The sequence below is a fragment of the Methanoregula sp. genome (assembly GCF_041663825.1).
Taxonomy (GTDB): Archaea; Halobacteriota; Methanomicrobia; order Methanomicrobiales; family Methanospirillaceae; genus Methanoregula.
Genome location: NZ_JBAYLY010000016.1, coordinates 1 through 57,189, shown reverse-complemented (window position 1 = coordinate 57,189; position 57,189 = coordinate 1). Strand labels below are relative to the sequence as shown.

53 protein-coding genes and 1 tRNA gene (1 of these 54 only partly in view) are annotated in these 57,189 nt (G+C 53.4%); 17 read left to right on the top strand and 37 right to left on the bottom strand.

Features of this window, described 5'->3' with window-relative positions; genetic code table 11:
* From WCX19_RS08775 to WCX19_RS08695, 17 genes are all read right to left on the bottom strand, one after another.
* Nucleotides 1–1,142, bottom strand: the 5' portion of a protein-coding gene (locus tag WCX19_RS08775; protein WP_373007220.1) for a two-component regulator propeller domain-containing protein. Its footprint begins 103 nt before the window's first position; 1,142 of the gene's 1,245 nt are visible here — the first part of the coding sequence; the start codon lies at nt 1,140–1,142; the stop codon falls past the left edge of the window.
* The gene (locus WCX19_RS08770; RefSeq protein WP_373007218.1) at nt 1,120–1,611 is read right to left on the bottom strand and encodes a chemotaxis protein CheD; all 492 of its coding nucleotides are present in this window, start codon (nt 1,609–1,611) and stop codon (nt 1,120–1,122) included. Before WCX19_RS08770 ends, WCX19_RS08775 begins: the two co-directional genes overlap by 23 nt.
* Before the next feature lie 16 nt (nt 1,612–1,627).
* The gene (locus WCX19_RS08765) at nt 1,628–2,239 is read right to left on the bottom strand and encodes a chemotaxis protein CheC (protein WP_373007216.1); all 612 of its coding nucleotides are present in this window, start codon (nt 2,237–2,239) and stop codon (nt 1,628–1,630) included.
* 7 nt (nt 2,240–2,246) lie between these two features.
* Nucleotides 2,247–4,205 (bottom strand): chemotaxis protein CheA, encoded by a 1,959-nt coding sequence (locus tag WCX19_RS08760; RefSeq protein ID WP_373007214.1) that lies wholly within the window; start codon nt 4,203–4,205, stop codon nt 2,247–2,249.
* The gene (gene cheB / locus WCX19_RS08755; RefSeq protein WP_373007212.1) at nt 4,198–5,247 is read right to left on the bottom strand and encodes a chemotaxis-specific protein-glutamate methyltransferase CheB; all 1,050 of its coding nucleotides are present in this window, start codon (nt 5,245–5,247) and stop codon (nt 4,198–4,200) included. Before cheB ends, WCX19_RS08760 begins: the two co-directional genes overlap by 8 nt.
* Before the next feature lie 7 nt (nt 5,248–5,254).
* Nucleotides 5,255–5,617, bottom strand: coding sequence for a response regulator (locus tag WCX19_RS08750; protein WP_373007210.1), 363 nt, complete (start codon nt 5,615–5,617; stop codon nt 5,255–5,257).
* Between the two features lie 60 nt (nt 5,618–5,677).
* On the bottom strand, nt 5,678–6,493 hold the full coding sequence (locus tag WCX19_RS08745; RefSeq protein WP_373007208.1) for a CheF family chemotaxis protein: 816 nt from the start codon (nt 6,491–6,493) through the stop codon (nt 5,678–5,680).
* Between the two features lie 68 nt (nt 6,494–6,561).
* Nucleotides 6,562–7,812, bottom strand: coding sequence for a hypothetical protein (locus WCX19_RS08740; protein WP_373007206.1), 1,251 nt, complete (start codon nt 7,810–7,812; stop codon nt 6,562–6,564).
* 16 nt (nt 7,813–7,828) lie between these two features.
* Complete coding sequence (gene flaJ / locus WCX19_RS08735; protein ID WP_373007204.1) at nt 7,829–9,454, bottom strand: archaellar assembly protein FlaJ; 1,626 nt, start codon at nt 9,452–9,454, stop codon at nt 7,829–7,831.
* A gap of 1 nt (nt 9,455) precedes the next feature.
* On the bottom strand, nt 9,456–11,318 hold the full coding sequence (locus WCX19_RS08730) for a type II/IV secretion system ATPase subunit (protein WP_373007202.1): 1,863 nt from the start codon (nt 11,316–11,318) through the stop codon (nt 9,456–9,458).
* Nucleotides 11,319–11,321: 3 nt separating this feature from the next.
* Nucleotides 11,322–12,056 carry an ATPase domain-containing protein gene (locus WCX19_RS08725; RefSeq protein ID WP_373007200.1) on the bottom strand — a complete coding sequence of 245 codons (735 nt, stop codon included), beginning with the start codon at nt 12,054–12,056 and terminating at the stop codon, nt 11,322–11,324.
* Nucleotides 12,057–12,070: 14 nt separating this feature from the next.
* Nucleotides 12,071–12,559, bottom strand: a complete 489-nt coding sequence (locus WCX19_RS08720; protein WP_373007199.1) for a hypothetical protein — start codon at nt 12,557–12,559, stop codon at nt 12,071–12,073.
* Between the two features lie 11 nt (nt 12,560–12,570).
* Nucleotides 12,571–13,077, bottom strand: coding sequence for a flagellin (locus tag WCX19_RS08715; RefSeq protein WP_373007197.1), 507 nt, complete (start codon nt 13,075–13,077; stop codon nt 12,571–12,573).
* Between the two features lie 3 nt (nt 13,078–13,080).
* The gene (locus WCX19_RS08710) at nt 13,081–13,986 is read right to left on the bottom strand and encodes a hypothetical protein (RefSeq protein WP_373007195.1); all 906 of its coding nucleotides are present in this window, start codon (nt 13,984–13,986) and stop codon (nt 13,081–13,083) included.
* A gap of 578 nt (nt 13,987–14,564) precedes the next feature.
* A complete protein-coding gene (locus WCX19_RS08705; protein WP_373007193.1) occupies nt 14,565–15,146 on the bottom strand; it encodes an archaellin/type IV pilin N-terminal domain-containing protein in 582 nt (193 codons plus the stop codon).
* Nucleotides 15,147–15,364: 218 nt separating this feature from the next.
* Nucleotides 15,365–15,976, bottom strand: a complete 612-nt coding sequence (locus WCX19_RS08700; protein WP_373007191.1) for an archaellin/type IV pilin N-terminal domain-containing protein — start codon at nt 15,974–15,976, stop codon at nt 15,365–15,367.
* 14 nt (nt 15,977–15,990) lie between these two features.
* Entirely contained in the window at nt 15,991–16,572 is a 582-nt protein-coding gene (locus tag WCX19_RS08695) for an archaellin/type IV pilin N-terminal domain-containing protein (protein WP_373007189.1), read from the bottom strand.
* 261 nt (nt 16,573–16,833) lie between these two features.
* Between WCX19_RS08695 and WCX19_RS08690 the strand changes: the two genes are divergently transcribed.
* Entirely contained in the window at nt 16,834–17,679 is an 846-nt protein-coding gene (locus WCX19_RS08690; RefSeq protein ID WP_373007187.1) for a hypothetical protein, read from the top strand.
* Nucleotides 17,680–17,851: 172 nt separating this feature from the next.
* Here the strand turns inward: WCX19_RS08690 and WCX19_RS08685 are convergent, their stop codons facing one another.
* Nucleotides 17,852–18,229: a translation initiation factor IF-5A gene (locus tag WCX19_RS08685; RefSeq protein ID WP_373007185.1), complete on the bottom strand. Its 378-nt coding sequence runs from the start codon at nt 18,227–18,229 to the stop codon at nt 17,852–17,854.
* Nucleotides 18,230–18,335: 106 nt separating this feature from the next.
* On the opposite strand from WCX19_RS08685, the gene WCX19_RS08680 reads away from it, so the two are divergent.
* The 5 genes from WCX19_RS08680 (at nt 18,336) to WCX19_RS08660 (ending at nt 22,587) form a co-directional block, all read left to right on the top strand.
* Nucleotides 18,336–19,112 (top strand): bifunctional fructose-bisphosphatase/inositol-phosphate phosphatase, encoded by a 777-nt coding sequence (locus tag WCX19_RS08680; protein WP_373007183.1) that lies wholly within the window; start codon nt 18,336–18,338, stop codon nt 19,110–19,112.
* Between the two features lie 6 nt (nt 19,113–19,118).
* Nucleotides 19,119–19,931, top strand: coding sequence for an NAD(+)/NADH kinase (locus WCX19_RS08675; protein ID WP_373007181.1), 813 nt, complete (start codon nt 19,119–19,121; stop codon nt 19,929–19,931).
* 91 nt (nt 19,932–20,022) lie between these two features.
* Nucleotides 20,023–20,514: an amino acid-binding protein gene (locus WCX19_RS08670; RefSeq protein WP_373007179.1), complete on the top strand. Its 492-nt coding sequence runs from the start codon at nt 20,023–20,025 to the stop codon at nt 20,512–20,514.
* Nucleotides 20,511–21,497: a homoserine dehydrogenase gene (locus tag WCX19_RS08665; protein WP_373007177.1), complete on the top strand. Its 987-nt coding sequence runs from the start codon at nt 20,511–20,513 to the stop codon at nt 21,495–21,497. Before WCX19_RS08670 ends, WCX19_RS08665 begins: the two co-directional genes overlap by 4 nt.
* Nucleotides 21,481–22,587: a sugar-specific transcriptional regulator TrmB gene (locus WCX19_RS08660; protein ID WP_373007175.1), complete on the top strand. Its 1,107-nt coding sequence runs from the start codon at nt 21,481–21,483 to the stop codon at nt 22,585–22,587. The genes WCX19_RS08665 and WCX19_RS08660 overlap by 17 nt, the downstream gene beginning before the upstream one ends.
* 781 nt (nt 22,588–23,368) lie before the next feature.
* Here the strand turns inward: WCX19_RS08660 and WCX19_RS08655 are convergent.
* From WCX19_RS08655 to WCX19_RS08645, 3 genes are all read right to left on the bottom strand, one after another.
* Nucleotides 23,369–23,453: transfer RNA gene (locus tag WCX19_RS08655), tRNA-Leu, on the bottom strand.
* Between the two features lie 72 nt (nt 23,454–23,525).
* On the bottom strand, nt 23,526–25,340 hold the full coding sequence (locus WCX19_RS08650; RefSeq protein WP_373007173.1) for a KUP/HAK/KT family potassium transporter: 1,815 nt from the start codon (nt 25,338–25,340) through the stop codon (nt 23,526–23,528).
* Between the two features lie 104 nt (nt 25,341–25,444).
* Nucleotides 25,445–26,494 (bottom strand): AI-2E family transporter, encoded by a 1,050-nt coding sequence (locus WCX19_RS08645; RefSeq protein ID WP_373007171.1) that lies wholly within the window; start codon nt 26,492–26,494, stop codon nt 25,445–25,447.
* Nucleotides 26,495–26,612: 118 nt separating this feature from the next.
* On the opposite strand from WCX19_RS08645, the gene WCX19_RS08640 reads away from it, so the two are divergent.
* Nucleotides 26,613–28,139 (top strand): TrkH family potassium uptake protein, encoded by a 1,527-nt coding sequence (locus WCX19_RS08640; protein WP_373007169.1) that lies wholly within the window; start codon nt 26,613–26,615, stop codon nt 28,137–28,139.
* A gap of 229 nt (nt 28,140–28,368) precedes the next feature.
* Here WCX19_RS08640 and WCX19_RS08635 read toward each other — a convergent pair whose 3' ends face one another.
* From WCX19_RS08635 to WCX19_RS08600, 8 genes are all read right to left on the bottom strand, one after another.
* Nucleotides 28,369–30,213, bottom strand: a complete 1,845-nt coding sequence (locus tag WCX19_RS08635) for an ASKHA domain-containing protein (RefSeq protein WP_373007167.1) — start codon at nt 30,211–30,213, stop codon at nt 28,369–28,371.
* An 84-nt stretch (nt 30,214–30,297) separates the two neighbouring features.
* On the bottom strand, nt 30,298–31,731 hold the full coding sequence (acsC, locus tag WCX19_RS08630; protein WP_373007165.1) for an acetyl-CoA decarbonylase/synthase complex subunit gamma: 1,434 nt from the start codon (nt 31,729–31,731) through the stop codon (nt 30,298–30,300).
* A gap of 15 nt (nt 31,732–31,746) precedes the next feature.
* A complete protein-coding gene (gene cdhD, locus WCX19_RS08625; RefSeq protein WP_373007163.1) occupies nt 31,747–32,985 on the bottom strand; it encodes a CO dehydrogenase/acetyl-CoA synthase subunit delta in 1,239 nt (412 codons plus the stop codon).
* Nucleotides 32,982–34,370, bottom strand: coding sequence for a CO dehydrogenase/CO-methylating acetyl-CoA synthase complex subunit beta (gene cdhC, locus WCX19_RS08620; RefSeq protein ID WP_373007161.1), 1,389 nt, complete (start codon nt 34,368–34,370; stop codon nt 32,982–32,984). Before cdhC ends, cdhD begins: the two co-directional genes overlap by 4 nt.
* Nucleotides 34,363–34,914 (bottom strand): CO dehydrogenase/acetyl-CoA synthase complex subunit epsilon, encoded by a 552-nt coding sequence (gene cdhB / locus WCX19_RS08615; RefSeq protein WP_373007159.1) that lies wholly within the window; start codon nt 34,912–34,914, stop codon nt 34,363–34,365. The genes cdhC and cdhB overlap by 8 nt, the downstream gene beginning before the upstream one ends.
* 6 nt (nt 34,915–34,920) lie before the next feature.
* Nucleotides 34,921–37,275, bottom strand: a complete 2,355-nt coding sequence (gene cdhA / locus WCX19_RS08610; protein WP_373007157.1) for a CO dehydrogenase/acetyl-CoA synthase complex subunit alpha — start codon at nt 37,273–37,275, stop codon at nt 34,921–34,923.
* A 127-nt stretch (nt 37,276–37,402) separates the two neighbouring features.
* A complete protein-coding gene (locus WCX19_RS08605) occupies nt 37,403–38,176 on the bottom strand; it encodes an AAA family ATPase (protein WP_373007155.1) in 774 nt (257 codons plus the stop codon).
* Nucleotides 38,173–38,997, bottom strand: a complete 825-nt coding sequence (locus WCX19_RS08600; protein ID WP_373007153.1) for a cobyrinic acid a,c-diamide synthase — start codon at nt 38,995–38,997, stop codon at nt 38,173–38,175. The genes WCX19_RS08605 and WCX19_RS08600 overlap by 4 nt, the downstream gene beginning before the upstream one ends.
* A gap of 156 nt (nt 38,998–39,153) precedes the next feature.
* On the opposite strand from WCX19_RS08600, the gene WCX19_RS08595 reads away from it, so the two are divergent.
* On the top strand, nt 39,154–39,549 hold the full coding sequence (locus tag WCX19_RS08595; RefSeq protein ID WP_373007151.1) for a hypothetical protein: 396 nt from the start codon (nt 39,154–39,156) through the stop codon (nt 39,547–39,549).
* A 191-nt stretch (nt 39,550–39,740) separates the two neighbouring features.
* The gene (locus WCX19_RS08590; protein WP_373007149.1) at nt 39,741–40,946 is read left to right on the top strand and encodes a TraB/GumN family protein; all 1,206 of its coding nucleotides are present in this window, start codon (nt 39,741–39,743) and stop codon (nt 40,944–40,946) included.
* Between the two features lie 1,255 nt (nt 40,947–42,201).
* Here WCX19_RS08590 and WCX19_RS08585 read toward each other — a convergent pair.
* From WCX19_RS08585 to WCX19_RS08575, 3 genes are all read right to left on the bottom strand, one after another.
* Entirely contained in the window at nt 42,202–42,447 is a 246-nt protein-coding gene (locus tag WCX19_RS08585) for a hypothetical protein (RefSeq protein WP_373007147.1), read from the bottom strand.
* Nucleotides 42,448–43,597: 1,150 nt separating this feature from the next.
* The gene (locus WCX19_RS08580) at nt 43,598–44,836 is read right to left on the bottom strand and encodes an NAD(P)/FAD-dependent oxidoreductase (RefSeq protein ID WP_373007145.1); all 1,239 of its coding nucleotides are present in this window, start codon (nt 44,834–44,836) and stop codon (nt 43,598–43,600) included.
* A 140-nt stretch (nt 44,837–44,976) separates the two neighbouring features.
* Nucleotides 44,977–45,246: a DUF1922 domain-containing protein gene (locus WCX19_RS08575; protein WP_373007143.1), complete on the bottom strand. Its 270-nt coding sequence runs from the start codon at nt 45,244–45,246 to the stop codon at nt 44,977–44,979.
* A gap of 196 nt (nt 45,247–45,442) precedes the next feature.
* Between WCX19_RS08575 and WCX19_RS08570 the strand changes: the two genes are divergently transcribed.
* Nucleotides 45,443–46,195: a coenzyme F420-0:L-glutamate ligase gene (locus WCX19_RS08570; RefSeq protein WP_373007141.1), complete on the top strand. Its 753-nt coding sequence runs from the start codon at nt 45,443–45,445 to the stop codon at nt 46,193–46,195.
* Nucleotides 46,196–46,236: 41 nt separating this feature from the next.
* On the opposite strand, the gene WCX19_RS08565 is transcribed toward WCX19_RS08570, so the two are convergent.
* Nucleotides 46,237–46,407 carry a preprotein translocase subunit Sec61beta gene (locus WCX19_RS08565; RefSeq protein ID WP_373007139.1) on the bottom strand — a complete coding sequence of 57 codons (171 nt, stop codon included), beginning with the start codon at nt 46,405–46,407 and terminating at the stop codon, nt 46,237–46,239.
* Nucleotides 46,408–46,455: 48 nt separating this feature from the next.
* Here WCX19_RS08565 and WCX19_RS08560 point away from each other — a divergent pair, with 48 nt between their 5' ends.
* From WCX19_RS08560 to WCX19_RS08530, 7 genes are all read left to right on the top strand, one after another.
* Nucleotides 46,456–47,493, top strand: a complete 1,038-nt coding sequence (locus WCX19_RS08560) for an amidohydrolase family protein (protein WP_373007137.1) — start codon at nt 46,456–46,458, stop codon at nt 47,491–47,493.
* Nucleotides 47,494–47,531: 38 nt separating this feature from the next.
* On the top strand, nt 47,532–47,960 hold the full coding sequence (locus WCX19_RS08555) for a universal stress protein (protein ID WP_373007230.1): 429 nt from the start codon (nt 47,532–47,534) through the stop codon (nt 47,958–47,960).
* A gap of 5 nt (nt 47,961–47,965) precedes the next feature.
* Nucleotides 47,966–48,814 carry a CBS domain-containing protein gene (locus WCX19_RS08550; protein ID WP_373007135.1) on the top strand — a complete coding sequence of 283 codons (849 nt, stop codon included), beginning with the start codon at nt 47,966–47,968 and terminating at the stop codon, nt 48,812–48,814.
* 131 nt (nt 48,815–48,945) lie between these two features.
* Nucleotides 48,946–49,587 carry an archaeal proteasome endopeptidase complex subunit beta gene (gene psmB / locus WCX19_RS08545; RefSeq protein WP_373007133.1) on the top strand — a complete coding sequence of 214 codons (642 nt, stop codon included), beginning with the start codon at nt 48,946–48,948 and terminating at the stop codon, nt 49,585–49,587.
* A 24-nt stretch (nt 49,588–49,611) separates the two neighbouring features.
* A complete protein-coding gene (locus WCX19_RS08540) occupies nt 49,612–51,531 on the top strand; it encodes a beta-CASP ribonuclease aCPSF1 (protein WP_373007131.1) in 1,920 nt (639 codons plus the stop codon).
* A gap of 2 nt (nt 51,532–51,533) precedes the next feature.
* A complete protein-coding gene (locus WCX19_RS08535; protein WP_373007129.1) occupies nt 51,534–52,631 on the top strand; it encodes an MFS transporter in 1,098 nt (365 codons plus the stop codon).
* A 62-nt stretch (nt 52,632–52,693) separates the two neighbouring features.
* Nucleotides 52,694–53,686, top strand: coding sequence for a tetratricopeptide repeat protein (locus WCX19_RS08530; RefSeq protein ID WP_373007127.1), 993 nt, complete (start codon nt 52,694–52,696; stop codon nt 53,684–53,686).
* A gap of 70 nt (nt 53,687–53,756) precedes the next feature.
* Here WCX19_RS08530 and WCX19_RS08525 read toward each other — a convergent pair whose 3' ends face one another.
* From WCX19_RS08525 to WCX19_RS08510, 4 genes are all read right to left on the bottom strand, one after another.
* Complete coding sequence (locus WCX19_RS08525) at nt 53,757–54,956, bottom strand: M20/M25/M40 family metallo-hydrolase (protein WP_373007125.1); 1,200 nt, start codon at nt 54,954–54,956, stop codon at nt 53,757–53,759.
* A gap of 6 nt (nt 54,957–54,962) precedes the next feature.
* The gene (locus tag WCX19_RS08520) at nt 54,963–55,472 is read right to left on the bottom strand and encodes a hypothetical protein (protein ID WP_373007123.1); all 510 of its coding nucleotides are present in this window, start codon (nt 55,470–55,472) and stop codon (nt 54,963–54,965) included.
* 91 nt (nt 55,473–55,563) lie between these two features.
* Nucleotides 55,564–56,448 carry a GTP 3',8-cyclase MoaA gene (gene moaA, locus WCX19_RS08515; RefSeq protein ID WP_373007121.1) on the bottom strand — a complete coding sequence of 295 codons (885 nt, stop codon included), beginning with the start codon at nt 56,446–56,448 and terminating at the stop codon, nt 55,564–55,566.
* A gap of 8 nt (nt 56,449–56,456) precedes the next feature.
* Nucleotides 56,457–57,038, bottom strand: coding sequence for an RlmE family RNA methyltransferase (locus tag WCX19_RS08510; RefSeq protein WP_373007119.1), 582 nt, complete (start codon nt 57,036–57,038; stop codon nt 56,457–56,459).
* Nucleotides 57,039–57,189 lie beyond the last annotated feature (151 nt).

Sequence of the window (57,189 nt, the reverse complement as noted above, 5' to 3'; positions counted from 1 at the left end):
GTTTGCGAAACGTTGAGCGGCACTGGTACCGGTGTCATGGTGGTGGGTGTCAAGAGCGTCGGGGTCATGGTCTCAATAGCAATGCGGGGCTCTGTAGAGGTATCCCCGGTATAATACCCGACATCATCCTGCGTGGAGAACCAGAGCCGGTTACCGGCGTCGGAAAAGACCGTCGTGATACCATGTGAGCTCCCAAAACCCTCAAATGTACTCATATGGCTGGTGATTTGATCGTTCTCCCAGATGTAAATGCCATTATCTGTTGCTACATAGATGGCCCCGTCTGATCCTACGGTCACATCATTGATAGCATAGGATCCCCCGCCCCCCAAATCCGATATACTCATAAGTGAGGTAAACCCGGTGCCGGGGTCATAGTGCGCCACCTGGGTGGCATTAAAAAAACAGGCTCCCCCGAGCGGATCCCGTCGAACATGGCCGAGCATCCCGAAAAGATCGTTTTTATCCTGTATTTTATCGAAACGGGTCGTGCCGTTTGATGCCGTCACTTTCCAGAGTCCTTCACGTCCTGTCGCAACAAGGAGGGTATCGGTCGCGCTGTCGAGTGCCATACTGTCTGCCTCATAGAAACCCGGCCCGTCACGGGAATATGGTGCAAACCATGTCCAGGTTCCATCGTGATACCGGTGAAGCGCCGCATTCCCGGTCGCCACCCACATGTCGTCATTCCAGCGCTGGAGATCCCTGACTTCCAGGCTTTTTAAGAGGTCCTGATCGCGTATAACCGTATAATCCTGCCCGTTATAGATCTGGATCCCGCCCCCAAAACCGATCCAGAGGTTACCGGACGAGTCATACTCAAGTGCCGTTACATAGTCATCCATCAGGCCGGCAGAGAAATTATCCCGGTTGATATGCCGTGTGCTCCAGCTCCCGTTGTATGCCGAAAGGCCAAACGACGTGGCAAAGAGGACTTCGCCATGGGGCCCATTGATAATATCGTTTATCTGGGTGGATTGAATCGAACCGGACTCCGGACGAAAAAGGTGGATCGCCCCGGTATATTGAGAGTCTGAAGGGGAAACTGTGGTATCTGTTACTTCAGCCGCTGCTGCAACCGGTACAAAGCAGAACAGAAGCAAAAGGCACAAAAAGAGTTCAGATCTCGTGTGCAGCGCCATCCGCACTCCTGACAGTGACTTTTCCACCATCGTCCGGATAGAATGCTACGGTTCTGCCGCTTTTTCCCCCTACTTCCTCTGCGACGATCCGAAGGTGGTTCTCTGCAAGGATGGCCCGGACTTTTTCTGCATTCCGCTCGCCGATATTGAGATTATTGCCAAAATACTCAAACATGCACGCCCCCCCGGCCATTTTTACCACAAGAGATGCCTTGCGACAGCCCTTTTCTGATAGTTTGCCAAGAAGAAGGGGAACGGCGGTATCGGCATATTTTCCTGGCCGATCAGAACGCCCGGAACTGTCGGGCAGCATAATATGCACCATTGCGCCAATCTGATGTTCCCTGTCATAAATGGTCAGGCCGATACAGGAGCCAAGGCCGATCGCCATCATGGGTTCGGAACCCACATGGTACTCACCAATACCAATCATGACCGGCATTCTGTTCTGGAAGGAAGGGTCAGTCATTCCGTTTCCGTTCATATCAACCGGATTTCATCAGGTTTTCCAGGCGTTCGACAAATGTTTTGAGCATGCTTGTCTCCGGCATCATGATGAGGTCACTGTCGATCTTGTGCTCCTCGCAGACCAGTTCTGTTGAGAATAACATGACCTCATCAATTTCTTCCTGCATCTGGGCAATGAGTGACTGCATGGCAGCATGTGCCATGTCGATGGTGAGTACCGGGGGTGAGGGGAGCATAATAAAGCCGAGGAGTTCTGCGGTGGCATCGAGAAATGCCGAGGCCATGATATTACCGATCTCTAAAAGAGCGCTCTCGTCCATCTCGTTGAGCGGCCGATCCGGATCGGTCAGCCCCAGCATCGTATTTGTCAGTTGAACCGCTGATTTTCGGGAGATATAGATAATGATATATCCCCCGTGCGGGATCTCACCCTGCAATTCAAAGACTACGAGTGCTGCTGATTCCTCCCCGATGTGGTTTGCCAGTTGGGCAACATCCACCACCTTGATCTTGGGGACACTCATCTCGACCGGGCTTGACAGCATCTGGGAAAGGGTGGTCGCGGCATGAGCCGCGCCGATATTTCCCAGTTCCTGCATTGCATCCATCTGAACTGCTGATAATTTCATGATTTGTTCATTCCTGCATCGTATTTACATCAAGAACCGGCACCACATCCCCATCACCAAGGATGGTGACCCCGCTTATTCCTTTCGTGGTCCCGATAAAACTGCTCAACGGCTTTACAACAACTTCCTGCTGGCCTTCGACAGCATCGACAGGAATACAGCATTTTCGTTTCTGGTACTGAACGACAATAAGGATCTCGCACCGGTCCGAGCTCCCGACCATATCATTAAGCCATAGAATCTGGAGCACTTCATCCCTGATCATGGTCACTTCACCGTTGCCGATACGGTGCGTGGCGTCCTTTTTGAAGTTTGCTACTTCAACAATGCTGCTGATTGGTATTGCCAGGCGTTTGTTGCTGATCCGGACGATCATCACATCGACGATCGCCATGGTGGGGGGGAGCAGGAGTTCAAACGTGCTTCCTTTACCCGGGGTCGTCTCTACCCTGATGGTACCTTTGAGTGATTCGATCGCCCTTTTTACCACGTCAAGACCCACGCCTCTCCCGGAGATATCCGAGATCTTATCCGCCGTAGAAAAGCCCGGCTCAAAGAGCAGATCGATTGCCTGATTGGTGGAAAAAGTTGCAGCCGCCTCTGCCGTGATCAGCCCTTTTTCCACGGCTTTTTTCTTGACTTTCTCCACATTGATGCCGGCTCCGTCATCTGTCAGTTCGATGATTACATTATCCCGGTCGCGGTGTGCTGAAAGCCTGACAAGGCCTTTCCTGTCTTTACCTGCCTTTTCACGGATCTCCGGGGCCTCGATCCCGTGGTTTACTGCGTTTCTGATCAGGTGGAGCAGCGGATCGTTGAGGCCGTCCATAACGCTCCGGTCAAGTTCAGTCTCCCCGCCCTCCATGATAAACTCAACCTCCTTGTGATCGTACTGGGCGACATCGCGGACGACCCGGGGAAGACGGTTGAAAATGTGGGAGAGTGGGATCATGCGGATGGCCATCATCAGGTTCTGGAGTTCGGAAACCGACCGCTCCACCATGCTGATCGCCTCGTCCATCTCTTTTATCCTGTGCTCCCCGGCGATCTGCTTGAGCCGGCCCCGGTTGATCACCAGATCCTCGACGAGGTTCATGATATGATCGAGCTGGGTAATATCTACCCGGAGATTCTTTATCTCCCGGTTTTTATCCGGTGCCGTCTGCTGCTTCCTGTCTGGTTCTGCCGGTTTTTTTGCCGAACCGGGTTCTGCCGGCAGGGAGGCCGGTGTTTCCCGTGGATGGATATCCACAGATGCGATCTCGGTACCATGAGCCGCGGTCCTGAGTGCCTCTTCTCCTGCATCACTGGTAATTGTGAGATGCACGGTACCGTCAAATTTTCCTTCGTCAATGGCCTCCTTTGATGGCTGCATGGACCGGATCGTGCCCAGTCCCTCCAGGTTCTGTATTGCTATGAGTGCCCGGACATCTTTCATCATGCAGTCCGGGGCGACAACAACGGTCATTGAAAATTCAAGGCCGGCATTATCTGCAGGATATTCTAAAGAGGGTTCCTCCTCCCCGCTACCGGATTCCTCCTGCGTGACGGGACTTTCGGTTTTCTTTTTCCCGGTGGTGTCATTCTGTTCCAGCCAGGCATGCAGTGACTGTACCTGCGCATCGGGATTTTTAGAGGACGAATCGCCACCGGCTTCGATATCGTCCAGCATCTCCTCGATGAGATCTGTGCAGGCAAGGAGGATATTCTCCAGTTCTTCAGACATCCCTGCACTGCCGTTCCGTATTAACTGGAATACATCCTCCATGGTGTGGCAGAGGTGTTCCATGTCTGCAAAACCCATGGATGCGGATGCACCTTTGAGCGTGTGGATCGACCGGAAGATCTCGTCAATGGCGTTCTGGTCGGCACCATTTTCCAGTATCAGCAGGTTCTTGACAAGGTTTTCGTGGTTTTCTCTGGATTCGGCAACAAACAGTGACCGGTACTGCTCAAACTCAGACATGTGAACCCTCCGCCATCTTCATCACAATCCGTTCGACAGCATCCGGGATCTTTGCGAGCGGGAGCACCTTATCAACAGCATTTTTCTGGATGGCTGATCGTGCCATGCCGTAAACGAGGCAGTCTTTCTCATCGCAGAGAATACTTGTTCCTCCGGCCAGTTTGATGGCAGCCGCTCCGACACCGGCATCGTTTCCCATCCCGCTTAAGATTACGGAAACAATATTTTTCCCAAAGACCTGCGCAGCGGACTCAAACGTCTTATCCACCGCAGGTCTCACACCGTGAACTGTTGGTGCATTGGAGTGGATAATCCGTCCCGTTCGTTTCCCGTCCGTGGTCATCGCCGCACTGATCATGGTGTGGACGCCGGCCTTTGAGATATAGATCGAACCTGTTTTGATGGTATCTCCGTTCTCGGACTCCTTTACCGGCATGTGGGCGATACGGTTCAACCGGGCTGCAAGGGGAGCAGTAAAGCCGACCGGCATATGTTGTGTAATGACAATACCTGCCGGCAGATCCGCAGGCAGTTTTGAGAGAACTGCATCGAGCATCGGCGGGCCACCGGCAGATGACCCGATCAGGACAACTCTTTCCGCGCTTCCTTCTTTGTGCTGGACAACGGGCACGTGTTCTCGCGGTGGAATCTCGTCTGAAGTAAGATGTCGTATTGTTACGACAAGTTCCTCCGCAATGAGCCGGAGCTGCGGGAGATCCTTTGGCTTGAGCAGGAAGTCATCGGCGCCCAGCCGGATGGCCTCGGCGGTCATCTCTGCACCTTCTGAAGTGAGGGAGCTCAGCATGAGCGTTTTCGGGTGCCATGCTGCATTTTTGAGCTCACGCAGAACTTCGAGACCATTCATTTTGGGCATCTCGATATCCAGCGTGATCAGGTCAGGTTTGAGGGTGCTGATTTTTTCCAGTGCCTCAATGCCGTTTGAGGCAGTTCCCACTATCTCAAGGGAATGATCCTTTTGCAGCATATCCCGGATGACTGTCCGCATGAGAACGGAGTCATCAACAATGAGAACCTTCGCCATGACTAACCTAGGTCGCGAGTACGTTCTTGACTTCTTCGAGAACCTTTGGTGCCTGAAACGGCTTCACTATATACCCTTTGGCGCCGGTTTTTATGGCCAGTTTGACCATCTGTTCCTGCCCGACGGCAGTACACATGATCACACGGGCTGCAGGATCGAGCTGTTTTATTGACTTTAAGGCTTCAATCCCGTTTACCTTAGGCATGACCACATCCATGGTGACAAGGTCAGGTTTTAGTTCCTTGTACTTGGCGATTGCCTCTTCACCATTTGTCGCCTCTCCTGCAATCGTATGGCCTCCGGAGAAGAGAATATTTTTGAGAAGAGTTCTCATGAAAAGTGTATCATCCACGATCAGAATAGTTCCCATGGAGCATCAGACACAATATTGGTATATCATGCTATAAATCAGTGATGGAAAAAAACAGCGTTAATTTTGGTTTGTTTGGTTTTTTGTAGCGTCAGAAATATAGCGCACGCCTTTTGTTGTCAGCTGGACTTCACGCCGTATCGTTATGACTTCCGCGATTCCCAGTTTGATGATCCGGTCATAGATCTCATCGAGCTGCTTGTGGGGGATGGTGAGCATATTCTCAATTGCATGGGAATCCATGCCGGAATACACAAGCATTGCAACCTGCTGGGCAACGGCATCCAGTTCGTTACCCGTCATATTTATTCCCTTGGTGGCGTCTTTAAGGAAATTTGTTAGTACCTGGAGCGTTGACAGGGGGCAGAGGATAAGGCTCGACACAACTTCCCCGGATTCAACGTGATCGATCCGGACCACATCGGTCTGCTTGCCCTGCACGTCCCGTTTTGTCAGTTCAATTGCCGCTACATCGGTAAGGGGTACACAGATCTGTTTTTCCGCGCTTACAAACCAGATGCCGGTTTTTACCACCACAATACTGCCTTTCTCCCATTGCGCATTCTTGGCGAGGACGCCGCCCCGGATTGCAGGGGACATGAAATACGCCATGAGCCGGTAGGCATTGCAGTTGGTAAGAATAAGCCGTTTTAATATGATGAGGACTTTTTCAATGCTTGCGATCCGTATAATGGTGTCCGGGTTTCCCTTGACCGTAATGACCAGGACATTCTTCTTTTCCTCCAGATTAAAAACTGATTTGAAAAGGACTTCCGTATCGACAGGTGCGGGAAACGAGATCCGGTCTTCGCCGACCCCTGCTTTTATAACAACCCATTTGCCGTCATATTCAATTTTTAAGGGAACTTCTTTCATGGGACACTCACATGAGTATTTTGCGATGGTGGCGATTTTTCAGGTACTGACTTTTGTTGCGTACAGTTTTATTTTCTTCCCTGTGTTGACGGGATCTTTTTCTTTTCACCTTTGCCTAAACCAGTGAGCTGCTCCGAGAGTTCCATGATGTCTTTTTCGATCTCTGTCGCAGGTGCCTTAAAATCTTTTAATTCACGGAGCAGGCTGACATCATCTTCCTTTTTTACCTGTTTGATGTCGGAGGCAAGCGAACTGAGCATATCCTCATCAGAGCCGGTGGCGGTTCCTGCGGCAAATGATGACATATCCGTCTGATCGGTTTCAGCAGCGGTGTTCACTTCCATGAAAGGAGTTATAGGGGTCGCCGGAACGAGATCATGTGATCCCGGGGCCGGGCCATCGACTGGTGGCGGCGCGGAAGCCGGTGTTGTCGGTTCCTGCGTCCCGCTGTCATCCCCCAGATCGATATCCTCCAGGTTTATGTTGTCCAGATCGCCCAGTGATGCATCGATAGCCTCCACCCCGTTAAGACTATCCAGTTCATCGGATCCGCTGTCTGGATTCGCTTTGAGAATCGCGTCGGCATCATCGGTAGTCTCATCCGGCAGGGCAGGCATTTCGAGGTCCGGTATGGAAAGGCCGGGATCTGCGTCCAGGGGTCCGGGAATGTTTTGTGGTTCCGCACCCGGGTCATCCAGGCCATTTAGCAGGTCTGCTCCAAGTTCCTCCTCTGAGAGTGACATGAACGGGTCGCTCTCATCACCGTCCATTGCTGGCAATGCTCCCCCGGCACCCCCCGGGTTTGTTCCGGACCCTGCCGGCATTGCTGCGGCGCTCTCAAGTGCAGATCCTCTGCTGACTTTTTCTGTTATGGTATGTTCCAGCAGTTTGTTGATCTCTTCGGTTTTTTTCCCGGGTTTTTTGCGCTCTGTGAGGATCTTCCCAAACGAGGTGACGGAAGATGCAAGTAACGAGAGATGATTCCGGATCCCGTTGGTTTTCTCTGCCGGTTTTGCCGGGGCTTTCTTTTCAGTCTTTTTCTCCCCGGTATCTTTTTTGGCGGTGGTTTTCTTTTCAAAAAGTTTCAGGGAACCGGGTTTTTTGAGGATTTGCCGCTGGCGCAGGTTCTTTAAGGCCAGTTTTGAAACCGCATTTTTAATATCTGGAACGGTGATCGAGCCGAGAAGTACCAGCAGGAGAAAACCCACCGCGATTATCAGGGGAAGCATGTAGATAAGCGGAATATTTACAAAAATCAGGACCGATCCGGTCCCCACAATCACGGCAAAAAGAACAATCCTGCGGAAATTTTCCTTCATGTTACTCACCCGTCCCTTATCCACTCTTCCCCAAATTCGTCAACGCCTCTGCACTGAAGAAGAGGCCAACAACGCTTGGTGCCAGCAGAAGAACCAGTCCGGTCAATGTGCAGAATATTGCCGCGTAGAAATAATACATGTATCGATCCCCTCCGCCCACTATCCGCGCGGCTACAATATCGCCAACGGTGAGGATGACAAGTGTGATGGTGACATAGGTCTGCATCGCTTCTTTTGGGAAATTGGTAAAGAGGTTCATCCCGCCTCCAAACACCCCGCTCATGGAAACGCCGGCGCTCTGGCCCCCCGACGACGCTGACATTTGCTGAAACTGGGTCATCATGGTCGACACGGAATCGGTGAGCACCACAAGGATCTCGTACAGCGCGACAAAGAGACCGATCATGGCGACATGCATCGGTACCAGAAGAACGAGAAAACTTTTTGACAGATTATCTTTCTTCTCCCGGAGCAGGGTCTGTTCGAGCATCGATGAGCCTACGACCGTACCGATGGGTTCCGGCGGTCCCCCGAGCCTTACGGTGTCCCGGAAAATGTTGAGGTACTTATAGATGAGGTCACTTCCCGACTCTCCGACAAACTTGTCCCAGCACTGGTTTTCATCGAGTCCAAGGTTAAGTTTTGAATAAACGGAATTTATCAGGGGTCCAAGAGCTGTGAGCGATTTTCGGTCGATGCTTCCGAGAGCGTACACGGCAGTTGTTCCCTGTCCGCCCATGATCGCGCCAAAACTTCTGATAAATACAGAAAAATCATTGTCACGCAGGGTAATGTTATGGTCGTCAATAAACCCGATAATACCGAGGGGGGCCATCAGGATACCCACAAGAATAAAGATCAGGCTTGCCGGGATCCCAAGAAGTACAAGAACAACGATGACTGCAAGCGTGAGCGGGACGATGATCCGTTCCATGGCGTGAATCGTCTCCTGCTCCTTTGACATGCGGTCAGGGAGCCCGTGGCTTTTGGGGTCGTCGGGGACTGACGTATACATAAGGGTGATACCAAACACACAGATGGCAAGGATAATCGCATACGACGTGTTAAATGTCGTCTGGAGATCCCCGGGGGCATAGATCACCACCGATACCATGATGATGATGGCGATGACGGTGCCCGAGAGGAGCAGGGCGACGTATGCATCGCTCCATTTCTGGAGCATGGTCATTCCCTGTTCTACCTGGCTCCGATAGACCGTCCTGACCGTTGAGAGTTCATTACTCAGGAAATCTTCATCCGGGACACCTGATTCAATAGAGTTGGCGTACCGGTTCAGCATGTTCCTGAGGATATCGTTCTGGGTCCGCTCAGCTACAATAGTTAGGCTTTCGGCATAACTGTAGTTCCATTTTTTTACAAAGGTATCGACTTTCCCGATGTATTTTGCCGAGATATACTCGTGACGGTTTGCTGCAAAAGAGAAAATTTCGGGTCGGGTTGCATCGGCAATCGCAAGCGAGGCCATATACGTGGTCATGAAAAGAAGATCCGCCCCCATCTTCTTTTTTTCATGGACACCGGCGAGTTTCTCTTTGAGGGCCGCAATTTGAGTGGCAAACGGCAGCGATCTGGCTGGTGGCGCTTTCTGTGTCCCGGGAGGGGGTGCGATCTCTTCAGGCATATTATGCCCCAATTGTAAGGAGACCCTGTTTCTTGATCTTGGTCATCATGTGGAAGAGATCCCAGAATTTCACGTATCCTGCTTTATGCAGACGTTCGAGGATCTTTGCGCGTTTCTCGACCTCTAAGTAAATTTCCGCTTTCCTGCTGTCGGGGATCCCAAGCATTGTTGCGATCTTGTTCTCGAGAAGAAATGAACTACCCTTCCCGGACCAGATGAACGTATCGGTGACCGGTTCCCAGGTAAACATCTGGACAAACGTGAATCCCCCGGTTTCTGCATTATATCCCACCAGTTCGTTGCAGCTGATCATCCGGCGCACGGTTGCTCCGTCAGGCCTTTTGACCGCGCTCTGGATAATAACCAGGTTAAGGTTGTCCACATACGTCTTTGGGATATCGATGGGATCCCCGCAGAGACGCTGGATCAGTTTCTCTACGGATGCCGCGTGGAAGGTACTCATCACGGGGTGACCCGTCTGCATCGCACCGAATGCGACGGCACCCTCAACACCCCGGATTTCACCGACAAGGATCTGGTTTGGACGCTGACGCAGGGCGGCCTTGAGGAGGTCGAACATGGTGACCCCTCCTCCTGCACCGTCCCCTTCCCCTTTGCCTTTGGCAAGGGCCACCTCACGTATCCAGTTCCGGTGCGGGACGGTGAGTTCGGGCGTGTCCTCGATAGTGATGATCTTGTTCTCCGGGGGGATGAAGGTGGTGATAGCATTCAGGAGCGTTGTCTTGCCGCTTGCTGTTTCACCGCTTACAAACAGGGACATGCCGTATTCGATACAGATCCAGAGATAGGCGGCGGCGAGGTAATCTATACCATTGCTCTCTACAATGTTGAGGATGGAGAGCGGCACTTCGTTTACCTTACGGATAGAGAAGTTGCTGCCGTGCTTGCTGATCTCGGTCCCATAGACGATGTTGATACGGGAACCGTCCGGGAGAGTAGAATCGACGATCGGGTTCCGGTACGTGATCGGCCGTTTTATCCGTTCCGCCACTTTGACTACGAATTCATCGAGTTCGCTTGAAACTTTGAACTCGATAACGGATTTGAGGCCTTTGAACATCTTGTGCTCGATAAAGATCGGTCCCACACCATCACAGGAAATATCTTCGATATAGGGGTCGGAGAGGAATGGTTTGAGAACTCCCATATCGATTTTATCCCGGATAAGGAGATACTCGATTGCCTGGTACTCTACTTTGGTGAGGATGATCTTGCCATCCGGGGTAATGGGAACGTTTTTGCTCTTCTTGCCGGACTTCATCTTGTTCTGTGCGGTAAAATCCGTGTTAAGGAAGGTGACCAGTTTGGATTTTGTTCCTTGTGTGTCTTTTCGGGTCAGGCTTGCGATATCCACGCCGGGAGGTTTTATTATTGCAACTGCGGCCAGCATTTTTTTTAAGACTGCTATCCGCTCCTTGTCCGTGGTCGGATCCGTATCAAGGCCATCGATGAGATCGATGAGTTTGGTTTCTATGACCGGCAGTACCTCGCTGACGCTGTGCAGGAATGATGGTTCGATGGGGATGTAGAAGTTTCTGACATCATCCGGGTCCGGCAGGATGTGGACAAATGTTGTATCGTTGACCGGGTAGATGACGTTGGGGTTCTTCATAGATCGAACATCCTTTTTTAATTCCGATAAAAAGAGTGGGATGCCGTAGGTATTCACCGGGAAGGTATGGAGATATTCGAGGAGATGCGGACTGTTCTGTACATACTCCTTTGCATTTGCGGGGAGCATCTTAAATAACGCATCCGATTCGAGATCCGCGTACAGGTCGATATCGACATCCACCGGTTCGGGTTTGAACGGGAGGTTTATCGCGACCGAAAGGGAACCCATACTTTAGATCCTCGCGAAACTCATCGGAATTATTTTCATCCCATAGCCCGGATGAACTTCAAAACTGACAAGGTTACCGGTTGTCTTTCGTGCGCCACGGACTTTGACGACTTCCATGACCATGACGTACTTGTCCCCGACAAGGGCTTTTTTCATATTGAGGTGCGCATCGCAGATGGAACGGATCCGCACAAGTGTATCTTCCTCGAATGCATAGGTATGGAGCGTGACGAGAACCGTTTTGCCATGATCCACGAGCGATTTACAGTTGGTAAAGAAGGTAAGGATGGTATCTGTTTCAGCATATTCGGTGAAAAGTGTCAGTGAATCAACAACAGCAACCTGTGCTTTGCTGTTCTGGATGTACGAGACCAGCCGTGCCAGGATCCCTTCCATCTCCTCTTTTTTCCATTCAAAACCGACCACATGGAGGGGGAAGACCTTGAGATATCCCCATGCATAATAATCGGAGATGTCAAGGCTCATCGATTCCATCTGCTTGATAAAACTCTTGCTGGTATTTTCTGTTGTAAAAAGATCGACAGAAAAACCCTGTTTCATTGCACCCCAGACGATCTGCTGGGTAAGGACACTTTTGCCGGTATCGTTCTCACCTTCGATGAGGGTCAGGGATCCCACCGGGAGGCCATCGGCTATCTTCTTGTCCAGTTCGTTGTTACCGGTTGAGATGATCTGATGATCCTCGCCCCCCATCAGGTCGGAAAGATTAGATGCCATATTCTATTTTCCCCTCATAGCAGTTTTGATGCATAGACCCCGTTTCCTGTAGTGATCTGGAACCACTCGGGAGATATACCTGATGTTGTTACCTGTATCAGGTAGGATTCCCCGGGATCCAGTTCGGAGAGATGAATGATCTCATTGCCTTTATCGATTATCGTCCATGTTCCGGGACCTGCGACTGTGCTGTAGGTATCTAACTGATAGTTATTGGTACCGTCATAGACAATGACATCCATGTGCCGGAAGTCTGAGATGATCTCTTTTCCGGTATTATTTATCGTACAGTTGAATGTGTAACCGCCCTCAACAGGAATCACTTCGGAAGTTTCAGGGATAGTAAAATCGGTTCGTAATCTCATTTCCTCCTGCAGGGTCACGGCTTTCTGGGCGTTTGTGACAATCTCGGCAGTGGAAAGAGTACTTCCGACCAGCATATACGCGACGATCACCAGAAGCAGCACTCCTACAGCCGCCCCGATAAGATCTGCAACAGCCATACCAGATCACCTTATGGAGGAGCACTCACCGTAAACTGGTCCGACCTCCAGATCCCATCTGGCAGGGTAAACTGGAAATAATTCGGACTGCCAGAGATATCCAGTTTTTGGGTCAATGCATCAATTTCCACGGTCTCGCCGGGATCCCAGTAATTATTGACGTTTAAATCGCTCAATATATACAGCCACTGCCCGTCGGTCAGTTTGTCGGATGTAGATAAACTCATCCGGTTAAAATCCCCTGCATTGCCACAGATAACATCGGATCGCTTGATATCAGAAACAGGGATCTGTTCACTTCCCGTATTTTTCATCCAGACTCGGGCGTACTGGCTGTTATTTGCCACAGCAAGTACAATTTTGAAATCCGTCCGGAGCCGTTGGTCGGATGCGTGGCCGGCTGATGAAAATGTTCCTGCCATCTGGTAGACCACCGGGAATATGGCGCTGATAAGTACGCCCGCAGCTATTACAGCAGTAATCAGGAACAGGGCGGTCGTGAATGTATCTGAGGACATGGGTTATATCCTGTCCGGCAGGTTCATCCACTCTTCGTCTTTTCTGGCATTCCGTGAAGGTTCACGTTCTTTTTCCGATAATTCCGGTGCATCCGGTCTTTCTTTTGCCGGCAGCACCTGCTGGCGCTGTTCCATCATGACCTCAATCATGTCCCGGTCAAGTGAAGAATCGGTGGGTGACAGGATCCGGTTGAGTGCGTACAGTTCGGATACAAATTCATCCGGCCCGACTTCATGCTCGTCTCCCAGGTTTGCCGGCATAAGGCGGGAGATCTCTTTTATCTCGTCACAGGATTCCCGTGAGATGTACCCCATGATCCGGTACGATTCAAGGATGATATCAAGCCGGTCGTGCCCGAATTTGTGTATGGCTCCGTTCGTCCATTTGAACAGTTTGTACACTTTCTGGAGCCGGAGTTTTTCATTGGCGAGCGTATTCTGGCTGGTTTTATGGCTGTTTACAGGGATCTGAGATTTTAAAAGCGCGATCATCTGCTCGTCCGGTAGCCGTCTCTCTTCATGGGTGGTGGGGGGAAGTGTCTCTGGTTTTATTTCAGGCTCGGGTTTTTTGCTCTCTTTTTCCTGTTTGACCTTTGCGGCGTCAGCGGCGGCATCAAGCGTTGACTCACGTGCGTCAAGAGCTGCCTCTTTTGCCTCCAGTGCAGATTTTTTTGCATCCTGAGTGGAATCAGCACTTTCACTGGTACCAGCGGTTCCTCCGGATGCGGTGGCTACCAGGGTAAACGGGTTCTCCAGTTCGTTCATCCGTTCCCTGATATCCATTAAGAGGCGTTTGATGGAGGTTTTTATAAGGTCAACTTCCCGTTCGAGGTTCTGGAGTTTAACCTCGGGATCATCCTCAGAAGCTGCAGTGATGATGTGGTCGACCTGAGCCTGATTTACCGCCATAGCATTGAATTATTATCCTGTTTTTTGTTAATATACTTTGCCCCGGGAAACCGGGTTTTGTTGGGGATTTTTTCTGTTTTGGTGTTTAGGGCGGGTTTTTTTCTGACAACTGCCGCCTACCCTTTATGGCGAGAGGGGGTACCCCCCATTTTGTACAAAGGTGGCACCCCCACCTTCGGGCTACAAGAGGGGGGTAGGGGGGTAAAACTTTTAAAAAATTGGTCGGGGGTCAGGAGTACCTCTCATTTTTGGGAGTGGGGGGTGCCACCCCGGGCTGGCAGGAGGGGGTACCCCCACTGGATCGGAAATCGCTTCGGGAAGTCCTGTCAAAATTCTGATTTTGTAAAGGAACATTTAGAGAAGGACAAAATTTTTATTATCCCCCCTCTATCGTATTCTTGGTTTCTTCATCGTTGAATGCGTCTTTGCCCCAATTTTGTTTTATAATCCGGAACCCTGAATCTACGAAAACATGTAAAATATAAATTGATCGTGCAGGTTCGGATCCGGGAATGGGCGCGGGAAATCGTTTGAATTTGCATTATCCGAATAAATATTTTTCATGTTTTCCACCCTCCTTAGTATACCTCATACCAAGTATTTGCTCTCATATCTCCGGGAACGGTGCTCGTCATCGGGAGCGCTGCACCAATCGGGGGTTTCACTTCAACAATAAATTTATCATTGTTCGTCATAGTAGTAGCGTCAAACCCGGGACTAATGTCAACAAGGACCATCTCGCGGGCACTTAATGTTCCGTTGTGTGCTGTCTGAAGTGGATTCGCGTCAGTGTTTTGTTTAACCCACGTGTAATTAACATCCATATTTGAGAAGGTTGCCATCGTTTTGGGAGAGGATACGGTATACGTTACTTTACTCATATCCACCCCGGCACCACCTGCAGCGATCTGCAGATAAAATGTAATATCCCTCACCGTTGTCGGACTACCGGCTAGTATACTCATCGGTCCCGAAGATTCAACGGTGGAGGTTGTCTGCTGTACACTGGTGTGCACGGTTTCCTGCGCCTTCTGGGTCGTGAAGAACCCGGCGCCGAGCACCACGTACGAAAACGACGCAGCAACAACAACAAATGCAATCAGTACGATCGCAGCCTCAAGGCCGGTAAAACCGTTTTCGCAGGTGGGTGCCCGATCCATCTGTTTCAACTCCATGTATCCTATATCATGAGGTTGTATTTCACTATTACACGATGTAATCTCATATAAATATTTGCAAAATGCTATCCTACAAATTCCCGATAGCCGAATGCCGTCCCGACATTCCTTGGCTTTCTTTATCAAGAGTAATCTGTACTGCTATGGTGTATGATGTGAAGCGGGATCTCAGGGTTGGCACATTCAATAAAAAAAGGGATTTAGTAGAGTGCCTGGACTGTTGTCAGGCCACCGGGGATAGTTCTTGAGATAGGAAGAACCGCTCCAACTGCCGGCTGGAAATTGATCGTTAATTTTGTATTCGGTGTTGCAGTTGCTTTTGGCAATCCCACGACAATAACCATCTGTGCATTGGGTTCGAGCATGGAACCCGCAGTCATATTGTTAATTTTTTGACCTATACACCACTCTTGAGGTAGAGTATCGTTTCCTGCTATTGCATTGGTGCATGTAAACAGGCCTGCAGTATTAGTTCCCACATTTGCATTATGACCTCCGTTATTATCCGTATAGGATACAACCATCGACGATATGTCCATCGCGGTGCCACCTGATGTAAGTGCGACCGTTATGTTAACATATTTAAGGTAGGAGTTATTGCCATCAGCAACCCCATAGGCATTCCCAACCATCTCCATACTTGAGCTTGCCTGCTGCACGGCTGTGTGTGTGGTTGTCTGGGCTGTCTGGGATGTGAAGAAGCCGGCGCCGAGCACCACGTACGAGAATACTGCAGCAACGACAACGAATGCGATGAGTACGATTGCTGCCTCGAGGCCGGTGAATGCATTATCAGAATAAATATTTTTCATGTTTTCCACCCTCCTTAGTATACCTCATACCAAGTATTTGCTTTCATATCTCCGGGAACGGTGCTCGTCATCGGGAGCGCTGCACCAATCGGGGGTTTCACTTCAACAGTAAATCTATCGTTGTTCGTCATCGCAGTAGCGTCAAATCCGGGATTAATATCGACAAGGATCATCTCGCGGGAAGCTAATGTTCCGTTATGTGCCGTCTGAAGCGTATTTGTTGCGTTGTTTTGTTTAACCCACGTGTAAGTGACTCCCAGATTGTCGAAGGTTGCCATCTTTTTGGGAGTGGATACGGTATACGTTACTTTACTCATATCAACCCCGGCACCACCTGCAGCGATTTGCAGATAGAATGTAATATCACTCACCGTTGTCGGAGTAGCCGCTTTTATACTCATCGGTCCCGAAGGTTCAACGGTGGATGTTGTCTGCTGTACACTGGTGTGCACGGTTTCCTGCGCCTTCTGGGTCGTGAAGAACCCGGCGCCGAGCACCACGTATGAGAACACCGCCGCAACGACAACGAATGCGATAAGCACAATCGCTGCCTCGAGGCCGGTGAACCCTTCATCATTATGTTTACACGATCTCATGAATTCACCTTTGTGAATTTAGTAGACACTAGTCGCCGCCAGCGTCTCTACATGGATAAAAGGTATTTATCATATAAATAATTATGTTAAAAATCAGAATCCCATAAGCAATTATTTTAAAATTTGATGCCGTTATCGTGGAATCTGGCAAATTATATAATTGCATTGACCCGGTACCGGGTTCCCGTATGCCGGCCCGTGACTCATATACGGACATCACCCCTTTTTATTTATGAACGCTCCAATAAGCAGTACGCAGGCATGGACAAAAAAGATATTACCTATATTATTGCAGGGTTCTGCATCATTCTTGTCATTGCATTTGTCATCAAACCGATAGCCACCGGTCAGCCGGTCAATATTGGTGTTTCCTTTGCGACACCCACGCCAACCGTGACGGTCACTCCCCTTATCGTATACGCGACTTTTACAAGCATTATTACCCCCACCACCACCCCTCCCACACCGGTGCCGACCTGGAACCAGAAAGCCCAGACCGTCGATTTTGTCAATCCTGACACCTATCATATCTCCACCAACCAGTCCATTCCTCAGGGAACAAGGATCGATGCAACCCAGCCGGATACCAACCGAACTGTATATGCAACCATTTCCGGAAAATATAGCGGAACCACCCAGATTATCAATATCCCGTTTCCCTACTGGGAATTGACCTACACCGTCGATCCGATGATCGGCCCCATGTCAGGACCTGCGGTACAAAAAAAAGAGATAACCCCTACGCTGGGGGAGGGCGGTTCGCATAGCGGAATATATGGGTCGTATGCCAGCGTGAGTCCGGCATTTTCCATTCAGGTTATGGATGCAACGGATCCCAACCGTATCGTACGAAGCATTTCACCCCCGGGGGGGATCGACAAGGATCTCTGGGCAGGGGTGAAAGCGACGCAACCGGCAGTAACGCAGACAACAAAGAAGTACGGAGAGATTGCACCTACACCAACAACTACTGTGACCGACCCCCGCCCGTGGACGGAAAAATTCTATGAAGGCCAGCGGGGTTATTACTTCATTATCAATTCCCAGTATCTCAATTCCTACAAGATTGAGATTCGTATCCCTACACGGTATGTCGGAAAGTACTGATCGTTAAGACGCGTGTGAAATGAACGCGACGGACAGACCGGCGGTGGATGTATCCTGCACGGTTAAAGCATACCTGCCAAAAGCGTACGGATGCCGTACTACCTGACAAATCCAAAATCATCTGGTATAAGAAAAACCGACAAAAAAGTAATTCTATAACAACCCGATACAATCAGTCGAGTTTTCTCTTTCCCATGGACTCGATGTACATAATCTCTTTTCCAATTTCAAGCACGCCCTTCTTGTCTTCCGGGATGGTAATCTCGAAGTTTGAATAATCCTTCATGTCCATGAGCTGCGCCATATCGCCGGCAATGGAGATGACCTGCCCGCTCTTGCGTTCGACAACGGGCACGTATGCCTTTGCGGATACAGGCTGGACAATCGAGCGCTTGACACCGTCAAAGATACCGACGGCGTCAATCCGTGCCTTTGCTGCACCGTGTTTCCCGGGTTTTGATGTGGCAAGGCCGACAACTTTGCACGGCTCATCTTCCACAACAATATAGCGACCTTCTTTTATCTTTCCGATTTCTGTTTGTTCCTTCATTGTGCTTCACAACCTAAAACGTAACCATATCTTAAGCGCAGAAGTAATTTATCTTTATTGCCGTACATAAATACAACGGTGACCGCATTTAGAGGTTTTTGTCGCTATGGATTTTCTTCGTTCCTGCAATGAGATGGCCGCGCTCGTTCATGAGAGTATCCACCCGCTGGTCGGATCACCGGAAGGCGGAAAGGTCATCCGCATGGGCGCCGACAAAACCCCTACCGAAAAGATCGATCAGGTAGCAGAAGACTGCGTGATCGGGTTTGTCCGGGAACATTCTCTGTGCTCTCTCCTGATAAGTGAGGAAGCAGGTAAGGTTCCCGTTGATGGCGGGAAGGGAACGATATTTCTCGACCCGATTGACGGTACATACAACGCGGTTGCGGGTATACCGTTCTATGCCCTCTCCCTTGCATGGGCAACAGACGGGGTCGTGCAGCAGGCATTCGTACAGGATTTGGCGACAAAGGAGACGTTTACGGCTGTCCGGGGCAAATTTGCGCACTGCAACGGGAAACCGATCCATGTTTCGTCGACATCACGGCTGGACGCCTCTGCCATGAGCGTGTACGGCCGGAAATTCGATCCCACCCGGATGATGCAACTCGGCCACAAGATCCGGCGGTGGCGGCTCCTTGGGGCATCCGCACTTGAGCTCTGCTATATCGGGGCCGGGAGGATCGATGGTTTTGTGGACCTGCGGGGTACCCTGCGGGTGACCGATGCCGCGGCAGGGATGCTCATCTGTACTGAAGCCGGAGGGATGGTCTCCGACTTAAACGGCGATCCTATCGACTTCCCCGAGGAAGTGACGGTCGGCCGGTGTATCATTGCCACGAACGGTGTGCTGCACCACAAGGTGATCGAGTACCTGAGGTGATCTCTGATGAAGTGCCTGCTTGTTTCCCGCATCGACATGCCCGGGGCCCTTTCCTGTGCGCGGCAGATGAAGGACGCGCTCTTAAAGAAAGGGGTAACCGTTCTCCTTGAGAAGGATACCGCTGCCTGTCTTGGCGAACCCGGCCATCTGTGTGGGCAGGTGGACGCAGATATGGCGGTGGTAATTGGCGGGGACGGCACGATTCTGCGCACCGTCCAGCAGATGCAGCACCAGATCCCGATTATAGGGATCAACCATGGGGAGGTGGGGTTCCTTGCGGATCTCGAACCTGATGAAGCGTGGGATTTTATAAAAACGCTGTCCCCGGGATTTGCCGTCGAGGAACGGATGCGGCTTTCGCTCCTGCGGGATAACAAGCCCCTTGGCGATGCATTAAACGAAGCCCTCATCGTCACCACCCGCCCGGCAAAGATGCTGCGTTTCTCGATTGTTATTGACGGCAGGGTTACGGAGCAGTTCCGCTCTGACGGACTGCTCGTCAGTACTCCGACCGGGTCGACCGCCTACGCGATGAGCGCCGGGGGCCCGATCGTAGACCCCCGGATACAGGGTTTCCTCATTGTCCCGCTTGCGCCGTACATGCTCTCGTCCCGCCCCCACCTCATCAGCAGCAATCGTCGGCTTGAGATCCGCCTGGAGTGCTCAAAGCCTGCGAAACTGGTTATCGACGGGCAGAAAACCGTGGAACTGGGAAGCTCGGCCTCCCTTGTGGTACAGAAGGCAGAGCAGCCGGCGTTATTTATCGATGCCCGCCGTAATTTCTTTGAAAAAGTAGATGACAAGCTCCGGAAACTCTAGCGAGCCCTCAAATTTGTGCAGCAGAAAAGACAAGCTTTTCTTGATAAGAGGCTCCATTCTTGTTGATAAGGTGGTACGTGTGCAGGTCTCCATGAAACTTGAGATGAAAGATTCTCCCGGACAACTGGTTGCGGCCCTCAAACCAATCTCTGATGTCGGGGGAAATATTATCGCGGTCATCCACCACCATGACCCGGATACCAGCCATCACACGTTGAACGTGCAGATCGTGCTTGCCCTTCCCGAAGGGCGTCTTGACAACCTCGTGGCGCTCTTAAAGGAGCAGGGTGTCCACATCCAGCGGATCGGAAAGGAGCGCCTGCTCTACAAGCGGACGGTTATCCTGATCGGCCATCTCATGCATACAGACCTGTCCGACACGGTCAACCAGATCGATTCTACGGGATTTGCCGAGGTCTGTGAGATCTCGATGAGCATGCCGGCAATAAACGAGCGCTCGACCTCACGGGTCATAATCAAAGCGACCAACCGGGTGGACATGGATGCGGCGCTTGCCGTCCTGCGCCGGGTCGCGCAGCAGAAATCGCTGCTTTTGATCGAGCCGCTGGAGGAGATCGCATGAAGGCGGCATTGATCGGCCTCGGGTCTGTGGGACGCGGCGTCGCGGAGATGATCGCTAGCAAGAATCCCGGTATTACGATCACGGGTATTGCGGATTCAAAGAGCGGGTGTATCTGTGATGAGGGCATTGACATCAAAGCGATGCTTGAAAACAAGAAGAGGACCGGAGCCTGCGGAGACCGGACGATTGCCGCCACGGACGTGATTGAAAAAGCAAATTACGATGTCCTCATCGAAGTGACGCCGACAAACGCGCTTACCGGCGAACCGGCTCTCGGGTATATCAGGGCTGCACTTGCACGAAAGAAGCACATTGTCACCTCCAATAAAGGACCGATCGCCCTTGCGTATGTGGAACTGTCAGCGCTTGCCAAAAAGAATGGGGTGGCGCTCCGGTACGAGGCCACTGTCGGCGGTGCTATCCCGATCATGCACACGCTCGAAGATGGTCTTAACGGGAATGAGATCATCGCGATCTACGGGGTTCTTAATGGGACCTGCAACTATATCCTCACCCGGATGGCTGCCGAAGGGCTCACCTACGAACAGGCACTCATGGAGGCGCGGGAGATGGGATATGCCGAGGCGGATCCGACCTACGATGTCAAGGGGATCGATGCGGCAATCAAACTGGTGATCCTTGCGAACACGATCTGGGGTAACGGGACAAAACTTGCCGATGTCGATTTGACCGGCATCGATCTGCTCACTCCCGATGCTCTGCGTCTTGCCGAAGAGGGGGACTGTACCATCCGGTTGATCGCAGAGGCAATCCCCGGGAAAAAGATTTTGCGGGTCTCCCCCCGCCTGATTGAGAAGAGCCACCCGCTTGTGGTTGAAGGCTCGCTCAATGCCCTCACCATCGAGACCGATATGGCAAAGGAAATTACGCTTACCGGAAGGGGTGCAGGATCGATCGAGACGGCAAGCGCCATCATCGGAGATATCCTGTATATCCGCGACCATTATGGCAAGCGTGCTTGAACACCGGCGGGAATACCTGCGCCTGATGCGCCAGTTCACGCAGGATGCCGGTTTTTTTACGGTAACTGATATCCAGAAAGCAGCCGGCATCCCACGGAGTACGGCGCAGGACTGGGTAACCCGGCTTGTGCGGGAAGGCTGTGTTCTCATAAAAAAAGAGAAATCCGGGAGAACGGCCGCCCGGTACGCTGCCATTTCTGCGATCCCACAGAGCACATGCCGGAGAATTTTTACCACGACAGATGGCGAGCATGTTGAGATCTTCCATGACTGCATGAGCGGTGCATGTGCGGCGTTCTGTGGCTACCACCATGCCCGGGCGGGGGGTGTGCTTACCGAGATAAAACGCGACGGGACACTCCTGCGCGAATGTGCCCGGATTGGCGACGCCACGGTTTCCATCGGGCTTCCCCCCCTGTCTGCGGTCGGGATCTGCGGCGTCGGGTACACGGGTAATCATATCGTCCAGCGGATCCGCTGCATCGGGGGCCCGGCATACTCGCTTACTGATATGATGTCGCGTGCGGAGGGTGTTACCCGCGTCGAACTGGTCCAGAAAGATGGTATTGTTGAGGGGAAAGTCTGGACGCAGGCTTTTACCTCCTTAACGATTGGGGTGGATGATACTGATTCAAAGGAGGGTGGGGCGACATTTGCCCTTGCCCTTGCGCTGCTCACAAGGCTTACGGCGGGCCGGGTTGTTCTCCCTATCAGCCACCATGTCGTGATGCTCAACGAAAGCCTGCAAAACAAGACTGCCGGGAACTCAGCAAGTTACATCGAGGTAGCTGTCCTCCCGAACCGTATCGACCGGGTGATGGCGATGAGCCGCGAGTTTGTTGAAAGCGAAGCCTTTTCCCCGGAGTGGGGGCTTGCGTTCCGGAAAGGTATGACGATCCCTGTGGGCCTGAGGGAGTACGGCCGTCGGGTGAGGGAAGTTGTGGTCGACCGTGCCGAGGCCGAAGAGGCAGCCCGGGAGTCCGGCACCGTTCTGTACGGGGGAAACGGGGTTATCGGGGCGCTTGGCGCTGTTGCGCTGGCCCGGCTCCCCCATGAGATACAGATGGACCCGGCCCGGAAGATTGCGTGACGTAAACTGGCCGCGATCACGTGACCGGTATTATTCTGCGCTATTATGCCACTTTTGCGCTTATCCGGCAACAACCGGAAGGGCAAGGTTGCCCTGCAATCATCACCTGTGGAGACGGTATTCCCGTGAACGTACCATTTGCCGAGAGCCAGAACGCAGGATTGGTTGTTGGGATCAACCGCGCGGTAACGGGAAGTTCCCCGCCATTCCGGCAAGTGGGGGTACCCCCCTCTCCCAAAAAAGAGAGGTACCCCAGTCCCCGGCCTATCTTTTAAAAGCGGTACCCCCGCCCCCCCTATGAGCACAAGATGAGGGGACCCCTCCTCCTTTTTCTGCATTTCCAGAACCTGTGCTTCGCATGGAGTTCACGTCTGAAAACCACAGTTTCTTGTCCGAATACCTTAGGGGGCAGGGCCACCCATCCGGCAAGGGGGTACCCCCTCCCAAAATGGGGTGGTGCCCTGGCCCCTGCCACTTTTTTTTAAAGTGTGCTCCCCCCACCCCCTCAGTCCGGGCACAAGTGGGAGACTACCCTCTCTAGTACCTGGTGGGGTACCCCCATGATCGCGTGCGCAGGTATCTCTCCATTTTTATCGTGCGATGGGTTTTGAGGAGGGTCGCGCCTCGCTACAGCCTCCATAAGCATCCCGCGCCCCCCGCCATCCCTCATGGAAAATTTGCCATTTGGCATCGCGAAAGTGTGCGCATCTCAAAAGAAGACCGGTTCAGCCCGGACCTTGGAAAGGGGCCCCGCTTCCCGGGGATCGTTGCCCGCTATTCATGCGAGGGAAGGGATTCGAACCCTTGAACTCCTGCGAGACCGGACCCTAAATCCGGCGCCTTTGACCTGGCTTGACTACCCTCGCGTACCGTCTCTATTTGGCTGGCTGAAATTAAGAGCATATCGTGTGGGGCTAAAAAGACTGAAGTTTACTCCTCTACATCTCCACCCGGGTCACGACACCGTGGATCTTATCCGCCGGCAGCCGGTAGAACTGCACGACCGAAGGAGTGAGGTGCTTGATCGCGCCGAAGATCTTCCAGGCCACATGGTTGGTGACAATATCCTCCATCCCGTAAAAGATCGTCTTCTCATCAATATCCGCTTCTACCAGGATCTTCGAAATATCGACAATCTCCATGTACCCCAGGTAAATCTCAAAGATAGAGAGCCCCTTTGTCAGCTCCCGTGTCACGCCCCACGTCATCCCGAACGGCTGCTCCGTGCGGATGATCGAGATAATGATATTCTCCTCGTACACGATGTTGTTCGTGAACATTGTGCGGGGAATGTACTGCGGGATCCGCCGGAAGTCCCGGGCAAAGTACAGCGCGGAACCCGAGATTTTGTTCACCGAATTGTAGAGTGCGTTGAATTTTGGGAGGAACTCTTCAAGCGGGACCGGCTTTAAGGAATTCGCGAGGCGCTTCTGACCATTCACGTAGATAAGGATAATCGCGAGCGGAATGGCAGCGATTATAAGCGACCAGTAACCCCCGTACGGAATCTTGTGGAAACTCGATAAGAGGAAGGACCCGGTCACGATAAAAACAAATCCCGCAATCAGGCTTTTTAAGAATTCTCCGCGGAGGACGAGGATCCAGATGATCAGGATACTTGTGATCGTCATCGTCCCGCAGACCGCAAGCCCATACGCGTGGGTGAGATTGCTGGAGGTCTGGAACACCAGAATAACCAGCAGAACGGCAAAGAGCAGCATCCAGTTCACGATATCGATATAGATTTGGGATCTGAGGTGAGGTGAGGTATAATCGATCCGCAGGAGCGGCATGATACGGGTCGTGATACCCTGGTACACGATGGAGAAGATCCCGGAGATCATCGCCTGGGAGGCAATTATCGATGCGGCGATGCTTAAAATAAGGAAGGGAATATAGAGAAGTTTTGCCTCGGAGAAGATCATCGCGAAGAGAACATTCTGGGTACCGGGATTTGCGATCAGGAACGCGCCCTGCCCGAAATAGTTGATTGCAAGAGCGATGAATACGAGATACCAGGCCTTCACAATCGGCTCCCGTCCGAGATGTCCCATATCCGCGTAGAGTGCTTCTCCCCCGGTAGCGCACAGGATCACGGACGAGAGGATCAAAAATCCTGCAAGACCGTTGTGCACAAGATAGTTGATCGCATACATCGGATTTATGGCAAAGACTACCTGGGGGGCGAGGAAAATGGCGACAAGGCCCGAGAGCGTAAGAGCGGTAAACCAGACCGCCATGACCGGGCCAAATGCCCACGCCACCCTTTCCGTACCCCGTGCCTGGAAGGCAAAAAGGCAGATGGCGATAACAGCGGCCACGAACATCAGGATGATCTGTGCGGTATTCTCAAAACCCGGGATCAAAAGGATACCTTCCACAGCAGAGAGGATACTGATCACCGGTGTAATAACACCGTCTCCGATAAACAAAGAAATGCCGATGATGGCGAGAAGAGAGACAAACGCGACCTGGTTGCCGGATTTTAGCATCGGCAGCAGGATCTCCTTGAGCACAATTGTCCCGCCTTCACCTTTCTTACCTAGGTGCATGGCAAGGAACGTGTACTGGACCGTGACAAGGATCGTCAGCGTCCAGAAAATAAGGGAAAGGATACCCATCACGTTCTCCTGGGTGGGGGGGATCAGGAGAAAAATAGCGGTCAACGTATAGATGGGACTCGTCCCGATATCGCCAAACACGAGACCCATCGATTTGACGATCCCCGGCATTCCAAAATTATGCCCGAACATTCCTCTTTTACCCTTGGGGAGATATAATGTATATTGCTTTCTCTTTTCAGGCATTCATCGCGGGATCGTTCTCAGGAATGACCGCGGGAGCCCGGGCTGTCCGGTTATGGGCCCGCTTCCCGTGCAGTCTCTCGCTCGGCTGCTCCCTGCACACCCTTACGGTCATCGGTCCAAATCCGGTAACTCTTAATGAGGAGTACGATAATCAGCGGACCCAGGACAAAACCGGCAATTCCCATCGTAAGAATACCCCCAATGATACCAACGAACATGATAAGCCAGTGAATTTTAACCCTTCGACCCACGAGCGCCGGGCGCACGTAGATCTCCGGAAGCGCAGAAACGATAAGGTATCCGAGGAAGAACAGGATAAATACTCCATACAAGTCATTCTTTGCAAGGGCATAGGCACCAATAATGATAAACGCAACAGAAGAACCGAGGATGGGGATAAGCTCACAGAACGCGGCAAGGAACGAGTAAAAGAGGATATCCCCGTACCCGAGCAGGTAAAAGACCGGGATCGCAATAAAAAACGTCAAGACCGCGATGGCGATCTGGACGATATAGATAACATAGAGCGTGTCCACGGCGACTGGCAGGAGCTGGTCACAATAATTTTTCACCGGTGGCGGCAGGAGCTGGAATAGCCGGTCCTTGAGCGCTTGACCCTTTAAGAGCAGCAGGAAGAACGAGATAAAAAAGATAAGCCCTTTCAAGACGATCCGCAGCAGGTTATCAGTTATCGTTGTCCAGTAATTGACAAAAAGTGAATTCCCTTCTGAAAGCCATGATGAAAGGGTTCCCCTGCCGATCGGCACCCCGAATGCTTCCGGGTGAGTGGCCGGGTTATCCAGCCACGAGCCGATCGTGGCAAATATCTGGTTTAAGAGTCCTGCATTGGCCTGGAGGATCATCATGATGGCCCAGGCCGTCCCGACAATGAGAGCAAAAAGACAGATGGTGATGATGGCCGAGGAGAGGACCGGCCGGGTGTACCGCAAAAGCCGGCGGTGGAGTGGCAGCAGTACCACCGCAAGCGATGCACCAAGGATGACCATATCAAGGATCGACCAGAAAATAACAAGGGCAACTACCGTAAGGAACAGTACGATAAAGAACGGGTACAGATCCTTGTCAATCCGGGGGGGCATATCTGATCAGAAGGTTTGCCGGGATTACAACATATATGTGCGTATGGCAGGAAGGCCGGCTCCTGCGGGGTAGCACAACCCATAACAATAGCGGAACGCCAAACATCTTCTCCATCAGATGAAGCGGCTCGATCATCTCTCAATGATAGTACATGATGTGGGACGGATCTGCCGGTTCCTTGGATTTGTGTCGCTTGTCCCCTTTGTGGTACTGGTGGTCTTCCAGGAATGGGATCTGCTGCTGCCCATGGCGAGCGCTCCCCTGGCATTTCTCGTCCTAGGGTACCTGCTGACCCGGGTACCGGCCCGGGATTTGGATCCGCCTGTTTCAATAGCACTTGTCGCAGTTGCAATCGCGTGGTTTTTAATCGCCCTTGTGGGGGCGCTTCCCTTTGTCTTTGGGCTTGGCATGTCGTACACTGACAGCGTATTTGAATCGATGTCGGGCTGGACCAGTACCGGTTTTACCGTGTTGGCATCGGTCGACATGACGCCAAAGACGCTTCTTTTCTGGAGGTCGTTCATACAGTGGATCGGCGGCATCGGGATCATTGCATTTGGGGTCTCGCTGCGCAGGAAAAACCAGATCTCGCTTTTCCAGATCTTTCGGTCCGGGGGAAAACCGGAGGATCTCATGCCAAATCTCATGTCCACCGGCTGGAGGATGTGGAAGATCTACATCTTTCTGACCTGCCTTTTTACCGGCCTCGTGATGCTCGCCGGTATACCCCTCTGGGACTCACTCAACCTGGTCATGGTTGCCATAGCGACCGGCGGATTTACCCTCCATTCTGCAGGACTCGCTTATTACAACAATCCCCTCCTTGAAGTTCTCCTTCTCCCGGTGATGTTTGCCGGAGCGATACCGTTTAAGCTGTATTTCCTGATGTACCGGGGGAAGATGGATGCACTGTTCCACGATAAGACCGTACGGCTCCTCCTTTTGATCGCGCTTGTCGGTTCGGCCATCGTCACGCTCGAGCTGTACATCTTCAATGGCCTTACCCCCCTTACTGCGCTCCGGGAGGGTGTCTTTATATCGGTATCTGGCCTCTGCACGTGCGGGTTCCAGAATGCGGACCTTCATGTGTGGGCAGCAATCCCGCTTTCCGTGATCTCGCTTCTGGTGTTCATTGGCGGGGCAATGGGCAGCATGGCCGGGGGGATCAAGGTCAACAGGGTATCTCTGGCATACGAGGGGGTGAAATGGTGGTTCCGGCGGTTCTTCGTGAGCAGCCGGGTGATCGTGCCGTTCCGGTACGAGGGGCGGATGCTTTCCCGGGAGATGTCGGAGATGGAGATATCAAAGAACATGCTCGTGATCGCATTGTATGTCTTTACGATATTTACCGCGACCATTTTCTGCCTGCACCTGTATATCACCATGTTCCGCCTTGATGAGGTGCTCTTTGAGTGTATATCTGCGCTCTCCAATTCTGGGATTACCGTAGGGTTTATCACGGCGGCAAGCCCTCTTGCCATCAAATGGATCTTTATCCTCCTGATGTGGTTGGGAAGGCTTGAGGTTGTGCCGGTGATCATCATGGTCATGGGCATTGCAAAGGGCGTGCAGAACGAGTTGTTCACCGAGCCTCCGGCGCAGGCAGTAATGTCCTATAGACAGGATAACGATGAACCTGCATGAACCGGGAAAAAGAACTGGCGTTTCCTGTTTCTGCATACCCTGAATTATTCCGATGGTATGAGTGGATTGTTTACCCTCGCCCTCGTTTGTGATGAATGCCGCCTCCGGCAAAGAAGCCCCGTCGGTTCAAACAACTAAATGTAGAGTGGATCAATCGTTTAACATACCCCCATGAAATAGCGGGGAGCCATAATAGTGCGCACAACCCGGCTTCCCGTTAAGATCAGGCTTACCGGGGAAAGAGTTCTTGTTTTCCCGGAATGTAGAGCGCTGCCGCATATTCCTCGGCAAATGCTGTATCCACTAAAAGGTCGATGTAAACCATGTGCCTGGCCATTTCCTCTGCCGCCGCCCGGTATTTCGTGGAGACCAGCGTTGCATATGCCCCCGAGAGCGAGCCGTTTCCGATGGTGTGAACCGTGGCAGTGGTAAAACGGGGGATGATGCCGAAGCGGACGGCATTGCTGATATCGGTATAAGCGCCAAATGCGCCGGCGAGGTAGAGGTGCCGGATATCCGTGACTTTGCACTTGTATCGTGTCAAGAGCACGGCGATTGCCCCGCAGGCTGCGGCTTTCGAGTCCATGAGGTAGTCAATATCCCGCTGGGTGATCACAATATCCCGCCCGGTCCCGGTCTTGTGGGCCGGAACAAGTACGTATTCCGGCCCTTCCGGCACGGTGCGGACGCCGGGATTACGGGCATTGAGTTTCCCGGCAAAATCAAGTGCTCCGGTTTGCACCATGGCAACGGCAAGATCGATGATGCCGGAGCCGCAGATGCCCCGGGCCGGGGCAGAACCGATGGTGCTCCAGCGGATCTCACCGGTTGACGGAACTACCTGTACATGGTCGATCGCGCCTTTCATCGCCCGCATACCGGCCATAATGCCGGCGCCTTCAAATGCGGGGCCGGAAGCGCAGGAGACCGAGGCTGTCCAGTGCCGGGTGCCAAGGACGATCTCGCCATTTGTCCCGAGATCGACCATAAGCGAAACTTCATCGGACGTATGTACCCCGGCCGCGATCAGGTCGCCGATCGCGTCCCCGCCAACAAACCTGCTAACATTGGGAAGGCAATATACTCCGGCGCCGGGATTTGCTGCAAGCCCGATCTCCCGTGCAGTTTTCCGGATAGGCGCCCGTGACACCGGGGCATTTGCGAGGTCCAGGTACCGGGGATCGATACCGCAGAGCAGGTGGTTCATCACCGTGTTTCCCGCGATGCAGACATCCAGAATATCCGTACTGTTGATCCCTGCGGTCCGGGTAAGGGATTCTATCACCTCGTTCGTGCTTGCGACTGCCGCCTTCTGGAGCGTGGCAAGCCCCGCAGGTGACCCGGCATATCCTATACGGGTGAGCAGTTCCTCGCCGTACGTGATCTGGCGGTTTAAGGCGGAACCGGTGGCAAGGATAGCCCCTGTATCGAGCCGGGCGAGGCAGCCGACAACTGTCGTGGTGCCGAGATCTATGGCGACACCGTACAGCGGACGGTCACCGTTGGCCGGGGTGATGGCAAGCACCTCCGGGGGTGAACTGACGGTCGAGAGCGTGGCTGCCTGCGGGGTTTCTGCATCGAGCAATGTATGATACTGGCCGTCAGTCATGCGTGGCCGGGGGCCCGAGTATCCCGCAAAACGGATCGACTGCGAGGCAAACGGCATGCCTTCCGAGGGCGCGATCTCAACCCGGTAACGAACGATCGCAGGTTCGATCTCTCCGGATGCCACCGGTTGCGTGATCAGGATCTGGGGGGAGTCGATCCGGCTTTCCACCGGGATGGTAAATACGGCATCTGCGGAGAGCGTCACCTGGCAGGCAAGGTAATACCCCTCGTCCCGCTCCTTCTGCGTGAGTCGGCAACCGGTTCCGGTCTCCGGCAACACCGTGCAGGTCCCCGAAGTTAAAATAACCCGGCACTTGCCACAGGTGCCTTTCCCCCCGCAGATACCTTCGATCGCGACTCCTGCCGTGCGCAGTGCGACAAAGAGCGGTGTACCCGCAGGCACGGTAAGCACCCGGTTCATCGGCTGGAAGATGACCCTGATCTCACGCGTGTCCTGTTGTTCCATAGGTATCTGTTCCCCTGTGTTCATCCGGTACGACCAGAAGGTTGAGGTGGCATACCTTCCGTGCTAAAAAAGCGCGAAAGGTAGTTACCGGTTCACCGGCGGCCAGTGTGCCTTAAGAAAGGCCGGGATACCGGACGAATCTTTGGGGCCGACCAGCACGTGCCACCCGCTTGCCTCTTCGGTCTCACCGCTCAGGCGGGCGGCGAGTCCCGGTATGATCAGGTGCCGGTGATCGACCAGATCGGCAATTTTGTTGTCTTTGAGGGCTGCTGCCATGGAGTCTGCGTTCAGGTACCGGCCGGCGACCGCACTCTCCACGCTGTTACCTCCTGTGTCCACGACAATTAAAAAGCAGTCGATACCCGCTGACTTGATGTCGCTTTCGACTGTGAAATAGGTGAGCGCGTAGTTCGTGGTGATAAGCACCGGCGCGTCCTTCCCGGGCGACCCGAATGTCCTGACCCCGGTATCGACCGAGACCGGTTTTCTCGGGTCGGTGTAGATGTTGAACCGCCAGATCAACTGGGGCAGGAGCACCCAGCCTTCGAGGCTGTGGATGATTAGGAGATCCGCGTACCGGGAGAGCAGCATCGATGCGGCGCAGGCCTCCTTCCACTGGATCAGTTCGTGCGAGATCTCGGGCGAGAGCCACGCGGTAATAGGAGTGCCGAGCAGCGGGTAACCAAGAAGATCGTCTCCATCGGCAAAGACTGCCCGGCGGATCTGCGAGAAGGTATGGATGGTCCCGGACAGGCCGGGCTCGACAGCAGTTCCCGGGTCGAGCACAAGATCGACAACCCCGTACTCCACGAGGGTTTTTACCATCGATCGCAGGAGTGCGGTGTCGTGGGGGGCTGATACCACGAGCGGGCACCCGTAGCGGAGGGCGAGTTCTGCCATCTCCTTCCAGTTGTCCTTTGTCGCCGCGTAGAGGAGCGGGCGGCGTTCCCGGATATGGGCAAGGCCGGCCGCCATGATCGCCGCATCGTAGGTGCAGAGAATGAGCGGCAGATCGGTGAGGGCAGAAACGGTCGTGACCGCAGACGCGAATGCAGCCGGGTCATGCCGGGTCGAGCGGACCGCAATTGCGTCCAGACGCAGTTCGCGCCCGATATAGTTGTAGGCAAAGTCCGCGACTGCCCTGACCCGTGCGGTACGCTCATCCTCGGGCAGATCATCTGAAACGTCAATTGCTATGGGCGTGGGATTGCTGTAGGTGAACTCGTGCCGGTACAGGACGTACTTCCCGCCCAGCTTCATGGCCCGGTTGCCTGTCCCGACGACAATGGTCCTGACCGGGGGGGCCATGAGATCTTCGAGCCTGGAAAAATTGACCCGGTATTCCTCTTTCGTGACCGGCGGGCAGTTGTCAACGGCCAGCTCTCCGTTGACCACTCTTGTCGCAAATGCCATGCAGTTTGCTTCGCCGCACTCCTTGCAGTTGGTCTTGGGGAGGAGTTTGTACACGTCGATGGGGCTGATCTCTTTTATGGTCTTTTTGGGTTCGCGTTCTGACATTCTCATACCCCCCGTCTAGATCTTCATCGTCGCCCAGCGGGCAACCCCTTCCGGCACCGGGGCATCTTTTTCCGCGAACATACGGATCGTGTCCTTGCAGGTCCGTATTGCGGCCGGGTGCATCATCATGAAGATATCGACCCCGGCAAGGAGGAGGGTAAGCGCATTTATCGTCTCCCAGAGCGGGCCGCGAAGCTCCCGCGAGCCGTATTTCTTGTCCATCTTCATCCATGCCTCGCGGGCTGCCCAGGCGTTCGTGGACGCAGAGATCGTCGGCTGCTGGAGTTCGGTATCTCCCATCAGCGCCGCGTGCCGGGCCCGTTCGTGGATGGTAAACGAATACTCAAGCCCGTATCCGAGCGCGACCGTCGTTAAGTCCATCACGATATCTTCCGGTGGGAGGTACTCGTAGAGCCGGCGGTTGAGTTCCTTTGCCTTGTTAAGTTCGAGTCCGGTGAAGCCGAGCACCGCGTGACCGTGCTCCTTTGCCGCACGGGCGACAAGGTCCAGCGTCTTTGTCTCGGTCATTCCGAGCGTGACCGAGTTTAAGAGCAACCGTTCGCCATCGGCGACTTCCGCTACCTTACAAAAGACCGCCGCGTCCTTGCGCGGGTCCCCGCATCCCCCGATAATAAGCGGGACATCCACTGCCTGCAGCACGTCTTCGACCGTCCGTGCCGCGGCAGCAGGTGTGGCATCGCTGATGAGCGGGTCGGTGGACATGAGGTGGACCGTGATCATGTCGGCGCCGTACTTCTTCACGTTCATCCTGGCCCATTCAGCCGGATCGTTCATCACGTCTTTGACGTTTTCCTTGAGCACTTTTGAGAGCGGCAGCGGCATATCGAAAACGTCGAGTGCAAAGACCGGCGGGTGGGCCGGGAGGTGGTCAGCGCTGACAAACGGCGGGTACGTGGAGCCCCCGATCACCAGGGACCTGCTCCGGCTGCCCCCCTCACTTTTTGTCGCACCGAGGCGGACTTCATGGATGCGGCCCACGAATTCTTCGTGAGATGGGATAAATGTCTCGGTAAAAAGGGTCGTGGGTTTCACGCGTACCGGGGCAGTCGATCCCGTTGGGGTGGCACCGGTCCCGGTGGGGATCCAGAGTTCGAGATCTCCGATCTCCATCGTAAAATTTTCCAGTTCTACCCTTTTTTTGCCGGACAGCATCGCAAGGAGACCCGGGATGGCGTCCTGCACATGCCTTGTTTCGGCGGTTGTTTTCTCTTCATGAGGATCAAGCCCGGTCATTTTTTATCCGCTCCCGTTTTTTTGGGCTGGATCGGCTCGATGATCACCCGGTCTGCAGTGATCCGGGCGTTCTTGAAGATGATCTTAAAACCCCCCGAGGTGATCGGGAAGTCACCGCCGGAGAAGACCTGCACGGCACCGGTTGTCCCGTTCACGGGAACGTCTTCTTCTGCCTTCCACCGCTCCATGACCGGGTGCGCATGCGAGGAAAGGAAGTCCCTGAGTTCGCTCACGGTACTGACATCTTTTTCCGTGGCAATCGCAGAAAAGAGTGCTGCCGGGATAAACTCCCTCATCTGCTCCTTTAAATCGGACGGCATCCACGCGACCCGGGCATAGCCCCCGTCTGCTGAAAGGAACCTGGGGGATCGCATGTACTCGAGCGATATCCCGTGGAACCCGTCAACCTGCCGGCCTCCGGCAGTCGAATCTGCCATCGTAGAGAACGGCAGGCCGTTCACGGTCACGTCCTTGTATCCCCGCATCACGATCCCGAATCCTTCCACCTCAGGGATGTAGAACGCGATCCCTTCGAAGCACCCGCAGGAGGTGTGCGGGTAGGCAAATGCGCTGTACAGGTAGACACGATGTACCGTACCGAGGGAGCGCTTCTTTGCGCTCTCGTTTATCCCGGTATATTCTCCTCTCACCGGGTCGAGGTACTCGCCCTTTTCTATGGGAAAGATCGGGCCCTTGGGGTCGATCCGGGCTGCTGCCCTCCCGTCAAACCAGCTGATCGCCCCGCAGTTTGCGTACCGCTGGGGGGTGATCACACAGACATGGCTGGGCGCAAACGACTGGCAGAGGGCACACCCGTAGAAGACATCAACATCATCGTCGGTCAGGCCCCGGGCGCGGGCGTCCCGCGCTTCATATATCGCTTTTGCATCTGCATACCGGGCCTGGATCTTCTCTTTGTCCGTGAAGAAGGTGACCTGGATTTTTTCAATTATGGGCAACTCGTTCTTGAGGAGATCGAGCATGACTTTGCCGACGTACGTTAGCGTCGTAAAACCATGGGTGTAGGCTTTTTTCGAGACCCTCACCCAGATGTCGTAGCGCTGGTTGAGGTGCATGAACCCTTCGATGTAGTTGGAATATTCATGGATGCGGCGTTCGATCACGCCCTCAATATCCTCTTCCAGTTCGGGCCCGGCAATTTCGATAAGAATACCTAAGGAGTACTTCTTTCCCTCTTCCATATCCGGGAGATCCGGGCCGACTACCATGATCGCCCCGTCACGAACCTCTTCGGGTTTTTTCACCCGGACCAGCTCAAACTTTTCCTCGATTGACGGGCCGCCCAACTCCACGTACATATCGTTTTTCCGGATCCGTTCGCCGACATGAACGAGCCCGACATCCACCGGGATATCCTCAAACATCTCCTGGCCCTCCCGTTGTTACCGTGATCGCTTCGAGGTTCTCCTGCCATTCCTTAACAGAGATGTTTGCAAACGACCAGCTCGCGTTGGGCTGGTAGGTGTTGTCGAGCGCGATCGTCTTTGTGTGCCGGGCAAAGTTCTTGAGCCCGGAGAGAAGCGTCCATGCCATGGGATAGGGCAGGCCGGCGATAATGGCGAGATCACAGGGCCCCTTCCCGTCCGGCCCGTTCCAGCCGGGGTCGGCAATCCGTTGGCCAGCCTCGACTGCGGGCATGATGGCGGCTTCTGTGTACCCCCGGGCTTTCAGTGCCCGGTTGATATGGCCCGTGGCGATCACCGGGATGTTCTTTGTCCGGGCCAGATCGAGCAGGTAATCGACCAGTTTCCTCTCGCCTATATCGATCGTTGCGGCACCATGACCGATGAGGAGCACCGGGTGCTGTGCCCGGCTGATGACCGCGAGAACCATTGCCGGCTTGGTAATGACGGCGGCCTTTTTCGGGCCGGCAATCTCTGCGGTCTGCCAGGGGTCTTGGGAGGTCATGGGGTATCAGCGCTCCTTATGGGGGGACGGCTTATCCCGAGATAGCAGCGTTGGATCCGGGATAGGACGTTCTTTCCAGTCCGACTGCGCGAGAATCTTTGTGATCTCCCCTTTAAGGGTGACCGGAATATCTGCGGTCGTGCGGATATACCGGGGGATATCATCGGGAATTGTACCGAGATTGCGCTGGGAAAGATCGATATAATGCGTCAGTTTCATTGCCCTGCCCCGGGTTGTATCGTTGGGCCGCATGCAGAGTTTTGCGACAAGAACCATTGCTTCCTCCTTGGTCTCGGCTGCGACAAAGAGGTGCTCTGGCGCCGGGCCTGCATACACATCCTCCCCGGTCCGTTCGTCGTGCACATACCAGTCTGCATCATGATCGGCCCGGCCAAGAAGCATCCGCCTGTACTTGGTCCCGTGCGGGCCGACAACCACCGGAATGCCGAGGCGCCAGAACCCCGCGGCTATTGCTGACGCTTTCTGGGACATCGCACCCCAGGAAACACCCACCGCGCCGACACGGTTATGGACATAATCTGCAATCTCGGCATAGTTGCCCCGCAGGTTGCGCCGTGCAAAGATGCTCGCGATCTTGATGGTCGCCCCGGCGATATGGGCGTTTGAGACACAGGAGCCGACGTTTACGATCCCGCCGGCGGTAAAACTTCCCGGGAACTGCTCGTACGGGGTCTTTCCTTCCTCGTCCCGGTACATCCCGATCGACATCGCGGCGCAGCCCGAGGTGCAGACGATATACCGGCGCTTCGCGAACTCCACCGCCATCTCCGCGACCTCTTTTCCCCCGTTTGCGTAATTGGCACAGCCGACAAAGGCAACAACTCCCGGGATCTCGCCGAGCACGATCGGACCACCGACATTGCGGATCTCGATATCCTGGATCGCACCCCTGCCGGTGCGGATCGTGAATTTTTCATCTCTTGTTCTCTCTGTTGCGGCTGCCACGATCAGCGAATGCACCGGGATCTCCCTGGTGCAGGCCTGTTCGCACCGGCCGCAGCCCACGCAGGCCTCGTACAGGCCGGCCAGTACCGACAGGTCGCCCGCTCCGGCCGCTTTCATACCCGCCGGGATTTTGAGATCGTTCGGGCATGCCCGCTGGCAGAGACGGCACTGCGTGCAGGTCGCTGCCTGAGTTTGGATCGTTACCGGGTCAATGGAGAAACTGGTGGTTTTACGGATCGGTGCAACGGTCCGGGCCACCCGGACTGCCACCTCGCCGGCCTTCTCCGGGTCGAGGATCAGCACACCGGCCTGCCTGCCGCTGGAGAGATCTGAAACAATTGCATCTGTCGGGTCACGTGTCCGGTCAGGGAGGCCCAGGCAGTTCTTCTCCGAGGTCGCAATAAACGGCGCATGGATTTTTGTTGCCTCTGCGAGTGCATCGGTGCGGATGCGCTGCTCGTCCACGACAATCACGTCAGGTATCCCGCTCCGGATGTACCGGAGCTGCCAGGACATGGGGCCGATAATCTTTGCCCGGGGCGAATACCGGGTCGCATCGATCGAGGTACAGCAGATGCCGGTCACTTCGACCTGATCCGAAAGGTGTTCTTTGTGCAGGTAATCGATGATGGCGACAGAAGGCGGCACGTTGTGGCCGATAACAAGAATGACCGGCTTTGTGGTGTCAACGTTGCCCATGCCGAGCGCGGCAAGCGGGGCATCCGGGTCTGCTTTCGGGTACCCAAGTGCCGATATCTGCGCCAGGTCGGCGACCTCCATGCCTACCTGGTCAATCATCCCGGCATGGAGCACCTTGCTCTCGAAGTCAAGAGGATCGCCTTCCTGGCCGGTATGGGTCACCGCGAGGAGGGCTGTGATCTGGCTCTCGCAGTAGTCAAGGATCGTCTCAAGGTCGGCCAGAATTTCCGGTTTTTCACCGCAGACAAGGCGGATGACCGGGGCCTCCACCCCGATCGCGTTGCCGCCGGGATTGATGGGGCAGTCACGACCGGCTTTTTTTATCGCGTAGGTAACGAGTTCGCGTGCATGGCTGGTGTGGGTGGCGGCACCAATGCAGGCGGAAAGAAGTACGATGCGGGACTGCTGGGCCGGCATCGTGATACCGCAGGCACCCTTTTTTGTCCCGGTCAGGTCGCACTTTCCATACGTGCACAGACAGCAGAGATCGCAGAACGGCATATAGAACGGCTGGTACCGGGAAAGGAGTGTCCGGTCCCAGGAACGGAGTGTGGTAAGCGAAGGATAGGGGGTAGGCCCTTCCGGCTCGGCCCAGTCTGCTGCTGACAGTTTCCCGATCGAGATGGAAAGATCCTTGATACGGCCAAGGCCGGACTCCATCTCCTTTATGGTAAGCGCGATCTTTTTTTCTGTCACGGGCAGCACAACCGGTGGTCTCTTGTATCTGGAATACAGGAATGCAGGTTTATATTTATCGTACCTGTTTTTAACCAAATCGCATTGACGGTCGGTGCACCGGCAGAAAGATGCGGTTCCGGCATGATCAGCATGCCTTCCCGTACCCGGCCTTTTCCATAAGTGCACAGACGGAACGGTACGCCGGGGAACTCTGTTGGATATCAAGAAGCGACCGTCCGGCGATCACGGACTCCTGCACGAGCGGGTCAAAGATGATCTTTCCCAGGTACTGCTGCCCGGTCTCTTTTCGCGCCGTCTCTTCAAGATCCGCAGGGAAAAGGCAGCCTCCGACAACAAAGAAGTGATCGAAATCAATTCCGACCTCACGGGTGATCCGGTCTGCCCTCTTTACATGCTCAAATGACTTGTGCGAGGGGCCCATAACATCGAAAATATCGTTGACCTGTGCGGTGATCTTACGGTTGAGGTGTTCAAGACCTGCCGGGGAATCGATCAGCACATACCGGTAATTCTTCGTGAGCGATTCAAGGGCTCCTTTGAGAGCCGCATCGGGCATGCAGTAGCAGCCCTCTATCCACTTGGTACCTACGGCAATGAGATCGAAGTCATTACCCTCATAGAGTCCCTCCGAGAGAACCCGGGTCTCTATGCGTTCTTTTGGAGCGATCCCTGTCATGGTCCCGCCTTTTTTAATGAAGGTATCCGTGACCAGTTCGGCAATGGTCTTTACCCCTTCACGTTCGAGATCGACCCCCACCATCTCTGCAAGGTTCTGGTCGGGATCGACATCGACAAGGAGGAGCGGTGTCTCCTGGTGCTCAATAAAAAATTTGGTCTGCAGCGCGACAAAACTTGTCTTGCCGGTCCCGCCCCGGCCCATCGTCACCAGCGTCTTCATACGGGTTTACTCCTGTCAAATCCCTGAACCGCAGATAATTTTTCTTTTGTACCCGGTTCGATCCGGGAGAGGATCTCTCCGATGGTCCGGATCGCAACCGAACCTTCGAGCGAGCTGATGGGATTACCCTCGATACCGGCCCTGACCACCGACGGATCGAACGGAATCATCCCCATGACCTCAAGATTGTTGGCTCCTGCAAACTCCCGTATCACGTGTTCCTGCCCGGCATCTGCGATCCGGTTGCCGACAAGAGCGATCCGGGGAATACCCGCATCCTGTGCCATCTGTACGATTGCACCGGCAAGAGAAAGCGATTGCCTGTTTGCGTCGCTGACAACAAGCATCATGTCAACATTCTCTGCCGTTCCCCGGCCGAGATGTTCGACACCTGCCTCCATGTCCATGATTATTACTTCGTCACGGTCGACTACCAGGTGCCGGAGGAGGGCGCGGATCACGCTGTTTGCCGGGCAGGTACACCCTGCCCCCATCGATACCACCGTGCCCATGACTAAGAGATGCACCCCAGATGGTGTCGGGACTGCATATTTTTGGACCACGTCATCTACGGTAAAGTTTAGGGTATAAACTCCGGGATACCCGGTGCCGGTCTTTGCTGCGATAAGTGTCTCGTTTTTCGAGACCGGAACGATCCTGCCTGCATCGCCCGGTGATAGTCCGAGCAGGAACCCCAGGTTGGGTGCGGAATCGGCATCGATTGCAATGGTTGTATATCCGGCCCGGGCCAGCAGGAATGCAAGGCCTCCTGCCAGGAGTGTTTTACCCGCGCCGCCCTTCCCGGCCACCGCGATCTTCATGCTTCCCTCTTCACCCTCTATACACCTCTATATACGTGGATCCGGCATAATAAACCGGTTACGGTGCCAAATTCCCTTGGTATGCACACAATCCCATCCTTGTGCGTACCTTTTTGTGGGGAACTGCGCATACCCTATGTCTGAGATGAACGTGTAATGAAGACATTCCCCCCCATGGTCGTACTATTGATCCTTACTGCTGTTGTGATCCTTTGTGCCGGTTGTACCTCAAGTGCCCCACCGGCTGCGGTAGTAACCGCTGAACCCACAGCCACTGCCGCCCCGACTGCAGTGCCGACAATGGCCGCATGCGGAATTGAGAACTGCCACGGGGTCACGGTCATGTGCGGCCCGAACCTTGCCACGGCTTGTTCAAATGATATGGATGCGGGAGACCGGTGCCGCCAGTATGCCAGCTGCCAGGTAGTGGGCGGTTCGTGCCAGCTCGTGACTGAGTCGAAGTTTGACAAGTGCGTCAGCTGCGTCAAGATGTGCCAGAGTTCGTACTATAATAATCCCAACATGCTCTACGACTGTTCGCAGAAGTGCTGACTATAACGTCAGGTGAGAATTACCTGATCGGGTCAAGGTGCTGGTGAGGTCAGGATCTCTCTTTTACTCGCATTCTTTTTTTGTTGTGGATCTGCAGATAGGTGCTCTGGTCTCTCCCCTCCTCTCCTTTTGGGTACACCCCACCCATTAATGAGGATAAGAAACCAATAATGCAGGAATAACGGTGACAGATGGCTGATTTAAGGATCGTCGGGACTGCACATGTCTCTCAGAAGAGTGTCGATGAAGTAAAGGCAGCGATCGAGGAGTTTAAGCCTGATGTCGTGGCCATCGAACTTGACCCTGGCCGTTTTAATGCCTTAAAAAAACAGGCCCGGGACCCGACAGTCGACGATGTCCTTGAAGTAAAGAACTTCAATTCGCTCCTCGTCCAGTGGCTGCTCTCCTACCTGCAGCGCAAGATTGGCGTAGATGTCGGTGTCGAGCCAGGTGCTGAAATGAAGGCGGCCATTGCAGAGGCGGAGCGTCTGGGAATTGCAATAGCTCTTGTTGACCGGGATATACGGCTCACCCTCCTGCGGTTCTGGAAATCGATGGGACTCATCGAGAAGATCAAGATGATTTTCGCGCTCGTCTTCTCTATTGCCGAAGTGGATAATGGACAGGAGATCGATATAGAGTCGCTTAAGGAGCAGAACGTCATCGACGCAGTCATGGAGGAGTTCCGCAAGTTTTCGCCGAACGGCGCCCGCGCCCTGATCGATGAACGCGACGCGTTTATCGCCCACCAACTTATCCTCTTAAAGGTGCAGCGCCCGGAGGGCAAGATCCTTGCGGTTGTCGGTGCCGGTCACCGGCAGGGTATCACAAACTATGTCGAGCACCCGGAAACGCTCCCCGCGTTTGACACGCTCACAAGAGAGCCGAGATCGTTTCCCTGGGGGAAAATATTCGGGTTTGCGGTTACGGGTCTTTTTGCATTCCTGCTTGCGGCAATTGCGTTCTCCGGGGTCGGCTGGAATGTGCTTTTATATGCGCTCCTCTTCTGGGTGATCATTCACGGGGTGCTTGCAGCCACGTTCACGCTCATTGCCGGAGGCCACCCGTACTCGGCCCTTACCTGTTTTGGCGTCGCGTGGATGACCTCCTTAAACCCCATGCTCCACGCGGGCTGGATTGCCGCATACGTGGAGGCCCGGGTGAGAAAACCACCGGTCTCAGATTTCCGGAAAATTTACGAGGCGGAATCGATCCGCGATATGGCACGCATCCCGCTTTTCAAAGTGGTGCTGGTGGCTGCGCTTGCAAATCTTGGGAGCCTGCTCGGGACGGTCCTGTACTTCATCTTTGTCTTCCCGCTGCTCCACATCGACCCCGTCGTGGTGATCTCGACCGGTGTCCACAATATGTGGGCGTGGGCAACCGGGTGGATTTGATCCCGGTTTCCCCGGTCTTTTTTGCATTTCAGATATGACAAGGCTGTGATTTTGTCCGGTATCTATTTTATAAGAGGTATCGTCAGGTAATTCCTGCAGGATCGTTTACCGTGAATATGCGTGTTGTTGTTTTTGCTCTGTAAAAAAACCTCAAAGAAGAATTATTTAGGAAAAGACAAACGCTGGCGTTTTTAGTGACCCTCTGCAGTGAATGCGGATCTGGGCCGGATAGATTTTCCGGATGCACAAACCCCGGTACTTCTCTAAATTTTCCTTTACACACATCTGAATTTTTGATAGGACTTGCCGAAGCGATTCCTGGTCCATTGGGGGTACCCCCTCCGCAAGCCCGGGGTGCCACCCCCCGCTCCTAAAAACAGGAGGTATCCCTGACCCCCGCCGATTTTTAAAAGCATGATCCCCCCACCCCCCAGTCCGGGCACAAGAGGGGGCCTACCCCCCCTTTTCCGCATTTCCAAAACCTGTGCTTCGCGTGGAATTATCGTATGAATGTATATTTTGTCGGCTGATGGCTTGGGGGGTTAGGGGCCTCTTTTCTTGCAGGGGGGGTACCCCCCACTCCCAAAAATGAGAGGTACCCTGACCCCCGACCGATTTTTTAAAAGCATGATCCCCCACCCCACCTCTTGTGCCCTGGGGAAGGGGGGTGTCACCTTTGTACTAATGGGGGGTACCCCTCCTGCCATAAAGGGAGGGTGGCGGCTGCCAAAAAAGGGATACTCCCGCTTCCAGATCTGGCTTATACGAATTTTTGGTGGTTGTTCTTTCAACTTGAAAATAGAGAAGTTCTGAATCCCCACCGCTTATCCAACAATGTACCCGCCCGATCCCCCATGCCCCCATACTACAATTTCAAACAAAATTAACGTCCTCAAATTCCCTCAAAAGTCTCTCTGTTTCGCAAGGTCGTGGGGCGTCGAAGGGGTACATTGCTAAAAAGATCCCTGAAATTTCTACGAACTTTGTAACATCTCGCAAGTCTTGTAATGAAAAACTGTTGTCCTAAAATTACAATTGCAGGGGACAAAACAGTATAAGTACCCGGAGCCAGTCTGGTGCTGGTAGTGTGTGGGGTCGGCAGGTACATTTTATGTACCGACAGAAACCAGGGGATCCCACAAACAAAAAAAAGGTTTTGTTGAAACCCCCAAATCAGGTTCCACGCATTGCTACTTTTCAAAAAAAATTAACGGCAGGTACCCCTAAACCGGGGGAATTTTAACAGAGCCGTTTTTTAATTCCTGCACTCCCTCATTTCCTGTTCGATCCAGTTCTGCACGATCAGTTTTACCTGCTGCTGTGTCATTCCGGGCCGGAACCGGATTCGGATCTCAACTTCGAGCAAGTCGAGGAGTGGCTGAACTGTTTTAAAATAGGCATCAGATCCGGTAAACCCCCCGGATCTTTCGATATGGATCATCACCAGTTCATGAAGGTGTGTAAATTCCCCGGTCATATCAATAATTTGTTCGAGTGTCATACCGGAGACACATTTCGGGGAACTTTCCGAACTACATTCATCCGGTTGACCCTCCCGCAGAGAGCAGGGTGGTTCTTTAGGTGCAATGTGTCCTGTATCTGCCGATGAAGGGGTGGTTGAATTCATTTCCGTAATAATTCCCCTGTGGTGCGTCCGCACCTGCACAAAAGAGCCTCGTTCCTGCCGAAATAAAAAAGTTATCCTTCGCGTAATCTGGTTTCTTGACTGTGCCCTGCAGGCAGATAGAAACCGACGTTCTGTAACAAGCCTTGATATGCTCCAGAAACAATAAACCGTCAGTTGAATTTCCGCGTCCGGCGCTCCTTCGTGGAGATCCGGATGAATGTGGAGTGTGACCCATGAGCAGTACTGCACTTCTGGTGATTGAAGGGCTCTGGTGGACCCCGGAGCAGAAACCCAAACGACCCTCGGTGTTGTCGTTTCTGGAAGGACTTGAGAGTTACCGTGGGGATTTCAACATCTATTACTCCAACTTCTATGAAAAAAATGGATTTAAGCGGGCGCTTTCGGATGACCTCACCAATACCCGGGAAGACCGGCTCTTCCTGTATGTCGCGGCGCACGGGACCGGCAAACGGATCGGGGGGCTCAAGGCCAAAACCGGCATGAAGATCCCGGCGATGTTCAAGGCCGTCAGGAATGCGGCGAACTACTCCAATATCGAGGGAGTTGTCATCGGTTCTTGCAGCGTGGGTAATAACATCGATGATTTTTTGTCCACTACGAAAAATTCGCGCATCGCCTGGATCTTTGGGTACACCTGTGAAATCGGCTGGATGGCCTCGACGCTTATCGATCTCTCCCTCTTTGAGCACCTTATGAAACTCACAAAAAACGATCTTGCGGACCGGGAGAAGATCGCTAACGCCTTTGTCAAAGCGCTGGGCCGGTTCAACGGGGATTATGTGCTCTGCAAGGGCAAGGGAAAAAGAGCCGGCATCCCGCTCAAAAATGCGCTGACCATTGTGATCCAACCGCGCAGGCCGGGAAGCAAGGCACAGGACGAGACCCGGTATGTGCTGGAAAAACTGGGGTGGATCAAAGAATAAATCGGAGTCTGACGGTGAATGGTCCGGCATTGTCTTTAACGGGCGCGTGCGATCTTTTTCGGTCTTTTAAAGGTACATCCTTACGTGCGTTTCCCAGCCCGCTTGAGGATTCCCTGCGCTGCGAGAAAACCCGTGGAGAACGCGGCCTGGAGGTTAAAACCCCCGGTGTCTCCGTCAACATCGAGCACCTCCCCGGCAAAGAAAAGCCCGGGTACCAGTTTTGATTCCATTGTTTTTGCATTCACCTCTTCAAGTGCGACGCCGCCCCGGGTCACCATCGCGACAGACAGATCCCCGAGAGCAGAGATCTCAAGCGGATATTCTGTTAAAAAGGAGATTAGGCGGGTACGCCCGGCCGCAGTCAGGTGAGCACCGGTACAATCATCAGGAATCCCGGCAAGATACGGGAGTAGGCGGGCCAGCCGTTCGGGAATTCCAAGATCAGCTATACTGGTTTTTATCGATCGTGTCGGGGCATTGGAGATGGAGTTCTGGAATTCCCGCGCGAATGTATCGCTCTGTACCGGCCCGGCAAACGAGAGACGGATCTCATCGCCGGCCCGGATGTTGCGCGAACGGTCGAGGATCCCGGGCCCGGAGAGGCCGGTATGCGTGAAGAGTACGTCTCCCTGCCCGTCAAAGAGCTTCCGTTTCTCTCTCCAGACTGAGAACGGCAACCTGACAAACGACATGCCGGCAAGGTCTGTAAAGGGAAAATTCCTAATCCTGAGCGGGGTGAGTGCCGGTCCAATCTCATGTATCGTGTGCCCGAGGGATATGGCGATCCTGTAGCCGTCGCCGGTCGAACCGGTTTTCGGGTAGGATGCCCCACCGGTAGCAATAACAAGATTCTTTGCAGAAACCGTAGTGCCGGCAGTATACAGGACAAATCCATCAGGGGTATTTTCAACCCGGGATACCTGTTCACCACACCGCAGGTGAACTCTCCGGTTCCGGCACTCCCGGGAGAGGACATCGCAGACATCCCTGGCATTACGGCTCACCGGGAAAACCTTGCTCCCTTCTGTTATCTCCATCGGGAGGTGGCGCTCCTCAAAGAACCGGATAAGCTCCCGGTTTGTGAAAGATAAAAGTGCAGGTTTAAGAAACTGCCCGTGTGTGCCGTACCGGGAAAAAAACGTACGAATATCTCCATCATGGGTGATGTTGCACTGGCCTGTGCCCGAGACCTGAAGTTTTACCCCGGGTCGCGGGTTCTTCTCCAGCAGGAGCACCCGGATACCCGGCACTGCAGCATGGATCGCACAGAAAAGACCGGCCGGGCCGGCGCCGATAACTGCAATGTCATACTGTTCCATGGGGCATCTCCTCCCGGACTATCTCTTTTGATTGCACATGAACATTACAGTCTGGTTATGGGATCCTTATCCCGCCATCCCCACCAGACCGGTTATTCATGCATGGTGCAATCTGATGGGTGGGCAAAAAAAGTGAATTATCAGTGACACTTTTTCCCGAACCATTCGGCATAATGCCGGCGCAGTTCCTCGGACTCTTCCGGGGTAAAATCCTTTTTTTTATAGGTATGCAGATGTTTTTCCATCTGCCGTATAATGTGTTCGGCATCCTGGTAATCCTCCACCTCAAGATATGCAGGTACTTTTGCCACTTCGTAGGCATTGCCGCAGACCGGACAGAGTTTCCATTTCTGGAACCGGTCCACGTAAGTAAAAGCCCTGCACCCCGGACATCGGAGGATATGATACATGATCATGAGGTGATAAGAGCATCCCTTATAAAAATATATTGGTGCCCCGGTCTATGCGATGGGATCTGCTCATCAGTGCAATTCTACAGGTGCAGGAATCCTGCAGGAATGATTTTTTGGTATTGTGTTCCCTGCCGGGACTTAAAATGCCAAACGAAATCCCTATATCGTGCGATCAACTCATAGAACCGGTACTATGGAAAATATTGTCGTCACGGGCATTCGGGGGCTCCCCCTTATCAAAGCTGGTGATAATATTGCAGCGATGATCTGCGAACGGGTGAAGGTAGACGATGGTGACATTATCTCCATTGCCTCTACAGTGTATTCAAAATCACGGGGATATACTAAGCATCTTTCGGAAATTACTCCATCAGAGCGTGCAGAACGGCTGGCAAAACTCAATGGCGAGGACTCACGTTTTGTTCAGGCAGTGCTCGACGCATCGCAGGACATTATCATGGAGCACCCGTTTATCCTCTCGGAACTCCCATTCGGCCATATCGGGGTACGGGCGGGGGTCGATCAGAGCAATATCGATGACGGTATGGTGATATTTTTGCCTCCCGAACCGATGAAAGCGGCAGCCGGGATCCGGGAGGAGATAAAAAATATCACCGGGAAAAAAGTCGGCGTAATAATCACGGATACCTGCGGGAGATCCTTCCGACGCGGGCAGACCGGTCACGCCATCGGCTGGAGCGGGTTTACTGCCATCCGGGATTTCCGGGGTGACACCGATCTCTTCGGTCATGAACTCAAGATCACGGAAGAAGCGGTGGTAGACGAGATCGCAGGGTTTGCAAACTTTGTGATGGGTGAGAGCAACAACGGTGTTCCGGCTGTCCACTTCCGCAACTGCCCGTCATGGGCCGGCCACGACAACCTGTATTTCTCAAAAGACGAGGATATCACCCGCCGGCTGCTCAAAGAGGCCTACCCCTCGTGAGGGGAAAAAGGATTGATCCAGCCCAGAACGATGGACCGTATTTATGCATGCGTTGAATAGAGGAGATTAAAGATCATGACGATGATACCGATGACTGCGGCAACCACCATGACCGTAATGGGACTGATATGGACTGCCCGCCGGTCCTCGCTCTCGTAATAATTGACGAGACCCGCCGATGAAAGTAATCTTCCGCCTTGTTTCTTTGCCATGCAAATATATTTCATTTTTCGATATATAAAGGAGAGTCACGAGATCCCATGAACGTCCCGCAGATCGTATCCGGTCAGGCACTGCTTGGTGAGGAGCTCGCGCTCCGGCCGGTCGATATTGTGATCGAGCAGGGTCTGATCACTGCGATCGAGGAAAATTTACGGGCCCCCCAGATCTGGATCTGCCCGGCGTTCTTTAACGCTCATACCCATCTTGCCGACACAGTGGCCATGGACTGTGGGAGTACCGGCGATCTGGTCAGCATGGTGACGCCTCCTGACGGTCTTAAGCACCGTCTCCTCGCTGCCGCATCACATACCGAGCTGGTTGGAGCGATGAGGGCGTCCATTACCGGCATGATCAGCGCCGGGACATTTGGGTGCGCGGATTTTCGGGAGGGCGGCAGGTCCGGGGTTCGTGCGCTACGTGAGGCGGCAGAGTGCCTTGACTTTTTGCCTGTCATCTTCGGTCGGGAAGGCGGTGAAGAGGATGCGGATGGCCTTGGGATCAGCAGCACCCGGGACGTTGCCGGGGTGGAGCAGCAGGTTTGTGCGACCCGGAAGGCTGGTAAACGGATCGCGTTTCACGCAGGAGAGCGGGATAAGGATGATGTCGATGCCGCACTTTCGTTTGAACCGGATCTCCTCATCCACATGACCCATGCGACAAAAAAACAGCTCCGTGAATGCGCAGATAAAGAGATCCCGATCGCAGTCTGCCCCCGTTCCAACTGGGTGCTGGGTGTCACGGCATCGGCCCGGTGTCCGCCCCTCCAGCTGATGCTCGATCTCGGGTGCACGGTAATGCTCGGCACGGACAATGTAATGTTTGTCCCGCCGGATATGTTTTCGGAAATGTCATTCGTCTCAACAGTTTACCGGCTCGATCCAAAAACCATAATCAGGTCCGCAGTAACCGGATCCCAATTCACCGGCTCGCCGTTCTTTATCCGCAAAGGTGAACGCGCAGCCTTCTTTACGCTGGATCCATCCCATTCTGCGCTCGCTTTCAGCCGCGATCCCGCAGCATCCATTGTAAAACGTGCTCCTTATAATGCAATCGGGAATAACGTTTTTAATTTGTAAACTCAATAAAAATGGCATGTTTGTTTTGGGTGATGCCAGTGTTTACTAACATACTAGTTGCAATCGATGGTTCAGAAGCGAGTGATCATGCGATCGAACAGGCTGTCGATGAGGCAAAGGTATGGAATGCCCGGCTTCATGCCGTCTATGTGGTCGAGACCGGCCTCTTTTCATCACTCCCTTCAGATAATACCGTTGAGATAATGTACCGCGTTCTTGAGAACGAGGGGAATGCCACTCTTGAGAAAGCAAAGAAGATCGCAGCAAAGAGCGGGGTTGCCCTTGTCACACACATGAAACAGGGCCATGCGGGAACCGAGATCATCGCGCTTGCACAAGCCGAGAATGTGGATCTCGTTGTTGCCGGTTCCCATGGGAAAAGCCAGACCGATCGTCTGCTGATCGGAAGTGTCAGCACCTATATTACCGCACACAGCACGGTCACGACCATGGTGGTGAGATCATAACGGACATGCTGGTAAAAGAATATATGACCGCGGATGTCGTCCACGTGGACATCCCCGGCAACCGTGACGATGTTCTCAAGATCCTCAAAAGGACCGGTATATCCGGTGTTCCCGTCTTAAAAAATAAGAAACTTGTCGGGATTATCACAAGGAAGGATCTGCTGCGAAAACCGGAAGAGACCCAGCTTGGTCTCCTCATGGCTTCAAAGCCGGTTACAATCGGGCCCGACGAAGATATCCGCAAGGCAGCCCGGCTGCTTGTTACGCACCGGATCCGGAGGTTGCCGGTGGTTGAGGACAACAAGCTGATTGGCCTTCTCTCGGTTGCCGATCTGGTTCATGCAATCGCCCAGATGAAAATCAAAGAGGAGATCAAGGATGCCTACACGAGCACAACCTTTGCTCTCTGGGAAGATACCCCGCTCCCGCTTGTTGGGCGCGTCATGGAGATTTCGGGTGTGGATGCGATCCCGATCCTGAATGCAGATAGTGTTCTGCAGGGCATTATATCAGAGCGCGATCTCATCAGGAGCTCAAGCATTGAGGATTCGGTCGGCGTGAGTGACTTCTCCAATGGTACCGATGATGACGAGTGGACGTGGGAGAGCATACGGGACAACCATACGATTAGTTTTGGGATCTCCCGGGTGCAGCTGCCCAACCGGCCTGTAAAACTTGCCATGGTCAAAAACGTCGTCGCTGTACCCAAGAATGCTGAAGTCAGCGAGTGTGCATTAAAGATGCGCAGATCCCGGGTCGACCAGCTGCCGGTGGTTAACGGCGACAAGCGCCTGGTGGCCATGCTTTACGATCGTGATCTCATCCGTGTTCTCTGTAAAGAGGATAAGGAATAATACCTTTGAAAAGATGAGGTTGATTTTTGCGTCAGTGCACCGATAGCAACCTTTAAATTTTTAAGTATCATCTAATACCTTAAAGCGCTTTTAATTGATTTTTGGCGTTCATTTGTTTTTAGAGGTGTAATATGCCTGAACATTCCCAGGAATCTATGACAGGGACGACGACGGTGGGGCTGGTATTTGCCGAAGGAGTCATCCTTGCCACAGAGAAACGTGCAACCATGGGGTACATGATTGCAAGCAAGCGTGCAAAGAAAGTATATCAGATAGCAGACCGCATCGGCATGACAATTGCCGGTGGCGTAGGCGATGCCCAGCAGCTGGCCCGGATCATTACTGTTGAGTGCAACCTGTATCAGATACGCAGGTCGCGGGCGATCACGGTTGGCGCGGCCTCGACCCTTCTTTCCAATTACTTAAACCAGAACCGGTATTTCCCGTACTATGTCCAGCTGCTCGTTGGTGGTATCGATGAACACGGGCCCAGTGTCTACTCGGTGGATGCGATGGGCGGGGCAACAAAAGAAGAGGATATTGTTTCGACGGGTTCCGGTTCTCCCATGGCCTATGGTGTGCTGGAAGACCGGTATGTCCCGAATATGAATGAGGATGAAGCAATCGAACTAGCTGTACGTGCACTCAAGTCTGCGATGAAACGTGATGCCGGGTCCGGTGAAGGCATCCACGTTGTTATCATCGCTAAAGACAAGTATCAGGAACTTGGCGAGGACGCACTCAAAAAATACCTCGTCAAAAATTCTGTATAATCTTTTTTTAGGACGTTTAGTATTATGTTAATTGAAGAAAGGCTCAAAGAGCTCAAAGACAAGATCAACGACAAGGTGCCTGCCGGCATCACGGTAAAAGAGGTTGAATTCGAAGGCCCGGAACTGGTTATCTACACCGATGACCCCAAACGATTTGCCGATGAGGCCGACCTGATCCGGGTTCTTGCCCGGGATCTGAGGAAAAGGATCGTGGTCCGCCCGACAATCCTTGAAGATCCCGAGAAAGCAGCAACCGAGATCCGGGCAGTCGTCCCGGAGTCCTCCGGTATCACCGACATCTTTTTTGATCCCGATACTGGTGAAGTCCTTATTGAAGCGGAGAAACCCGGTGTTGTAATCGGGAAGAACGGGATCACGCTCCGTGATATTACCCGGCATATCGGCTGGACGCCAAAAGTTGTCCGCACCCCTCCGATTGAGAGTAGCACTGTAAAGCAGGTCCGCCAGTACCTGCGCTCGGTTAACGAGGAGCGCAAGCAGTTCCTGCGCACGATAGGTAGAAGGATCCACCGTGATATTCCGGGCCGCGATGACGCAAACAAGGATGCGACCAAGAAAGATCAGTGGGTTCGGGTCACCACTCTCGGCTGTTGTCGCGAAGTCGGCCGGGCCGCATTCTTACTCACCACCCCGGACAGCCGCGTGCTTATCGATTGTGGGGAGAAACCCGACAACACCAATGGCGCCCCGTACCTTTATGTTCCCGAGATCCACCCTCTTGCTCAGCTCGACGCTGTTGTCCTCACCCACGCCCACCTCGATCACTGTGCGCTCGTTCCCCTCCTCTATAAGTACGGATATGAAGGCCCTGTCTATTCGACTCCTCCGACCCGGGATCTCTCTGCGATGCTCCAACTGGATTATCTCGATGTCCTTAACAAGGAAGGCCGGAAGATCCCCTACAGCTCAAACGAGGTCAAGACCTACATCCAGCATTCGATCACTCTGAATTATGGCAGCGTAACCGATATTGCCCCGGATATTAAGCTCACCTTCCATAATGCCGGTCACATCCTTGGCTCCGCGATCGCCCATTTCCATATCGGCGACGGCCTGTATAACATTGCCTTTACCGGTGACTTCAACTACAGCAAGAGCCGGCTTTTTAACCCGGCCGTCAACCAGTTCCCCCGGCTGGAGACCCTGTTCATGGAGAGCACGTACGGAGGCTCAAATGATTTCCAGCCGGCACGTTCAGATGCGGAGTCCAAGCTTTACGAGATCATTAACAAGGTGCTGTCACGTGGCGGTAAAGTGATCATCCCCGCGTTTGCCGTCGGCAGGTCGCAGGAAGTTATGCTAGCCCTTGAAGAAGGGATGCGTCTTGGCAAGGTCCCACCGGTTAAGATCTATCTTGACGGTATGATCCGCGAGGCTACAGCGATCCATACCACCTACCCGGAGTACCTCAACAACGATCTCCGAAATCTGATATTCCGGGAAGGGATGAACCCCTTCCTTGCCGAGTGTTTCCAGCAGGTGGACTCTCCCGATCTTCGTGAGAAAGTGATTAACGGTGATCCGTGCGTGATCATTACAACAAGCGGTATGCTTAACGGTGGGCCGGTCATGGAATACCTGCTCAACCTCGCAGAGGACGAAAAGAACGCACTCGTCTTTGTCGGGTATCAGGCTGACGGTACTCAAGGGAGACGCATCCAGAAAGGGTGGCGCGAAGTGCCCCTGGGCCGGAAAGGCACGATCACCATCAACCTTGAGATCGCTACTATCGACGGGTTCTCGGGGCATTCTGACCGTCGGCAGCTGATGAACTACATTGGCCAGATCCAGCCGAGACCCGAGAAGATCTTCTGTATTCACGGGGATGAGAATAACACGATCGATCTTGCCAGTTCTATCTACAAGCGGTATCACATCCAGACTCATTCCCCGATGAACCTTGAGACATACCGCATGATCTGATCATGGAAACATCAAAGACATACCTCGCCATCGTCTGCCTTGGTATCTTTGCTGTCATGGCGCTCTCGAATGCAATCGTCCCGGTGCTTCCGACATTTGCCGGGCAGTCTGCGTGGCAGGGTGCCATCTATGCAGCATATTTCTTCGGCGCCTTTATCTCCACCCTGCCTGGCGGAATACTTGCCGATAGACACGGTACTGCCCCGGTTATTCGGACGGGTCTCCTGATAACGGTTGCAACTGGTGCCCTGCTCTTTTTTGCTACCGCCCCTATAGTGGTGATCATCCTGCGTGGTTGCGAAGGGATTGGGGCCGGGCTCTTTGTCGCTGCTGCACTCTCGTATATCAATTCCCGGAGCGATCATACCCGCTTGAGCGGATATTACATGGCGATGCTTAATCTTGGCCTTGTTCTTGGACTGATCATCGCTGGTTGGTTTGCGGTACGTTTTGCAGAGCCGGTCATCGGAATTGGCATATTCACGTTATTTGCCATCGTTACGTTGGCAGGAAGCGCGATAATCGGTAACAGTCCGGGTTCACCGGTGAGGAAGAGGGATACCGTTCGCGTTTCAGCGTTCGTTCGTGAAAACCTCTGGTTGTGGTATTCAGCCATTGTTCTCGTCGGAATCACGGGAGTCGTCTCATCGATGTACCCAAAATTTTCCGGGGAGGCAGCGGATACACTTGGGTTCTGGATTGCCGGTATGAGCATCGCCACCATTATCACCGTTCTTATGGTCTCCCGTATTCCTCTTCCCCCGGTGCCGGTCATCCGCTGGTCTGCCATCTTCATGGCGGGGGGCGTCCTTCTCGCATACGTATCCCCGGTGGGTTTTATTGTCCTGGGTGCTCTTGCCGGTGTCGTGATGATCGCCCAGATGGCCTTTCTTGCCAGGGTGCCGGATCACCAGGGACTTCTCATGGGATTGTTCTCGACGGCAAGTTACCTCGGGATGGCAATCCTCCCGTTCGTTGCCGGGGTCATTGCGGATACTAATGGATTTTTGACCGCATTTGTCATCACCGCAATCATGGGGGGGACCGTCGCTGTCACTACCGCTTGGTCCGGGCATCAGCTTCCCCGGCCTTCGGAATAATTTACGATATACCAAAAAACAATACATTCATCTGCGATAAAAGAGAATTTTCGGATATGCAGATGAGCGCAAAGACAGGCATACTGCTTGTAATTATTTTAATCCTGATTCCTGCTGTCGCAGCGGAGGACTCCCTTGAGTGGTATACGAAAGGCCAGAACGCTGCAACTGTCGGGAATTATGCAGATGCTGTGACGTATTATAACAATGCGCTCTCGCTCGATCCTTCGTACGCGCTTGCCCTGTCGGGAAAAGCGGTGGCCCTTAATGCATTGGGACAGTACTCGGGAGCGCTCGATGCAGCAAACAAAGCTCTGACGATACGGACTAGTGCCGATGCGCAGAATGCCCGGGCCTATGCGCTCTATAAACTTGGCAGGTACGATGAAGCCGTCGCCGCATATGTAAATTTGACCGCCACGGTAACGAACAATGCCGATGCGTATCGTAACCTTGCATCCTCGTATTTCCAGACCGGAAACCCGGATGCCGCGCTCAAAGCGTATGCCCGGGCTACGAACCTCGACCCTCATAATGCGGATACCTGGAACCAGATTGGACTTGTATACATGTCGCAGGACAAGTACACCGAAGCCCTCGATGCCTTCGATCATGCAACCCGGGAAACAACCAAGAGTGCCGAGATCTGGAACAACAAGGGTCTCGCACTTACGGCACTGGGACGGTATCAGGATGCGTTGAATTGCTTCAATTCAGCGCTGACTATCAGCCCGACATATGCCGACGCAGAAAAGAACAAGGCATCTGTGTTAGGTAAGGCTCAGGTCTATCAGGTAACCGGCACGGCAACCCCGACAGAGGCGCCTTGGGTTTTGGGTGGTGTGACTACCCTCCCTACAGCGGTTCCCACCACCGCAGCGGTTCAGACTGCAGTAACTGTTGAATCATTACCTGCCGGCACTGTTGCCGTGACATCAACTGAAATACCGGTTGCAAAGAAGACAACATTTACGCCGCTCTCACCATTCGGCGCTCTTGCGGCGTTTGTGGTGGCCGGAATTGTATTTGCTGGGGTAAAGCATCGGAAGAATTGATCCCTTTTAATTGAGGGAGGTATATGGAGCCAGATAAATCTGGTTCCGACCTATCCGCCCGAACTCAGATTTACACAGATCTTATGTCATGACGTTTTTGTTTTTTGCTGTACGTGTTCAGGATGCCCCGGTAAATTTTTACTGCATTCTCAAGTGATACAACCGAAACTCGTTCGTTGATCCCGTGAAGCGTCGCGAGTTCACCCGGGCCATACTCGACAACCTGAAATCCTGCGCAACGAAGGTGACGCGCGTCGCTTGCCGCCCACTGGAGGATGGGAAAGACATCCCCTCCCCATACTTTCTCAACTTCGTGGCATACAACCGCGGCAAAATTGCAGCCCGGGTCCGTGAACGAAGGGTCATGTACGGTCTTCTCGACAACCGTCCCATTTGTGGCGTGAGCACGGATGTCCTTGACCAGATCCGGGATGCAGCACCCCCAGGGAATCCGCAGCTCCAGATTGACTGAACATTGCTGGGCGACGATGTTGATTTTCTCGCCACCCGAGATGACGCCCGGGTTAAACGTTACCCGTTCAAGGATATCGCTGCCTTCCAGTATCTGGAACTCTTCAGAAAAGACCTCAGAAGAGAGCCGGATGATCTCCCGAAGTTTTTCGTCCATCTGAAATTCCCGGCCATGGAGACTTTTTACGTACTCGAGCAGTTCCATCGCCTCCATGATCGCGCTTATGCCAATTGTCGGGTACAGTGAGCCATGGCCGGGTGTTCCGACAAATTTCAGGTCAAGCCGGCAGAGCCCTTTCTGGCCGATGCAGGGATGGCGGGCCGGTGAGGGTTCTGCGATTAGGCAGTCACAGGGGGCGATCAGATCGTGTGCGATCAGGTATCGTATCCCCCTGTCACCTCCCGTCTCCTCATCACAAACAAATGCCAGGGTTGCGGGCAGCTCGTCTCCCTCATTCACGAGCGTGTCGCAGGCGGCCAGTATCGCCGCGCACCCGCCTTTCATATCGGTTGCGCCCCGGCCCCAGACATATCCTTTTTCTCTGGTACCGGAGTACGGCGGATGCGTCCACCCTTCATCAAGAGCCGGCACGACATCTACATGCCCGCAGAGCAGGAGCGGTTTATCTGGCCCTTCTGTTACCAGATTGCACCGTCCGCCCCCGGTATCCATGACCGTGGATACTATGCCACGGGCGTCAAGAAAATCCCGGATGTACTCGATAACTACGGAGGTATTCCCCGGGGGATTCTCGCTTCTTATCGCCACGAGTTCTGAACAAATTCGGCTTACATCCATACCGGATCAAATCTTCTGTTCTGCGATAAATGCCTTAAAAAGCGTCGAGAGGGATGCATCCTCATACAGGCTTTTCAAAAAATCCTGCTCGAAAAACTCATCGATAACCGCTGTAAAGAAATTTGCCGGGATCGCCTGCCGGCTGTCCGGATCAAGGACGATACGGAAGCTCCGGTACCCTGCGGGATCTTCCGGGTCGTAGAGTTTCTGCCAGAGTGAGGGCAGGGCGGCAAATTTTTCCGGTCGGGTGGTCTTGAGCCACGCGATAAACTTCGGGAATTGTGGCCGGTCCCCCTTTTTTTCCTCATCAATACGCCAGCGCAGGTACTCGGCGCCCATAATATTTTTCGGCGACTGGTAGTTAAATGCGTAGATGCTGCAGGTATAGTCGATGTGCGCAATGGAGTCGATAAAATAAAAGCAGAGGGTCTTGTTAAAGAGCGAGGTGTCGTGCAGGATCAGGGATTTTTCATAGAGATGGGTAAGAGCATTAATGTATTCGTTGTCAGCATTCATACGGTTCTAGTGTACGCCGGAATTGTAAATATATTCCCGTAATCCTGTACCTTGCTCACCGTTAAGGAAGCATCGTTTTTGCGGGGAAACTTTATTTAAAAAAAGGTTCCCGTCTTGCAACTGCTTCCTGGAAAAGTGCTTCGAGTTCATTGCCTTTTTTACCCCGGATGGTAACATGATTATCCGTCCGCAGCAGGCATGGCTTGAGCTTACCATCGGAAGTTACCCGGAGCCGGTTGCAGAATGCACAGAACTCGGTGTTGTGCAACGGGCGCACGACCTCCACCTCGGCACCATCAAGACAGTACTTTTTGCGATGGTGCATCCTGCGGGTGAGGATCTGTTCCGATCGTGAGGCAAGGTCGCATTCAACCCCGGTTAAATCCCCGTGATACTCGCAGTTGTTGAAGTGCATTAATTCGATGAGCTGAAGGACGAGATTGCGGTTGCCCCGGACAAATGCAAGGAAATCATCCAACTCATGATCGTTGATGCCAAGAAGAACCACCATGTTGAGTTTGACGGGCGTGAGCCCGACGTTAAGTGCCGCATCAATGCCGGCAAGAACCTCGCCGAGCCGGTCGCTCCCGGTGATCTGTTTGTAGGTTTCCGGGTTCAGGCTGTCGAGGCTGACATTGACCCTGCGGAGCCCGGCGGCTTTTAAGTCCGCTGCCATTTCTGCAAGCAGGATGCCATTTGTGGTTATCGAGCATTCGATGCCTTTCGGGACTGCCCGGATGATCTTCAGGATATCCGGCCGGATCAGGGGTTCCCCGCCGGTAAATTTTATGCTTTTAATCCCGAACTTTGCCGCGATCTCCATAATGGCAATGATCTCGTCAGCGCTCATCTCGGACTCAGGATTCTTCTCGCCCTCAGCATGGCAGTAAATGCAGGAAAGGTTGCACCGTGAGGTAAGGCTGATGCGGAGGTTTGTTACCGGTCGTCCGTAGGAATCCCTGAACGTTTGTGTCATGGGGATGTTCAACCCTTAAAGTTCTTGCCGATAATATAAATTTCTGTGCTTCCTTTGCGGGTGGCCTTGGTCGAGTAGGTTTTTACCACGAAAAAATGCTCTTTTATCCTGTCAAGCAGTTCGGGAAAATCCACGCCCTGGAATGATTTTATCACAAAGTTCCCGCCGGGCTTTAACACATGGCTGGCAAAGATCAGTGCCTCCTCGCCAAGGGCGATGGCCCGTACCTGGTCGTAACTCTTGTGGCCCGAGAGTTTTGGGGCCGCATCGCAGACCACGACGCTGACCGTGCCAAGCATTTCCTGAGCCTGCTTCTGAATGGTCAGGTCGGTAAGATCGCCTTCGATAGTATCGATCCCTTCAAGCGCAGCAATCGGGTTTAAATCGATCCCCAGCACTTTCCCGCTGGTGAGTGTGCGCAGTACCTGGAGCCAGCTGCCTGGTGCCGCACCGAGATCGATGATGTTATCGTTCTCCCGGATAATGGCAAACTTATTCTGGATTTCGATGAGCTTGTAAGAGGCCCGGGACCGGAACCCTTCCTGTTTTGCCCTTAGATATACCTTGTCCCGTGACCATTGTGAACCCATATTAATCTCTCCCTAAAAATCTACGAAAGAACCCAAAACGCTATAATTAAAGTATGACGATATACTGTATAAGACAGTTGTTAAGGGGAAAGCGATGTTAAAAGCAACCATTGACGCAGATATATTCCGGGAGGCCATTGACGCGATCTCG

Bases quoted from the DNA above. Each gene is read 5' to 3' on its own strand.
- WCX19_RS08605 (WP_373007155.1), bottom strand. From the start codon at position 38,176: ATGAAGACGCTGGTGACGATGGGCCGGGGCGGGACCGGCAAGACAAGT.
- WCX19_RS08700 (WP_373007191.1), bottom strand. From the start codon at position 15,976: ATGAAAAATATTTATTCTGATAATGCATTCACCGGCCTCGAGGCAGCA.
- WCX19_RS08685 (WP_373007185.1), bottom strand. From the start codon at position 18,229: ATGAAGGAACAAACAGAAATCGGAAAGATAAAAGAAGGTCGCTATATT.
- WCX19_RS08740 (WP_373007206.1), bottom strand. From the start codon at position 7,812: ATGAAGGAAAATTTCCGCAGGATTGTTCTTTTTGCCGTGATTGTGGGG.
- WCX19_RS08535 (WP_373007129.1), top strand. From the start codon at position 51,534: ATGGAAACATCAAAGACATACCTCGCCATCGTCTGCCTTGGTATCTTT.
- acsC (WP_373007165.1), bottom strand. From the start codon at position 31,731: ATGTCAGAACGCGAACCCAAAAAGACCATAAAAGAGATCAGCCCCATC.
- WCX19_RS08600 (WP_373007153.1), bottom strand. From the start codon at position 38,997: ATGAAGATCGCGGTGGCCGGGAAGGGCGGCGCGGGTAAAACACTCCTG.
- WCX19_RS08550 (WP_373007135.1), top strand. From the start codon at position 47,966: ATGCTGGTAAAAGAATATATGACCGCGGATGTCGTCCACGTGGACATC.
- WCX19_RS08745 (WP_373007208.1), bottom strand. From the start codon at position 6,493: ATGAAAGAAGTTCCCTTAAAAATTGAATATGACGGCAAATGGGTTGTT.
- WCX19_RS08580 (WP_373007145.1), bottom strand. From the start codon at position 44,836: ATGGAACAGTATGACATTGCAGTTATCGGCGCCGGCCCGGCCGGTCTT.
- WCX19_RS08765 (WP_373007216.1), bottom strand. From the start codon at position 2,239: ATGAAATTATCAGCAGTTCAGATGGATGCAATGCAGGAACTGGGAAAT.
- WCX19_RS08565 (WP_373007139.1), bottom strand. From the start codon at position 46,407: ATGGCAAAGAAACAAGGCGGAAGATTACTTTCATCGGCGGGTCTCGTC.
- cheB (WP_373007212.1), bottom strand. From the start codon at position 5,247: ATGGCGAAGGTTCTCATTGTTGATGACTCCGTTCTCATGCGGACAGTC.
- psmB (WP_373007133.1), top strand. From the start codon at position 48,946: ATGCCTGAACATTCCCAGGAATCTATGACAGGGACGACGACGGTGGGG.
- WCX19_RS08645 (WP_373007171.1), bottom strand. From the start codon at position 26,494: ATGCCCCCCCGGATTGACAAGGATCTGTACCCGTTCTTTATCGTACTG.
- WCX19_RS08675 (WP_373007181.1), top strand. From the start codon at position 19,119: ATGAAGTGCCTGCTTGTTTCCCGCATCGACATGCCCGGGGCCCTTTCC.
- WCX19_RS08570 (WP_373007141.1), top strand. From the start codon at position 45,443: ATGGAAAATATTGTCGTCACGGGCATTCGGGGGCTCCCCCTTATCAAA.
- WCX19_RS08540 (WP_373007131.1), top strand. From the start codon at position 49,612: ATGTTAATTGAAGAAAGGCTCAAAGAGCTCAAAGACAAGATCAACGAC.
- WCX19_RS08730 (WP_373007202.1), bottom strand. From the start codon at position 11,318: ATGGGTTCCCTTTCGGTCGCGATAAACCTCCCGTTCAAACCCGAACCG.
- WCX19_RS08595 (WP_373007151.1), top strand. From the start codon at position 39,154: ATGAAGACATTCCCCCCCATGGTCGTACTATTGATCCTTACTGCTGTT.
- WCX19_RS08670 (WP_373007179.1), top strand. From the start codon at position 20,023: ATGAAACTTGAGATGAAAGATTCTCCCGGACAACTGGTTGCGGCCCTC.
- WCX19_RS08590 (WP_373007149.1), top strand. From the start codon at position 39,741: ATGGCTGATTTAAGGATCGTCGGGACTGCACATGTCTCTCAGAAGAGT.
- WCX19_RS08585 (WP_373007147.1), bottom strand. From the start codon at position 42,447: ATGACACTCGAACAAATTATTGATATGACCGGGGAATTTACACACCTT.
- WCX19_RS08525 (WP_373007125.1), bottom strand. From the start codon at position 54,956: ATGGATGTAAGCCGAATTTGTTCAGAACTCGTGGCGATAAGAAGCGAG.
- WCX19_RS08695 (WP_373007189.1), bottom strand. From the start codon at position 16,572: ATGAGATCGTGTAAACATAATGATGAAGGGTTCACCGGCCTCGAGGCA.
- WCX19_RS08510 (WP_373007119.1), bottom strand. From the start codon at position 57,038: ATGGGTTCACAATGGTCACGGGACAAGGTATATCTAAGGGCAAAACAG.
- WCX19_RS08660 (WP_373007175.1), top strand. From the start codon at position 21,481: ATGGCAAGCGTGCTTGAACACCGGCGGGAATACCTGCGCCTGATGCGC.
- moaA (WP_373007121.1), bottom strand. From the start codon at position 56,448: ATGACACAAACGTTCAGGGATTCCTACGGACGACCGGTAACAAACCTC.
- WCX19_RS08560 (WP_373007137.1), top strand. From the start codon at position 46,456: ATGAACGTCCCGCAGATCGTATCCGGTCAGGCACTGCTTGGTGAGGAG.
- cdhC (WP_373007161.1), bottom strand. From the start codon at position 34,370: ATGTTTGAGGATATCCCGGTGGATGTCGGGCTCGTTCATGTCGGCGAA.
- WCX19_RS08690 (WP_373007187.1), top strand. From the start codon at position 16,834: ATGGACAAAAAAGATATTACCTATATTATTGCAGGGTTCTGCATCATT.
- cdhB (WP_373007159.1), bottom strand. From the start codon at position 34,914: ATGACCTCCCAAGACCCCTGGCAGACCGCAGAGATTGCCGGCCCGAAA.
- WCX19_RS08725 (WP_373007200.1), bottom strand. From the start codon at position 12,056: ATGGCATCTAATCTTTCCGACCTGATGGGGGGCGAGGATCATCAGATC.
- WCX19_RS08720 (WP_373007199.1), bottom strand. From the start codon at position 12,559: ATGGCTGTTGCAGATCTTATCGGGGCGGCTGTAGGAGTGCTGCTTCTG.
- WCX19_RS08650 (WP_373007173.1), bottom strand. From the start codon at position 25,340: ATGTTCGGGCATAATTTTGGAATGCCGGGGATCGTCAAATCGATGGGT.
- WCX19_RS08575 (WP_373007143.1), bottom strand. From the start codon at position 45,246: ATGTATCATATCCTCCGATGTCCGGGGTGCAGGGCTTTTACTTACGTG.
- WCX19_RS08760 (WP_373007214.1), bottom strand. From the start codon at position 4,205: ATGTCTGAGTTTGAGCAGTACCGGTCACTGTTTGTTGCCGAATCCAGA.
- WCX19_RS08640 (WP_373007169.1), top strand. From the start codon at position 26,613: ATGAAGCGGCTCGATCATCTCTCAATGATAGTACATGATGTGGGACGG.
- WCX19_RS08665 (WP_373007177.1), top strand. From the start codon at position 20,511: ATGAAGGCGGCATTGATCGGCCTCGGGTCTGTGGGACGCGGCGTCGCG.
- WCX19_RS08770 (WP_373007218.1), bottom strand. From the start codon at position 1,611: ATGACTGACCCTTCCTTCCAGAACAGAATGCCGGTCATGATTGGTATT.
- WCX19_RS08635 (WP_373007167.1), bottom strand. From the start codon at position 30,213: ATGGAACAACAGGACACGCGTGAGATCAGGGTCATCTTCCAGCCGATG.
- cdhD (WP_373007163.1), bottom strand. From the start codon at position 32,985: ATGACCGGGCTTGATCCTCATGAAGAGAAAACAACCGCCGAAACAAGG.
- WCX19_RS08520 (WP_373007123.1), bottom strand. From the start codon at position 55,472: ATGAATGCTGACAACGAATACATTAATGCTCTTACCCATCTCTATGAA.
- WCX19_RS08530 (WP_373007127.1), top strand. From the start codon at position 52,694: ATGAGCGCAAAGACAGGCATACTGCTTGTAATTATTTTAATCCTGATT.
- WCX19_RS08710 (WP_373007195.1), bottom strand. From the start codon at position 13,986: ATGGCGGTAAATCAGGCTCAGGTCGACCACATCATCACTGCAGCTTCT.
- WCX19_RS08680 (WP_373007183.1), top strand. From the start codon at position 18,336: ATGGATTTTCTTCGTTCCTGCAATGAGATGGCCGCGCTCGTTCATGAG.
- WCX19_RS08715 (WP_373007197.1), bottom strand. From the start codon at position 13,077: ATGTCCTCAGATACATTCACGACCGCCCTGTTCCTGATTACTGCTGTA.
- WCX19_RS08750 (WP_373007210.1), bottom strand. From the start codon at position 5,617: ATGGGAACTATTCTGATCGTGGATGATACACTTTTCATGAGAACTCTT.
- WCX19_RS08705 (WP_373007193.1), bottom strand. From the start codon at position 15,146: ATGGATCGGGCACCCACCTGCGAAAACGGTTTTACCGGCCTTGAGGCT.
- flaJ (WP_373007204.1), bottom strand. From the start codon at position 9,454: ATGCCTGAAGAGATCGCACCCCCTCCCGGGACACAGAAAGCGCCACCA.